Source organism: Acidimicrobiales bacterium (assembly GCA_035536915.1).
Lineage (GTDB): Bacteria > Actinomycetota > Acidimicrobiia > Acidimicrobiales > JAHWLA01 > JAHWLA01.
This window is the reverse complement of sequence record DATLNE010000029.1, coordinates 1-55,599: the sequence shown is the minus strand read 5'-3', so window position 1 is coordinate 55,599 and position 55,599 is coordinate 1. Positions and strand designations below refer to the sequence as shown.

The window sequence follows — 55,599 nt, the reverse complement described above, 5'->3', positions numbered from 1 at the left end:
GCTGGTCGCCCATCCCTCATTCCTCCTCGGGGCGGAACGACCACCCCCCGCCCCCGTGGGCGGAGTCGGGGCTCTCGGCAGATTGGGACTGCGCCACCGCGCGCTTCGTCACGCGGTCCTTCACGGGTTTGGCTCCGGCGGCGGCAACGACAACGGGGGCCGCTGCCGCTGCCCCGCCGGCCGCACCCACCGAACCACCGGCAGCCGTCGCACCGCCCGACCCGGCCTTACTGCCGATACCAGCGGCCTCCGCGCCGCCACCACTGAGGCCGCCGGGAGTTCCCAGCGAGGCCGACGGCAAGTCCGCCAGGGCGGGGTGCTCATCGCCTTTGGCCTGTCCGGGACCGGAGCCGCCACCCGAGCCGCCGCGAAGGGACCGCAGCGTCGTGGCCGTGTGGGCGGCGGTCATGGCCGCCCGGCTCGGCATCCGGGACAAGCCGTGGGCAACGGTGGCCGCCTCCACCACCGGGATCAGTCGCCACACCACGAAGGGGGCGAACACAGCCACGGCCAGGATCGCCCCTCCCGCGATCATCTGGCCCATCGACTGCCCGCCCGGGACCACCCGCTCGGAGTGGGCCTTGAACATGTCGATGCCCAACGCCAGCGCCACCCAGATGGCCAGCTTCGAGACCACCAAGGCGACGACGAGCTCCACCGCCTTGCGCGCCGCGCCCCTCGCTGCCGGCCACACCATGGCCGCAAACGACAACGGCGAGAGCGCGACCACCAGCGTGACCAACGCGGCGCGCACCACCAATTCGGCGTAGATGACCACGGCGGCAACAAAGGCGAACAGCAGGAGCAGGATCGCGGGGATGCCGACGCGCCCCTGGTCAACCACGTAGATCTTGGCGATCGTGGCCAGGGTCGACCCGGAGGGAAGGAGCGACGCGCACACCGCGTCGACAAGTTCGACCATCTGGCCCACCAGCCAGGGGAATCCGAAGATGGCCAGCACGGCTAGCGGCACGTTGCGCAGCGTCCGGCCGATCATGGCCAGCACGTCCCCGGCCACCACGCCCTGGATGACGCCCAGGAAGATGAACAGGACCATGAGCAGCGCGGCGAGCTGGGCCACCCGGTGGTAGGTCCCGCCCTCGCCGACGAACGACCCGACGGTGACCTGAGGACTGGACGAGGTGGTGAGGAACTCCGACACCTCGGTCAAAAGTCGGCCGACGGCGTCGGCGATGCCGGAGCCGATCGCGTCGAGGACGGCGCCCGCCACCCCTGCCGCTGCCCCACCCACCGCGCCCGCCACCGACCCCACGACCTTGACCGCGGCCCCTACCCCGGGGATGGCCTGGACCACGCCGCCCACGTCGGGCACGCACCCCAACGGCGTGCAGGCCGCCTCGACGGGGCTGACCGCGGTCATAGTGAAGGTGAGGACGGCGGCTACCGACACCACCAGCACGGCAACCGGGCGCGGCACGGACACGACCCGGCTCATGTGGCGGGCCGCCAGTCGGCAAACCCGTCGAGGCGGGCTACGAGCGTGTCCACGGTGGAGGGGGCATCCCGCAACAGCGGCGATGGGCCCGGTGTCTCGGCGGTGCGGTCCAGCCGCCAACGGTCGTCCTCCAGCACGAGGCCGACCGTGATGGTCGAGAAGGTGGCCATGGCGTTGCTGTCGACACCGGCCTGGCCGGCCACGAGCATGACCCAAGCGCTCACCTCGGCCCGCGGTGGCGCGTGCGACACGAGCTTGGCGGCGAGCACGCTCTGGCGGTAGACGGGACGGCCCGCCAGCCCTGCCACTTGGCGCTGGAGCGGCACCAGTTCGGTCTCGATGGCCGCGCCGAGCGCCGGCACGTAGGCGCGGGAGGCGACATCGTCCACCACGGCCTTGGCCTCGACCGGTTCGAGCGGGAACAGCTCGGCCATCAAGGTGGCGTAGCGGACGCCTGCCTCGAGGGCGCCGTCCGGCGACGCCGGCTGATCGGCACTGACGGCAGCGGGGGGCACCTGGGGCACCTGGGGCGCCCCGGCATCGGGCGAGGACGAGGCCCCCAGCATCCGGCCGACGACGAGCACGGCGAGGCCGACTCCAAGGGCGATCGCGACGCGGCGAGAGCGAGTCCGGCTCATGCCGTCAGCCGTTGAACATGGAGTTGACGATGGGACCGGCGCTGGCCACCACCAACGCTCCGATGGCACCGCCCAGCACCAGCTGCATCCCCTTGTTGGCACCGCCGTAGCTGCCGAAGTGCTTGCTCAGTCCCCAGGCGCCGCCGCCGGCAATGATGGACGCCAGGCACGCCCACAGGGCGAACTGGCCGCCCCAGTTGAGCCAGCGTTGGATCTTGTCGCCGAAGGCCAGGCCCGTGGCGGTCGGCTCCACCTTCACGTCATCGGCCCACGTCGGCGCGGCCGTCATCAGGACGACCACGAGCCCCAGGGTCGTCGCGCGTAGGCCGCGGGCGACGTAGCGCCTCAGACGGCGCGCGCGGCCGGCGAGCAGGCGTGTCCAGTCGAGCTCCATGACCAGCATCCCTTCTGTCGATGGATGGCGGTTGGGCTCGCCTTGCAAACCCAACTGTGCCGGTACTGGCTCGCTGCGGTCCCGACCGGAAAGGCGGGTTCGACGTTCCGCTCGGCACCCGACCGGGGGCCGTACGGCGGACATGAGGCGCATCGCGACGGTGGTCCTGGGAGCCGTTGTCGTGCTGGCCCCCGCTTCGCACCTCTCCGGCGGCCGCCACGCCACCGAGCAGACGACGCCCGCGCCAGCCGAGTCCGCGACGACGGAGACCGTGCGCGGCGGCTCCTCCCCGGCCGCGTCGACGAAGCTGCTGCGGAACACCGACGGCGCAACGGCCACCGTGGCTCGGCGATGGGTCACGGCGATGTGGACCCGACAGCCGGGCGACGGGCCCTTCGACTGGCTCGACCGGGTGGCGGAGATCACCGATCCCGACCTCGAAGCCGAACTGCGCTCGGCTCGACCCTGGATCGGCGACGCCACCGCCACCGCCACCGTCGAGGTCGGCGGCGTCTACCCCGACGCCCCTGACCCGGCCACGCTCACCGTCACCTGCGTGGTCCACCGGGTCACGGCCGGAGGCCGCCACGACGAAGCCTGCGTCGCCACCGTCACCGTGGCGCCGTCACCGGACGGCCGGCTCGTGGTGGTGGCCGTCCGGTGAAGACCCTCGGCGGTGTCCTGGTGGCAATCGCGGCGGCCGTCCTGGCCATTCCGTTCCTGGTCGTCGGCGCCGTCGGTTCCGGTGCCGGTGCCGCCCCGGCGAGTCCGGCCAGCGCCATGGCGGACGCCGAGATTCCGCCTGTGCTTGTGCCGCACTACCAGGCCGCGCCAGCGTGCACCGGCCTCGCGTGGCAAGTGGTGGCGGCGGTGGGCTGGGTGGAGTCCCGCCACGGCCGCGCCCGACGTGATCCCGCCACCGGCGAGTGGACCGGGATCGACGCCGACACCGGCGCCACCGCCTCGCGAATCGTCGGTCCTGCCCTCGACGGCTCGGCGGGCACTCGAGCCATCCCGGCCACCCCGGAGAGCACCGCGCAGACCGGCGACGCTCGCTGGGACCACGCGGTGGGGCCCATGCAGTTCCTCACCTCGACCTTCGCCGCGTGGGCCACCGACGCCAACGGCGACGGCAAGGCCGATCCCCACAACGCCTACGACGCCATCGCCACCGCCGGCCGTTATCTCTGCGGCGGGAGGGCCGAGCTCGGGCCCCTCGATCGCGCCCTGCGCCGCTACAACAACTCGGCCGCCTACGTGGCCGAGGTCGAAACCAAGGCAATCGCCTATGGGATGACGCCGTGGGGAGGTGCCCCCCTCGGCACCGGGGCACCGTCCGTGGCCGGTGTCGTGTGGGCGGGCGTCGATCTCGCCGCGGTCCTCGAGTTCGCGCTGTCGCAGTTGGGCGAGCCCTACGAATGGGGCGCCGAGGGTCCCCACCGCTGGGACTGCTCGGGACTGACCCAGGCCGCCTACGCCGCGGTGGGCATCGACATCGGGCGAACCACAGTGCAGCAGGTGCACGCCGGCAGGGAAGTGGCCTGGCCGGATGAGCCGCTCCGTCCCGGCGATCTTGTGTTCACTCCGCGTGGGGACCGACCCAGCGGGCACGTCGGGCTCGCCCTCGACGCCCGGCACTGGGTCGTGGCCCCCCGCACCGGAGACGTCGTGCGCATCGCCACCATTCCAAGCACCGTCGACACGGTGCGCCGAATCGTCGAGTCGTAGGGGGTTCCCGCTGTGGCAAAACCACGCCGCGGCGACCGGGGTGGCCAGCTGGCGCTTCCGTTCCCCGAGGCCGCGTCCCCCCGTGCTCAGCCTCGCGTCGACGCCGGGCCGCTGGTCGCCCTCCACGGCGCGGTCCGACTCCTCCTCGGTGTCGCCGAGGGGCGGGTTGTCCCCTCGGATGAAGCCCTCGACGCCGTCCGGCACTCCCTCGACGTCCTCGCCGCCCACCGGCCGCGGGGCCGCCTGGGCCACGTCGTGCGCCGCTACCGGGCGAAGCCCCTGACCGACGTGTGCTGGGGCGAGCTGGTCGACGAACTCGCCTTCGTGCTCAGCCTCGCCCCCGACGGACCGCCCGACCCCGTACCGACCCGATTACGGAGGACCCGATGACCGCACCGCAGCTTCTGCCCGTTCCCGACGCCTTGCCGGCTCCCGAGAACGACGTGGGCGTGGTGGCCGGAGCCGACATCCTCGACGCGCTAGCCGACCACCACCACACGAGCGGCGACGAGGACGGGGGCGAGGTGCCCACGGGCATTCCCGTCCTCGACGGATCCGGCGGCGGGCTGGCCTTGGGTACCGCCACGATCGCCGTCGACCGGCCGGGCAGTCGCGGGCCCACCCGACTACTTCTGCGAGCGGCGCTGCACGCCGCCGGCCGGGAGCGGCCCACGCTCTTCTGCGCGCTCGACCTGCCCCGGCTCTCCTTCGCCCGTGCCCTGGCCGCTGCCGTCACCGAGGTCGACGAGCACCGACGAGTCTCCGAGCGGGCCCTTGACGAAGAGGCCCTGCGCGCCGCAGCCACGGAGCTGCGGCGACGGCCGCTGTTCGTGGTGGCGGGCGAAACCCTCACCACCTTCGACCTCCTGGCCATGGCCGACGCCAAGCTCGTCGAGTTCGTCGTCGTCGACAACTACGGCCTGCTGCTCCCCGACGGGTCGGCCTCCGACCTCAAGCGATGCGCCGTCGACCTGCACGCGGCCGTCCTCGCCTCAATCACCCTCGCGGGCGGCGGCGATGGAGCGCTCGATGTCCGAGCGTTGGGACCCGGCCTCGTCTCGGGGGCGGACACCGTCGTCGCCCCCGAATCCGACGACTGGCGTGTGCTCGTGACGCGGACCCACCCCGGCATCGACTGAGGCGTCCACCGCTCGTCTTGCCGCGGGTCCGGAGAGCCCGGACCCTTCTGCCGAATTCCTTGTTGACCGGCTCGCAAACTGCGGCACCTTGCCACCCCGCCGGCCGCCGCGCCGTCAATCACTGCACGACCGCTTCGCCCCAGCTTCTGCCGTCACGCGGTCCCGCCGGTACGTCGGCAATGGCAAGGTCACGAGTCCGGGTGGGCACCCAACGACGCCACGCTGTCGCGTCAGATCAGGTAGGCGACTGAGACCGAGATCGGGAGCGCCGCGACCGCTACAAGGATTCGTGTCCCTCGGGTCGATGCGAAGCGGCTGCCTGTGGCGAGGTCGTAGCCAGGAAACGTCAGGAAGAACCACCCCAGGAACCCGACATTGCGCACGCCTTCGGCAAGCTCGTGTTCGCGGCTGCCGAGCGCGTCGCCGAGCCGGTCACCGCAGAACGTCGTGACGACGGAGAACACGACCACGGCCACGACGCGGAGGAGGACGCGTCTCGGGGCGAGTCGGCTGACGTGTGGGCGTCCTTCGCGAGGCAGCGACCAGTCGGCGAAATGTGTCCCCCCGTCCACGGCCCGACCCTAGCGGAAGCCATGTCACAGGGCGACGACGCCAGGCCGAAACCGCGGCACTGCCTCGGGCCGCGCCCACTTGTCGAGGTACGGGCGCGGCGCGGCTCAGATCAGGTAGCTGACGAGAACCATGATCGGGAACGTGCAGACGGCGATCAAGGCCCATGTGCCAGCCGTTCGATAGGTGGGCTCGCCCGCTGGGCCTTCGAACTCGGCGAACAGTGCGAAGAACGCCAGGACTCTCACGCCGCGAACCTCCCTCCGCGAGCCAGTGGTCCCGGTCGCCGAGGGCGTCTCGAGCCTGTCCCCGCCGAAGGACACCCCTGCGTACAGAAGGCCGATTACCGCGAGCCACCGGGCGAGGCGCTGTCGCCCCGTTTGAGGGTCGGGCTTCACGTCGTCTCAGCGTTGTCGGCGCAGCGCAGCTCCGGTCTCCCCCGTCTGGGCACGGCGGCGGATGAGCACCAGCAGAGCGATGCCAACGCCCACCGCAATCGGGACTCCCACAATCAACTGGGTAACCAGGGACCAGTCGTCGGGCAACAACAACGACACCACGAGCACGACAACGAGGTTGACCGCGAAGTAGTGCCCGGGGAGTGCAGGTTGTTTACGTTCAGGCAACGGCGGCAGTTGTCCTCCGAGAGGTGCCGTGCCGATGCAGGCGGGGGACTGCCGTATCGGCTACCGGCGTTCTTATATGGCGTAGTGACGACCGTACTGGGGGCCTGTCCGCTGGGGCTCATGTGTAACCGCAACAGGTCCGCCGACCGCTGCCGCCCGGTGAGGCAAGAAGCGCAACGCTCACGCTCCCCGTACGGTGTCGGCGAACAGGATCGTGGCCGCACCTAGTCCACTAAGGCAGCCGGCACGTTGCGTCGAACCGAGCGACACCGAATCGGGTGCGCCGCGAGGGGGCCGACGCGGGACGGCCGCACCTCGCGACGCACGCGCAGATGGTGACGCACTCCACCGGACATCGCTCGGCGGGCGTCCATAAGCCCCCCGCTGCGCACCGCGAGGACGGTGTGTACCGCTCGGCCACGGAAGGGCCGCGCCCGGTCGAGTCACCTTCGGCAGACGCGACCCTGCTCGTCACCTGAGACCTGGCACGGCGGCGAGAGCAGGGCCGCATACGAGGGGCTCGTGGCGCCCTGCGTGTGTCGTCCTTTAAACGCACCTGCCGCCTCGCGCGGCACGTGCGTTTAGGCAAGGGATCGCGACCACAGCCCGACGGGTTCACCTCGCGCATCACTGCTCCGCTCCGAACAAGGTCCGATGCAACGGGGTCGCTGATGCGACCCCCGTTTCATCAGTCATGGGGGACGGCTCGGAGAAGCTCGTTGCGCAACCGGGCAATCTCGGGCGCGACCTCCTCGCCTCTCGCCGCCACCGCCCGTTCGTAGGCTTCGTACACGTCAAGGGCCCGGCGACGTTCTCCGCTCGCGGTCCACGCCTGCATCGACAACTCCGTCAACTGCTCGTGCAGGGGAATGACTCGCAGGCCCACGCCGGCGGCCTCGACGGCCCCACGCATGTCGCCGGCCTGGAGCCGCAGTTGTGCCAAGTCGAGGATCATGTCGACGACGTCCACCGACATGTCGGAGACGAGGTCGTCGGCCCAGAGCCACGGGCTGCCCTCGAAGGGGATGCCGCGCACCAGTTCGAGGCCCTCGGCCAGCACGGCGGCGCGCTCGTCCGGTCCCAGTTGCCTGGCGTAGGCGATTCGGGCACGCAACAGGTCGACGTCGGTTACCACCAGCGGGTCCAGTTCGAGTTCCTGCTGTCGGTGCGGAATCCACTGCTCGTTCGGTGGATCACCGGCCACGTTGCGCAGGAGGATGCGCGCCGAGGTGATGACGTTGCGGATGCTGCGCGGGTCGATGGCCCGCCCCGACCACAGGGCGTCGATCGCTCGCGTGCGGGTGGCGCGGCCCCGATTGGTAGCAAGCCACGCCACCAGTTCCAACGGCTGGTTGCGGTCCACCGGCTGCGGGACCCTGCTGCTGTCCACGATGTCGACTGGGCCCAGCACGCGCACCATGGCCTGCCATTCCGGCTCTCGGGCGGCGGCCGGTGGCGGGTCCGGCTGTACGTGACCGACGTGCCCGTTCGGCGAGGTCGCCACCGGCTCTACCACCGCGACGTCGACCGGCGCGGCGTCGGCCTCAGCCAGGTACCCGGCCAGTTCCTTCAGTTCTTCGGCGGCGATCCCGACCGGTCGGACCCGCACACCGAGCGGGTTCAGACGCCACCAACCCGGCGGCTCGTCCGCGGCCAGCGTCCAACGGGGCGCCGTCCCGGCCTTGACTACGGCAGCACCCCTGCCGCCCTCAACGCCGAGCGACGTCAGGCGTTCGTCCTCCTCCGGGGAAAGATCGCCGGCGGCCACGATCACCACCGCCGGCTCCCAGCCCTCCTCGGGCACGAGGCCGCGGAGGCGGAACGACGACCCCGCCGCCTCGGCGTCGACCGCTTCGGCAACAGGCCCGGCGGTCGACTCGGCCTCGCTCAACACGGCATCGACCGAGCGGCCCACCACCAGCCGGAGCCTGTCCTGCGTGTCGAGGCCGAGCGGGTCGAAGCCGTAGGTCAGTACCCGGCAGTACGCGGCCGCGGGCGACACGACCAGGGTGGCGGTCAGGGCCCGGGCGATCTGACGCACCGCCTCCGGGTTACCGTCCAGGCCCAGGATTCCGAGCGCCTCCAGGTCGACGAACAGCTCGGCCTCGTCGTCGGTGGTGCCCATCTGCACGAGTGCCGGGCAGGGAACCAGTGCGGTCCCGTCATCCGTAAGAGGAGCGTCGGCGGTCAGGGTCCAGATCGTTCCGCCCGCGCGCGCCTCCCACGGCACATAGGCCGTCTCGACGGGTTCCGCCAGGAACACCTCGATACGGCTGTCCTCGGGGTGACGCAGGATCACCTGGGGCACCGGTTCCGACGTCTGACGCGCGCTCTCTCTCGGTACCCTATGGCCGCTTCGCCGAGAACGGTTCCCTCGATCGAGTTCGGCTTTGGTCGCCAGGTGGCGCAGCGCGGCGTCAAGCCGAGCGAGGCCGGAGACATCAGCGTTGCCTCGCACTGCACGCGCCATCGGCTCAACGGTCGGGTCGGGCGGTGCGAACCCTTGCCCGGCCCGCGTGCGGCGAAGCTGCCGAGCGCGGCGGAGGCGCCTCCAGATCAACGCCCACGTTGCAAGCGCAGTGGCCCCGAGCAGTCCCGGTCGGAGCGCTCTCCCCGGTACGAACCCGTCAGCCTCGTCCTCACTCGGTTTTGGCCGCGACTCCCCCGCCGGCTGACCTTGCGATCCAGCTGCGGCCTCTTCGCGAGGAGGTGGCGACGGAGGAGCAGGCGTTGCTCCCGACTTGCCGACCACGCCGTCACCCGACGCGTCACGCGAATCGTGATCTTCGGCGGCCGCGCCCGAGAAGGTGGAAGGCGTGGCAGACGTGGGCGGCACAGGGGACTCTGGCGGCTCCGGAGCAGTAGTCGTAGTCGTAGCGGCGAATGCTTCGTTGGCCGCCGTAACGCTGTTGCTATCCGGTGGACTCGGCGCTACGTCGCAGAGCGCGGCGTCAGTGCCATACGACTCCTGCTCCGCCATGGTTGGGCGCGGAGGCTGCTCTGAAGGGGTTGGGATGGGTGCTCCCACCTCCGGGGAAACCTTGATGGGCTTTAGCAGAGTCCACCCTGGGTGCACCCTGTCGGGATCGACATACTTCCCGCCGTATGACGGCTGGGGTCGCCCCAGGTTCCGATCGACGATGGCGTCCGTGACTTCAGCGATCCGCAGTCGGCTCGCGCCCGGCAGCAGATCCTCGGCGATCTTCCACGGGTACTCGCCCGGCCGTACCGTGTGAAGTTCCCACCCCGCAGGAACATCGGCGTTGGGGGGAGGCTGTGGCTCCGATGCGAGCGCCGCGCTTGAGCGTCCCTCGATTGCGACTACCGGGGCCTGATCGGGAACCGCGGCACTCAGGGGCATCTGTCGAAGGGAGGCAAATACCACTGCGGCCGCGGCGACGATGGGCCGAGCCACGGGTCGAATCGGCCGGAGAACGGAAGGCGTGCGCCTCCATCCAGCCACCCACGAGAGGGCCTCGTATGCCACCGCGAGGACCACCCATGCGATCGCGACCCAGAACATCGTGGTGAGCCCGTGCAGCACCCCCTCGTCCGTAACTACGGCCCGCCCGGCGAGTATGTCCTGTGCGTGGTCCAGGCTCGGAGGCGAGTGCGGGCCACCAGCGTTCGCCACGACCCAGGCGGGGACTGCACCGAGGACCAAGATGGCCGTCGCCAGCGTTCCGATCGCTCTACGGGTCGACGGCCGGATGCTCACGGCGCCGCCTCGGTGACCCCACGGATGGGCTCGGCGACACCGGTGGCACGAATGTTCTTGCCCTGAAACCCGAAGACAGCGAGCAGGCGGGGCCGCCCGAACCCCCGAACTTCGACTGTGACGCGCTCCGCCGTGGCGGTGACAGTTCCGCTCCATCCTGCGTGAGTCAGGTACCGCTCGGCGGCGGCCTTCGCGGCCTCCGGATCTAGCTCCAACCGTCCCGCCCGGTGCGCGGCTGGCGAAATCTCATCCGCCCCGCCACGAGCCGCTGCGTGGGCAACTGCAAACGCGCGGCCCCTGTCAGCGAGGAGGAGAGTCGGGTCAAGCACAAAGCCGGCAATGAGGAACACCAACGGAAGGACCAGCAGCACGACAATGACGATCGACCCCTCTTCGCTGTCCCTCGAACGTGCCATTACACCGCCTGGTACTGACTGATCTGCTCGGTAAACGAAGCGGCGAGGCGTTTGGTCCCTGGAACGCCTAAGAGACCCAGGTCGCTCACCCGAACGTCGCAGGTCACAGAGACGCCGACAGAGCCGCCGGGTACGAAGTTCTCGGTATGCACCACCACGTCAAGGTCCGTGCACACCAATCCACGATCGGTGACCGTTCGGCGCGCGGCCTCGGCGGCAGCCTCGTGCGCCCGCTCCGGGCTCACGACCGATGCCGATCGGGCTGCTATCCGCGCCGCATCGTCGACCTCGAGCCTCCCGGTTCCGACACGACCGACGAAGACGACGTAGATGAGCCCCAACACGATGACGGGAAAGGCCAAGACCAGCTCGATTCCCGCTGATCCTTCCTCGGTTCTCACCGCTCAGTCTCCGAGCGGAACCGTTCAACGACGGCCTCTGCGCTACCCCCCACATCGAGTGAGACAAAGGGCACCAGGCGAACGGCCTGTCCCCGGACGTCGACTCGCACGTACTCACCGGCGACAGCAACAGACGCAGTGGGGTTGCGAAGCATTCGCGATGCCTGCTGCTCGACGAACGCCAGCGCGACGACTTCGCCTTCCGCCGGCGGCACCTCGGGGTAGCTGGCCGCTACCGCTCCCTGTCGCGCCGCGACCTTCGCCGCGGTGTTGGCGTGGTACCAGAGGCCGAACTGCAACAGCGTGGGCACCACCACGATCAGAATGAACGGCATGACGAGGGTGCCCTCGATCAGCGCCGAGCCTTCCTCGTTCCGGCGCACGATGCGCTGCCTCACTCGGTCGGGGTGCTCTCTGCCTTCGTCTTCATCTTCAACACGAAGATCCCGGCGACCACGATCACACCGGCTGCGATCAAGGCGTACCAGAGCACGTTGTCGATAGCGCCACGTTCGTCCCGCTCCATGCCAGCGATGCGGTCCGCGATCATCCGTACAAACAACATCGCTAGCCCCAGGGGCATCATCGCTTTCCTCCTCCTGACCGCTGCCAACTTCCCATTTCGTAACCTCCACGCTCAGTTCAGATCGCCTGCGCCTGCGTCACGGCTGGAATGGCCAGGAACGCGACCACCGGGAAGAGGACCATGGCGACTAGCGCCACGTCCATATCCTCCAGAGCCTTGCTGCTGCGCTCCTTCGCCGTCGCGACTACGCCGTCCTGCATCGACTGCGCCTTGGAGATCAGCGCGTCGGCAATTCCTGCTCCGCTCTCGCCACCAGCGGCGAGCGTTGCGGCAATGGACCGCAGATCGTCGCTTCCCAGCTCTTGACCGAGGCGGTCGAGGTGATCCGCGATGTCCTCTTGGAGGGCCCACGCCTCCCAGTGCGCCGCGCGGAGCTCGGCGAATGCCCAACCGCTCCCGGAGCTCGCCGCGTCCTCGACGGCTTGCTCACGCGACCTGCCGGACTTCATGGACGAGGCCGCGGCGTAGAGGAATGAGATGAGCGCGTATCGAAGCGACTCGCGCCGCTGAGCAGCCCGCGTTTTGAGGGTCCGACTCGGATAGGCGAAGCCCAGGAGGCCCAGGGCAGGACTGGTCCAGACCGGCAGCAGCAGCGAGAGCGGCGTACCCAAGGCGAACGCCAGTGCCGCCAAAGTCGGGAGTGCCAGCACGCCTACAGCGAATCCAAGGAACCGTCGCGACAGGTGCTGCTCGATCGTTTCCTCCACCAAGCGAAGGTCGACGGAGAAACGGCGCTGGACGCGGATCGGCAGGCCGAGCGCGTCACCCACGCGGCGGACGGCTCGTTCTGCTCCACGGAGGGAAGGCCCTGTCTCGTTGCTCGCGGACCCTTCGATGATGGCCAGCGCGCGAGCCAGTGGCGGCAGGGGCGGTGTCACCGCATCCTTCAGATAGAAGAATCCGACACCTAGCAGCGCAAGGACGGTCGCCGCCCCGATCGTGCCCGACGCCGCCGCCCAGTCAATGAAATGGAGCGATCCCCTGACAAGCACCGCAACCAGCGCGAGTGCACCGGTCACAAGTCCGATCGGCGCCAAAGCGATGGACATCTGTGGGCCTCGTAATGGGGGTTCCACCGTTCCCAGCACCCGCTCCGGTTCGACTGGCCGAGCGATCGACCCGACGACTCCGACCCCGGCGACGAACCACGCCACCAAGCCGGCAAGCACGACTTGGCCGATGAGGGTGCTGTAGAACCGCGCCAAGTCAGGGCTCGCGACCGCGAGGTAGACCGCCAGCGCAGCGAAGATCCCAGACGCCCAGGCGATGGACCTGCGGGGCTTGGCCTGCACGGCGTCGAACTCGGCCTCCATCGCGGCGGTCCGTCGCATTGCTGCCGCCAGGATGCCGAGGACCTCAGCGAGGTTCTCCCCCTGTCCTTCCGCTGCCCTGATGAGGTTGAGGATGACCACGTCTCCATCCCGGTCCCCGAGGGCGACGCCGAGCCTTTCGAGAGCGACGGCAGGCCCCGCGTGTTCCCGCCGCGCTTCCGCCTCGAGCAGGAGCGGCCGTATCCGAGGCGGCGCCGCCATGGCGGCACGCGGCAGTGCCTCCTCGATCGAGTGCCCCGCCCGCGTCAAGTCGCGGAGCGTCTCCGCCCACGACGCTATGGCGAGCTTCATCTCTCGCTGTTCTAGAGATTCACGGCGTCGGCGCGCCGCCGTCTCCATTCGCCGCATCGCCACCCAAGCGGCAGCCGCCGCAACAGGCCATCTCGTGACCACGCCAGCGGCGGTGGCAAGGCTCGCCGAGCGGAGAGCGTCGGGTCCCAGGCGAGGCAGCCGAATCCGTCCAGTGATTGCCCGGATGCGGGACGGCAGGAGACCCTGCGACGTGGTCAACGCCAACCCGATCACGAGTCCGAACGACGCTCCGACAAGCGCTTGCGCCGTCACCGCGCTGCCCCGACCTTCGGCGACCGTGCGTCCTCGACGTACCCGACAGCCTCAAGCCTCGACTTCGTGGATTCCTGGAGCATCGTGGTCGTACGAGCTGCTTCTCCATTCGAGTCAGGGGCGAAAATCTCCCCGGTGACGACGTGTTGGCCTTCGGCCCGCACGACCTCGCGAATGGATGAAACGACACGGCGCCCCGAGGGCAGGCGAACGAGATGCACGCTGAGGTCAATCCCGGCGGCCGCCATGTAGACCGCCCTCGACGGGTCCAGCGAGTGCCGGTGAGAGTCCAGGGCAAGTGCCGCAATCCGCGTGAAGACCTCGGCTGATGAGTTTGCGTGGATGGTGGACATGCAGGACGCGCCGCACGTGTACGCCTTGAGTAGCGGCACCACCCCGTCGTCGAGCGCCTCGCCGAGGATCAGCCACTTCGCGGCCATCCGCATCGCTCGGTTGAGAAGCACCGAGCACGACTCGTCGCCGACACCCTCAACGTTCATGTCGCTGGCTTCCATCGCCGTCATGTCGGGATGGAAGTCCGGGAAGAGGTCAAGATCGAGTTCGAAGGAGTTTTCGACGGTGACGATTCGATGGAGCGGCGAAATCGCGTTGCAGCACGCCCGAAGAAGCGTCGTCTTGCCGGTGTTCTGTCCTCCACTGATGAGGATGTTCATCTCCGCACGGACGGCGGCGCGGAGGAACTCGGCCACCTCGACGGTGAGCATTGGCTGGTCGGCCGTCACGAGTTCGTCGAGGCTGGGGCACAGGAAGTGGTGGCAGCGAATCCAGACCTCGGGTTTCTTGGTGCGCCACCCAATCGCGGTGCAGCGGCTTCCCTCCGGGAGCCGGAACGTCGTGTACGGGTGCGTGCTGTCGAACCGCCTGCCGGCGATGACGGCTTGACGACGTACCCATGTCGTCAACTCGTGCGGACTGGCCACGATCGGAGGGAGCTCCTCCTTCGTACCGTCGACCAGGTCGAGGAATACCGGGCCTGCGCCGGCGACGTGGACGTTGACTACGTCGTGCCGGCTGAGGATGGCCTCGAACGGGCCGAGCCCGAACAGCCAATCAAAGATGGCCTCCGTGACACCGGCCTCCTCCTCCTCCCGAAGTTGCGGTTCGCCGCGCTGGTGCCGAGCGTCTGCGAACTCATTGAGAACGCCCTTGATGACCTCGCGGGCGATCCGCTCCACTTCGACCCGCCCGAGTTTGGCGCCGCTCTCACGCTCCCGCGCCCCGCGCCGATCACCGAGGCGCATTCCTGCGGTCATTCGCAGCTCGGCTAGTTGAGCCGTCGGTACGTTGTGCTTCCGCGGCCCGTCGGTTCTCATCCCACGATCCTTCGGCCGCCGTCGCCTGTTAGGCCGTCGGCGGCGCTGAGGTCGTCCGCGGATCGACGCACGTCGTGCTCGTCGTCTCCACGCAGAGCACGCGCGAGGCTTCGAGCGTCCTTCATCAGCTCGGTACCGCGGCCTTGGTCTCGTCCGTAGAGCACATCGACCCCCTGCACGTCGAAGGCCAGCGTCCCAAGCAGCGGAAGTCCCACCATCCGGGCAAAGTCGTCGGCGCCGTAGGGGCCGGCATCAACCACGACCAATCTCGATCGCTCGACGACCTCCGGAACGGCCGCCTCTATGGCGCGAAGGCGGTCCTTCAGGTGAGCGACTCCTTCAGGCCCCGGTCGGGCGACCCACACGACCACCCGGCTGGCTGCTGCGAGCGGCAGCGCTGGCGACCTCGGCGACAGACGCCCCAAGTCGACAAGCACCGAGGTCGGCGCGGAAGCTAGGTGGGCTGCGAGTCGGTCGGCCAACGCTCGGAGCGCGGCAGTTGCCTGAGCTTCCGACGCTGGCGCCGCAAGGAGTTGGAGATGCTCACGCAGCGACTGCGTGTGGGCCATGAGGACAGTGGCATCGACGACGTGCCTGGCGGCCGGGGCGAGCGTTTCGAGGCCAGTCGCCTTGCGTTCCAAGCGCGCCGCCAAGTCGCCGCCCGCCGGGTCCGCCTCTACTACCAGCACAGGGGCGTTGTCCGCACTCGCGGGCACCCCCTGCCGAGTGCGAATGAAGCGGCGAGTCGGCCTCCCCGTGGAGTCCGGGCGCGCCATCCCGACGGCGATAGCCAAGCACGCCGTCGTGGCGCCGGGGGAATGTTTCGCGGAGGCGAATGAAGCGCAGATGGCCATTTTTCACACGGACCCGACGACTGCCAGCGAGATTCGACCGGCCGCTGCTCCGGCGGCCACGGCGGCCGACTTGTCCACTGGGACGACAAGTGACACCACGATGCCGCCTTGGCCACGTTCGGTTTCCCGAGCCACCGACCGCACCCGCGCGTCAGGAACCAGGGTGGACGGCTCTTCGGGCCTGGACGCGCTTGCCGTGCGCGCCTCCACGACTCGCACCCGGTCGCCGGCACGCAGTTCGATCGGGTACATCCCTGGCTTCAATGCAATGCCCACGACCGCCTCGTTTGCACCCAACGCGGCTGGCGCTTCGTCGAGAGCGTCCCACGCAAGGGTGGTGCCCGGGACGAGCGTTACCTTGGCGACCTTGCCGACGACTTTCGTGCGGTCGCGGGCCGCGACCGGGTCGATGCCCTGATCCTCCGGCAGCTTGACCTCGCGAACATCACTTGCCTGGATGACCTGCCCCGCGGCGACGGGCCGGGCCACGGCCAGGACCGGGTGGCGCTCACCGATGCGGGTGAACACGATGACCCCCGCTATCACGAGTGCGAGCACGATCACCCCCCTCAAGCCGATGCCGTAGTAGTTGACCGAACGGCTGGTCCCCTCCACCGCGGCGTCATTGCTCGCCCGACGACGCGCGAGTTCTTCGACCCTGGCCAACCTCTACGCTCCGTTCCTCGTGTTGACGGCTTGGATTTCGCCGACGCGAACGTCAACGGACTCGCCCGTCCGCGACACCCCAGCGAGCGGACCCCCACCGGGCGCACCAGTGACTGACCAACTGATGGCCCAGTGCACCGTGACCTTCAGGGCAAAAACGTCGCCGGGTTGACCTGCCGAACTATGCCGGTAGACGTAGGAACAGCTGGTGTCCTGATCCGCTTCGGACTTTGCCGGGTCGTAGGGCACGCCCGGACCAACGCACTCGACCGTGCCTCCGTCGCCCATTGTCCAAGTGACACCCGTGGGCGTAGCGGCCACCGTCACCGAGAGCCCCGGTACGGACGCCGTGGCCGACGCCGGTCGCCACGCCGACTGGTCCACCCAAAGCAGCGATCGGAAGTTCACGGTTTGCTGTCCCGGTGGGTTCAACGTGGGCCTCAGGCTCGGCATGACGAGTCGAGCTCGGGCTTCGTTGCGGAGATCCTCGGCCGACTTCGGCTTGCTGTAGACCATCCCGCCCGTGTGCCCGCCATCACCGTCAACGCAGTCGTAGTCGAACCACTGGCCCGTGCCGTCTACGACGATCGGTGTGCCGTCGGGCGAATAGACGACGGTTCCCGGAGGCAGGTTTGCAGGCTTGTACGTGCATTGCACCGTGGACGGTGATCCGCCTCCTCCCGACTGCTGCGACCCGTCGGAGCGTGCGATCACGTCACATACGGTTCTTCCGCATTCCACGCCGCCGCCGCGCTCAGCAGCGGCGGGCGACGCAGTCGCCAGGAGTACAACCGCCAACCACAAGGGCACGGAGATCGCTAGATGGCGCATTCGCCCTCCAGTTCGACATCGGCCACCTTCCAAACGCCTGCCACGCGTTCGAGACGAACAACCTTCAGCTCGCGCTTGTCGTCAGCGGAGTCGATCACGGTGTTGTCGTCCGCGTCATAGGTCTCGCCTGCGTCGAACATGCAGTCCCGGATCGTCGCCTTGTCGCCATCGACCGTGATCTCGGGGTCGGGATCGTGCTCTACCGGCGGGCCTCGGAAGAAGACTCCGCGTGGCCGCTGATTGCTGAAGTAGTGCAGTAGCTCGTTGTACTGCTGGCCTGTGGCGTGGAGGCCCACCTTCGTATCGAAGTCAGCCCGGTCGAACACCCTGCTGACTTCCGTGCCGAAATCGATGTACGCCCGATAGAAATCCCGGTACGTGTTGAACGCCACAACCCGCTCGTCATCCGGGACCGATACGACCGTGGACGTTGGGCCCGCCGTCGACGTGGTGGTCGGGGGAGATGCCGAGGACGGCGATCGGTCGGCTCGGCAGCCGGCAGACCCCAAGACCACGAGGAGCACGCTCGCGGTTGCGAGGCATCGGAACGTTCCTTGGCGACCCACAAGGGGGAGCCGTCTGAATCGGACCACTAACCCCTCCAAGCCCGCGAGGGGGATAACCGTCGCCGCCGCAGCTACCCCCAGCTGCCTTCTGCTCATTGCGTTTACACGTGTACCACGCTCCGTGAGAAATTCCAACCGTTTCCTGTGGAAATGTCCCATTTGCGGGCGCTGTTGCGCTGTCGCCGTTTGCTCCATGTCCCAGTACGGGCTTCGACGCTCCGTGATCGGAACCGCCGGTGCCGGTCGGGCACAGGCCATCGCCGTCCGTGCGCGCTCCACCTTCCCGCTGGCGGGGAACCTCGGTGAGTGGAAGTCGGGATGGGTCATGCCGTTTGAGCCTCCTCATCGTCATCGGGGTGGGAGCCGCCGTCACCAGCTCGTTCGATCGGTCTCGCCCGTGGAACCGGTAGCCGCGTCGGACCCGGGCCGCGCTCGCGATTTTCCAAACGAGCAAAGTCCACGACCTTTCCGCTTGGCCGCACCGCGGGGGCGGCGGTGGCGAGAGTGCCCCGTACCTCCCAACCCAGCCCCGCCGCCCACGCCTCCACGCTTTCCAGGGTGAGTTGAAAGCGTCGGCCATGGTCGTGTCGCACCAGGGTTCCCTGGACGGCCAGGTCCGATAGCTGACGGAGGTTGAGGCCGGTGATACTGGCGATGACACGCGCGTCGATGAGTGGCCCGGGGTCGACGGCCATGGGCCGCCGTGCCGCCAAGACGGCCTCGACGGAAGCCTTGGTGACGTGGAGCGCCCCGAAGGCATCACGCTCCTCGTCGGCAACCAGCTGTCCCGTCCTCACCAGCCGCTGCGCGGTGCCGAAGGCGACCCCGAGCCGGTTCGCCGCCGCGCTCACGCGCATTGACCGTCCGAACAGGGCCGAAAGCCGAGCGAACTCGGCGCGCACCGCGGCAGCTTCCTCGGGGGTCAGGACCAGCTCGGCGGGCGGCGGGCCCTCCGCAGTTCGGGCCAGCCCAAGACGCCGGAGGCTCCGGTAGGCGCGGTAGTACCCGCAGCCCAGTTCATCGGCCAGGTCCCGCAGCAGGACACGTCCCGCCAACCGGTCGCGCACCGCCTCCACGTCGGCCAGCCGCGCTCGACGGCGGGTGTTGCCGAACCGGTCGGTGTCGGTGACCGACGGAACGACCTGATCGCGCATCCATCGTCGGGCGGTTCGCTCGGCGATGCCGACCTCGGCCGCTACTCGGACCGCGTCGCACCACGGGTTGTCGCCGTCACCGGGCTCCACCTGCCAGCCCGCTTCCGCCAGGACCGCATCGACATGGGCGGCCCGGCCGGACAGCGGATTGGCGCGACGCCACCTGATGCGACCCTCGGTCGGCACCATCAGGCTGCTCATCTGCCTGGTGATGTGGACCTCGAGCGCCCGGGCGATCTCCGTCAGCGGCCCCAACGTCGGATGGTCGAGGGTGTAGACGCGCGCGAAGACGTCGTCGCCGGCCTTGTGGCCCATGAACCGCCGCTTGGCCAGCTCGTCGAGGTCGGCGTCCCACGCCAGGTCGGTGGCCAACGACTTGCGGAGGTCGTGGGGCACAACGGCGAAGCCCGCGCTCTCCAGATCCGACCCCTCCTGTCGCAGGGCGTTCTCCAGCGCGCTGCGGAAGGCCGCCTGGCCGGCCCCCTCTCGACCGATCCAGGGAACCAGGCGGGCGTTCAGATCAACTTCGCCGGTGACGGGGTCGGTGTGGAACGCCGCCACGACCACCCGCAGCAGGGCCATGAGCACCTCGGGCACGAGGACGACTCGGTAGGAAGCGGCCCGTTTGAGGGTGTCTTTGGAGTAGACGGTTTCGGCGCCGTCGGGCGTGCGTGTCAGGAACGGACGGCCGCCTTGTCGTTGGACCACGAGCAGACCGACATCGCCGAGGTCCATCAGGTCGCCCACCCGCGGCCCGTACGCCTCGGAGATGCGCAAGCCGAGGACGCGCATCAGCCACAGCGTGGTTTGGTGGATCACATGCAGGTGGGCGGCCACCCGGGCGAGCTCAACGAAGGCGAGCGGCTGGCGCAGCCTCTTCCCTGCCTTCCTGCGACTGACCCTGGCATCTGGGGTGAGCGCGTTCACGCCACGCTCGAAACATGCGATTTGCCAGCCGTTGCACCGGCCCCATTCGAGGATCTCGTGGTGGACCCAGAGGATGCCGCGCACATAGGCGCGGCTGAGGGCGTCGGCGCGGTCCACGTCGAGGGCATGGGCCAAGGCGCTCACCGGGAGCAGCCATTGCCCGTCGAGGCCGCGGCGTGCCCCCAACAACTTGCCCGCCCTCAAGGCACGCCGAATCGTGGACGGTGACCGCTCGAAGACCGCTGCGGCCTCGCTGATCGAGAGCAGTTCGTTGGTGGGCAGCAGTGCGGCATCGACGTTGCGGTGCTCGGGCTCCTTGGCCAAGCGGCGCACGAACTCGATCAAGCGCCGGCGGGCTGTAGCCGCGTCGGACGGCACAGGGCCGGCGAAGGCGGGAATGAGGTGGTTATCGACAAGGGCGCGCACCGCGTGCTCGCGCTCGACGTCCGCCTTGCGCAGCTGGCCGTAGTGCTCGTTGAGCCAGCCGTAGGCCAGTTCCTCGAACAACGGACGCGGGTTCGCTTCGGGCGCGTCACCGGCCGCTCGTCCCCGGAAGATCGCCGGATCGGGGGGCTGCCTCCCGTTCTCGACCGCGGCGATGGCCGACAACAGCCATGCCTCGCGTTCCGCCTCCTCGTCGAAACTCGCCTCGATGCGTCGGCGCGAGCCCCGGGCCTCGGGGACGCTCGCGCACCAACGACTCCCCCGCTCCCAGCGGCTCCCGGTCAGCTTGCGGGGCATCAGGCCACCACCCGGGCCGGGCTTGCCCCGAGGGCGGCGTCCAGCGCACGGCGCAGGTAGGCAATCTCGTCGCGTCGGTCGGCCAACGCGGACGTCAGCCCCTCGATGCGCACATTCGCCCGCTCCAACTCCAGGCGCAGTTCCTCCAGGCGGCGCTCGGTCCTGGTCCGCCCGAGCGCGCCGTCGAGGTCGCGTTCGTCCCCGTCCGACGGATGCCAGAGCCCAGCGGAGATCAGGTCCTCGACGGGAATCTCCCAGCTCCCGTTGACGTCGTCCCGGCGCCGCGCTCCGGGGAAATGCCCACGGTTCCGGTGCCTGCGGATGGTGGTGTAATCGCAGCCGCAGAGCGACGCCGCCTCGGTCTGGGTCACATAGCGCTCGTCCCGGTACACGCTGCCAGCCACCTCACCCCCCACGCGCAGCTCGCATGGGCGTGCGGTGCTGGCCCTTACGCCGTGCCCTCGGAAGTACAGGGACCGCTCCGGTGCGGCGACGGGCTCCGGGGCGTCACGCCTGCCCCCGGGCACCCACCTGCGGCCCCGGGTCGCCGCCGCCTTCGCCGCCCGTACCTGGGCTGCCTCGGGCTGGGCATTGCTCGGGTGCCCTGGGCAGGGGGTGGTCAGGTCCCGATAAACGCCTGCCCTCTCCCGATAATCAGGGCGCAGCGCCGGTTCGGAACGACACGAAATGGACCGGACGGCCCCGTGATTCGGGGCCATCGGCCCCATGAGAGGGGTAGACGGGTGGAGGTGATGGGATTCGAACCCACGGCCTCAGCATTGCGAACGCTGCGCTCTGCCAACTGAGCTACACCCCCGTGGAGGGCACCACGTTAGTCGACGGCTCGGGGCACTCGTTCCTCGAGCGCGGCCTGCAGCCGAGCCTGGATCAGCGTCGTGGTCAGGTCGGCCCGGCTGCGCTCGAGCACCGCCCGCAACGCATCGGTCGAGCGCCGCAACCCGACCGTCAGGGCGTCCGGGTAGTCGACGGTGACCAGCAGGTCGTAGACGTCCTCCATGCCCCGCAGCAAGGCTTCGGCCCGCTCGGTCTCCCCCGCCCGCAACCGGTCGAGCAAGTGCCGCCGTAGCTCCGACGCCGCCTCGCACAGCCCGCACAGCCACGCCGCCGGTTCCACCCCGACCGACGCAGGCGGCGGCAACGACGATCCCCCCACCAACGCCGCCGTCAGCACGGCCTCGGCGTACTCCTTCTCGGCATCGTGCAGGAACCCGGCGAACGCCACCGCCGGGTGTGGGCGCAGCACCGTCTGCGCCTCTCGCAACGCCTCGGCCGCCTCCGTCGTGAACGAGGCAACCCGCTCCGCCTCACCCCGGTGCACGGCCCGGATCGCCTGCCCGCACGCCCGGATCGTGCGCCGGCACGCGGCCAGCCCAACTTCCCGAGCCCGGTGGGCAGCGTCGAGCGTCTCGCGGACCGGCTCGATCAGGTCGGCCAGCTCGTCGCTACGACCGAGCGCCAACCCCGACCCCGACCGCTCCGTCAGCTCAGTTGGCGGAGCGACGCAGGGCGAGCAGCGCAGGCTCCGGCGTGGCACCCGCGTGCGGGATGAACCGCAGCTTCAGCTCCCGCTCGGCCGCCATGTTGCGCATGCGCACCAGCACGGCGACGTAACCCACGAACAGCAGGTCGAGCACCACGTGCAGCCCCCACAGCACCCGCAGCGACGGCAGCATCCCCAGCACCAACGACCCGCCCATGGCGGCCAGCAGCCCGTACAGCACGTCGCGGCGCCGCTTCAGGGTGCGAGCCCGGCGAGCGGCCTCGGGCGACATGCGCATGGGCACGGCGGGCAGGCCGTAGCCGGTGGGGCGGGCCAGGCGCATGGAATGCGCAGGCGGCGTGACGAAGGGTCCGGTCCGCTGCAACACGTGCAACTGGCGACGGAACGTCCCGATGGAATCGGCGGGTCTGCCTTCGGCCCGGGCCCGCAGCATCGGGGGGACCAGAACGGCTGCCCAGATCACGGCGAGGAAAAGCAGCACCACGATGGTCAAAGCTCCTCGACCTACCTTTGCGACTCGGCGACGGTACCTCGGCCCTCTGTGGCTGCGGTGGATGGGGGGTGCAAGCCAGGCCGGAATTGAAGATCGGTAACTAGTTCTTTACTACGAACAGGCCGCGCGTTTCCACCCCTGCTCCAGGAACTTCCAGCTACAGGCCGGTCCCGTCGGCCACGGCTCGGCGGTACGGGCCCGACCGGCCGCCCGTCTTCTCCCACAGCGTGAGCTCCCCGATCGACATCGACCGGTCGCTCGACTTGCACATGTCGTAGATGGTCAACGCCGCCACGGCACACGCCGTCAGCGCCTCCATCTCCACGCCGGTGCGGTCGATGGTCTCGACCTGGGCCTCGACCTCGATGGTGTCGTCGCCGATGGTGAAGTTCACGTACACCGACCCCACCAGCAGCGGGTGGCACAGGGGGATCAGGTCGGGCGTCCGCTTGGCCGCCTGGATCCCGGCGATGCGGGCGGCGGCGAGCACGTCTCCCTTGGTGACGGCGTTGCTGGCCACCTTCCCCGTGGTCTCGGGCTGCATGAACACCTTGCAGCGGGCGATGGCCCGCCGGTGGGTCGGGTCCTTGGGCGTGACATCGACCATCCGGGCGCGGCCGAGGGGGTCGAGGTGGGTGAGGCCACGGTCGGACATGCCGAGAGAGTCTACGGCCCTACCCGCCGATCTGACTCATGGTGCGAGGCGGCCGTACGAACTGCACCTGCCCGATGGCGTGCCCCGCCCACTTGCGCCCCACGTCGGCCCGCATGGCCGCCGCCAGGTCGTCGTCGCCGGCGCCGCCCCGCAACAGCGACCGCAGGTCGGTCTCTTCCACGGCGAACAGGCAGTTGCGGAACTTGCCCTCGGCGGTGATCCGCACCCGGTCGCACGAGTCGCAGAACGGCTTGGTCACCGTGGCGATGACGCCGAAGGCGCCCTTGCCGTCGAGGTACCGATAGCGCGCCGCGGGCTCGCTCCCCTGCACCACGGCCTCCACCGGGTACACGGCCGAGATGGCAGCCACGACCTCGGTGGACGGCACGACCTTGTCGGCGCTCCAGTCGTCGTCGGCGTCGAGCGGCATGAACTCGATGAAGCGCGCCTCGACGCCCCGCTCCCGTGCGAACGTCGCCAGGTCGACGACCTCGTCGTCGTTGATGCCGCGCATGAGGACGACGTTCAGCTTCACGGGATCGAAACCGGCGTCGATCGCCGCGTCGATGCCGTCGACCACGGTGTCGAGGGCGTCCCGGCGGGTCAGCTTGAGGAAGCGGTCGGCCCGCAACGAGTCGAGCGAGATGTTCAGCCGGTTGAGCCCTGCGGCGCGCAGGTCGTGGGCCAGCTCACGCAGCTTGATCCCGTTGGTGGTCATGGCCACGTCGATGCCCAGCCGGGCCAGCTTCTCCACCAGCACCGGCAGGTGCGCCCGCACCGTCGGCTCGCCGCCGGTGATGCGGATGCCGTCGAAGCCGAAGCGCTCGACGCACACCCGCGCCACCCGCTCGATCTCCTCGAAGGTGAGGACCTGCTCCCGCGGCAGCCAGCTCATCCCTTCGGCGGGCATGCAATAGGCGCAACGGAAGTTGCAGCGGTCGGTGACAGAGACCCTGAGGTCGCGGACGACCCGACCGTGCGGGTCGACGAGCATGGCCTCAGGTTAAAGCAGCCACGCCTCTACGTCACCGCCGGGGGGAACGCCGTCGCCGTCGGGCACCAGCGCCAAGGCGTCGGCCAAGGCCATGGCCCGCAGCATGTGTGACCCCTGCCCGCCTGACGAGCGCACGTGCACGCGGCCGTCGGCGCCGTGCTCGGCTCGCACCCGTACGAAGTGGAGCTTGCCGTCGGGGTGGCGGGGCAAGCCGTCGTCGGCCACTGCTCGCACCGTGGGCCGGTCGAGCACGGGATGGCCTGCCATCTGCCGCAGCGCGGGCCGGGCGAACACCTCGAAGCTCACCATGGCCGACACGGGATTGCCGGGCAGGCCGAACACCGGCGTGCCGTCGATGGTGCCGAAGGCGAACGGCTTGGCGGGCTTGATGGCCACCTGCATCCATTGCATGGTGCCGCCGCTCAACTCGTCGAGCACGACCTTGACGAAGTCGAAGTCACCGACGCTGACGCCGCCGCTGGTGATGACGGCGTCGCACTGCGCGACCGCGGCGGTGAAGGCAGCACGGATGGCGTCGCGGTCGTCGCGGGCGATGCCGAGGTCGACGGTCTCGAAGCCCGCCTGTCGGGCCAGCGCCAGCAGGGTGGTGCGATTGGCATCGCGTATCTCGCCAGGCTTCAGGTCACGCGCCTCGGCGACCAGTTCGTCGCCCGTCGACAGCACGCCCACGCGGGGGCGAGTGAACACCGGCACCTTGCGCATGCCCAGGGCGGCGAGCACGCCGAGGTGGCCGGGCTGCAGGACGGTGAAGGCGGGGAACACCTCGTCGCCCGCCGCCATGTCGTCGCCCACCGGGCGCACGTGGTTGCCGGGCGCCACGGTGGTGCGGACGACGACGGTGCCGCCGTCCTCGGCCGTCGTCGTCTGTTCGACCATGACGACGGCATCGGCGCCAGGCGGGATCGGCGCGCCGGTCATGATGCGCACCGCTTCGCCCGGTCCCACGCTGACGTCGGGCGCCGCGCCGGCGGCGAGGGTGCCGACCACGGTGAGGGTGGCGGGAGCCTCCGCGGTGTCGGCGGCCCGCACGGCAAAGCCGTCCATCGCCGTGTTGGCGAACGGCGGGACCGGCTCGTCGGCCCGCAGCGGCACCGAGGTCACGCAGCCGAGGGCGTCGGCCAGCGGCACCGCGGTCGGGCGCAGCGGCACGCACCCCGCCAGCACCCGGGCTTTGGCCGAGGCGAGCGGGACCAGGCTCACAGGTTCTCGCGGCGGGCCAGGTCCGAGAGGTAGGCGCGGAAGTCGGGCCCGAGGTCGTCGCGCTTGAGGGCGAGCTCGACGGTGGCCCGCAGGTAGTCGAGCTTGTTGCCGGTGTCGTAGCGGCCGTGCTGGAAGACGACGCCGTACAGCTCGGGCAGCATGGCCATGGCGTCGGTGAGTTGGATCTCGCCGCCCTTGCCCGGCTCCACCTTGTCGATGAGGTCGAAGATGTCGGGGGTGAAGACGTAACGGCCCATCACCGCGAGGTTCGACGGGGCTTCTTCGGGCGAGGGCTTTTCGACCACGCCGGTGATGCGCACGAGCCCGTCGCCGACGGGCTCGACCTCGGCACAGCCGTACGACGAGATCTCGTGCTCGGCCACTTCCTTGAGGGCCACGACCGACGCGCCGTAGGTGGCATGGGCGTCGAGCATGCGGCTGAGGACGTCGGACGTCTCCATGATGTCGTCGGGCAGCAGCACGACGAAGGGCTCGTTGCCCACGTGCTGGCGGGCGACGGCGACGGCGTGCCCCAGTCCCTTGGGCTTGCCTTGGCGCACGTAGTGGAGGTCGGCCAGTTCCGTGGCGGCGTGCACCAGCGCCAGCAGGTCGTGCTTGCCGCTGGCTTCCAACTGCGATTCCAGTTCGGGGACGTGGTCGAAGTGGTCCTCGAGGCTCTTCTTGTTGCGGCCGGTGACGACGAGGATGTCGCGGATGCCGCAGCGGGCGGCTTCTTCCACGACGTACTGGATGGCCGGCTTGTCGACCACCGGCAGCATCTCCTTGGGCTGCGCCTTGGTGGCCGGCAGGAAGCGGGTGCCCAGGCCTGCGGCGGGGATGACCGCTTTGTTCACCGTCATCGCACGGTCCGTTCCTCGCGTCTCATCAAACGGGCGACGTTATCGGCGTGGCGGGCGACGATGAGCGCCGCCACCGCCACGACGACGGCGGACTCTGTCCCTGGGCCTCGGAGTACGAGCACGGCGGTCGGGATACCCAGTGCGATGACGAGCGACGCAACCGAGGCCCGTTTGGTGAGCTTGACGACGGCCAGCCAGACGACCGCGGCCACGAGCGCGACGACGGGCTCGATGACGAGGACGAAGCCGCCCGCGGTTGCCACGCCCTTGCCGCCTTTGAAGCGGCGGGTGACGGGGAAGCAGTGGCCGACGACGGCGGCGGCACCACAGGCGAGGGCAAGGGCGCGGCCGCCGAGGGCGAGGCCTGCGCCGGTGGCGACGGCGCCCTTGAAGAAGTCGCCTCCGAACACGAGCAAACCGGCTCGGCGGCCCGCCAGGCGGTAGACGTTGGAGGCGCCCGGGTTGCCCGAACCCTCTTGCGTCACCTGCTTGCCAGCGACGACGGTGGCGGTGGGGAACGTGCCCAGCGCATAGGCGGCGACCACTGCTGCCACTGCCGCCAACGCCATGTCGCCATGGTAGGGACGGGTGACGCGGCGGTACACTTGGCAGTCGATAGGCACGAGTGCCAGCCGGAGGACGCGACAACCGATGCCCACCTACGAATACGCATGCAAGAGCTGCGGTGAGCACCTGGAGATCGTCCAGTCGTTCAAGGACGACCCGCTGACGACATGCCCGACCTGCAGCGGCGAGCTGCGCAAGGTGTTCGGGTCGATCGGCATCGCCTTCAAGGGCAGCGGCTTCTACAAGACCGACAGCCGCAGGCCTGCCAAGAGCGAGAAGAGCGAGTCGTCGTCGAGCTCGACGTCGAAGTCCGAGACGAAGACCGAGTCGAAGTCCGAGACGAAGAGCACTCCCTCCGAGCCGAAGAGCAGCGCCGCTACCGCGTGATCGGCGTCTTCGGGGGTTCGGGGTTCTACTCGTTCCTCGACGATGTCAGCCATGTACCGGTGCACACGCCGTACGGGCCACCCTCGGCGCCGTTGGCGGTGGGCACAGTGGGCGACCGGTCGGTGGCGTTCCTGCCTCGCCACGGCGTGCACCACGAGATCCCGCCCCACCGGGTGAACTACCGGGCCAACCTGTGGGCCATGCGCGAGCTGGGCGTCCAGCGCATCATCGGCCCGTGCGCAGCGGGGTCGTTGCAGCCGTCGGTGAAGCCCGAGGACTTCGTCGTCCTCGACCAGTTGGTCGACCGCACCAACGGGCGGGCCGACACCTACTTCGACGGCGGCGTCGTGGGGCACGTGTCGTTCGCCGACCCGTACTGCGACGAGCTGCGGTCGGTGCTGCTGTCGGCGGGGTCGTCGGTGGGCGTGACGATGCACCCGCGGGGGACGGTCGTGGTCGTCCAGGGGCCGCGGTTCTCGACCCGGGCCGAGTCGCAGTGGTTCCGGTCTGCGGGGTGGGACGTGGTGAACATGACGCAGTACCCGGAGGCGTACCTCGCCCGGGAGCTCGGCATTTGTTACGGCGGGCTGGCGCTCGTCACCGACTACGACACCGGCCTCGAAGGGGTCGACGGAATCGAACCGGTGACCATCGAGGTGGTGTTCGAGGTGCTGCGGCGCAACGTCGACCGCACCCGGGCGCTGCTGGCCGCAGCCATCCCGGCGATCCCCGCTGAACGGGGGCGGTCGTGCCGGTGCGAGTCGGCCCTTTCCAGCGGTCCGCTGGCGACGTAACTTCTCCCTCGGCGCTTCCCCCTCCCGTCGGTTCTTCTCGGAGGAGGGCGCGCGCCCGTGTACCGGATTCGTCTGTTGTTCGCCCGTCGGCCGTGGCTGTACTGGGCGGTCGTCGCCGTGGTGTGCCTGCTGGTGACGATGGCGGTGACCGCCATGGTGCGCCATGCCACGGCGTCGGCTCGTTCGCTGGGGCGGTTGGTGGCGGTGCCGGTGGCGGCTCGACCGTTGGCGTTGGGGGCCGTGGTGGGCGAGGAGGACGTCTCGTGGCGGGAGGTGCCCGCAGGCGTGCTGCCCGGTGCGCCGGTGGAGCCGTCGCCGGTCGGGCGCACCGTGGTCGTGCCGGTGCTCGACGGCGAGGTGCTGCTGGCGGCCAAGTTTGCTCCCGCCGGGCTGTCGGGGGTCGCGGCGCTCTTGCCCGCAGGGGCGCGGGCGTTGGCGGTGCCGGTGGTTGCGGCCAACCCTTCGGTGCAGCGAGGCGACCGGGTCGACCTGCTGGCCGACTCGGAGGTCATCGCCGCCGACGCCGTCGTGCTCGACGTGAACGACGAGGTGGTGACGATCGCCGTGGTGGCCGACGAAGCGCCCCGTGTGGCGCACGCCCTGTCGACCGGCGTCGTCACGCTGTCGCTCGCCTCCCCCTACGAATGAACTGGCCCGAGGTCACCGCCCTGGCCGAACGCCAGCACGGTCTCGTGACGACGGCGCAAGTCGGTTCCCGCAATGCCGTCCAGTGGGCAATCTCCTCCGGGCGCCTCGTTGTCGTTCGGAGAGGCATCTACGCCGTTGCCGGCGCGCCTCCTTCGCCATGGCGCGACCTCGCGGCAGCACTGCTCAGCGTCGACGGTGTCGCCTCCCACCGATCGGCCGCGGCGCTCCATCGGCTGGCGGGGATTGCTCCTGGTGCGGTGGAGGTCACGGTGTTCAACATGCGGACGCCGCGCCTTCTGGGCGTAACGGCGCACCGCGCTTCGGTCCTCTACGCCGATGACGTCACGACGGTGCACGACCTTGCTTCCACGTCCGTGGCCCGCACCGTTGTCGACTTGGCGGCGAGCGTCGAACCCGTCGCGCTGCAGCGGATGCTCGACGATGGCATCGTGAGGCGGCTGTGCACGGCTGACGACGTCGCCCGGTGCCTCGATCGCTCGGAAGCACGTCGAGGGCGTCGGCGTCTCGTCCCGTTGCTCGACGCGCGACTGCGATCGGACTCCCACTTGGAGCAAGTGTGGCTGCGGCGACTCCAGCGAGCCGGGCTGGCGCCGGCCAAAACCGGCTTCCAACTTGTGATCGAGGGTCGGGTGCTCCTCCTCGATTTCGCATGGCCCGCAGAGAAGGTCGGGATCGAGGTCGACGGGTGGCGGCCCCACGCCACTCGACATGCCTTCGACAACGACCGCCTCCGCGACTTGGCCGCGGTGCGGGCCGGGTGGACGATCCTGCGCGTGACGTCGCGCACGCCGCCGTCGCAACTGTTCGCCACGCTCCGCCCGCTCGTTTGCCATTAGTGCGCGTGGGAACGCGCACAAGTGGCAACTCAGCGAAGGGGGGAGGCGGCGATGGCGAGGACGGCGATGCCGAGGGCGATGCGGTAGTTCACGAACGGGGTGAAGGAGCGGGTGCGGATCAGCTTCAGCAGGCCCCACACGGCCACGAAGCCGGTCAACCCGGCGGCGAGCATGCCCCAGACGAAGGCCGGGCCGAACCCGGGCGGGATGCCCTCGCCCGCCGCGAACACCTTCACGCCCTCGTACAACCCCGCCCCGCCGATGATCGGCAGGCTCATGAGGAACGACAGCCGAGCGGCGGCGTCACGGCCGAAGCCCAGGTAGCGCCCCATCGAGATGGTCGCCCCCGATCGCGACACACCGGGCTGCAGGGCTGCCGCCTGGGCGGCGCCCATGAGCAACGCCTCCCGCGCCCCGAACTCCCCCTCGAACCGGGTGCCGGGCAGCGAGTCGGCCCACCGCAGCACCAGGCCGAACACGATCAACATGACGCCGATCAACCAGATGGCGTCGTAGTGGAACGAGTCGAGCAGCACGCCTACGCACGCAGCGGGCACCGACGACAGCACCAGCAGCGCGGCCATCCGACGGTTGCCCGTCGCCAGCCGCCACACGTCGCCCCAGAAGTAGGCGAACGCTCCCACGAACGTCCCGATGTGCAGCGCCACGTCGAAGGTGCGGTTGAGCTCGGGGTTGCGGGTCAGCTCCTCCCACTCGAACAGCCACGGCACCAGCACCAGGTGGCCGCTCGACGAGATGGGCAGGAATTCCGACAGGCCCTGGGTGATCCCCAGGACGATGGCATGGAGGATCGGCACCGACGGTTCAGGCGCCGCTCATGCTCATGTCGCCCACCGCCAGCGTCACGCCGGCCGCCGACCCCGGCAGCCAGTCGATGTCGTTCCCCACGGCGAACACGTCGAGCAGCATGCGCTGGAGGGTGGAGGCGATGGTGATCTCCCGGACCGGCTCGCCCAGCGCACCGCCACGGATCAGCAGCCCCTCGGCGCCCACCGAGAAGTCGCCGCTCACCGGGTTCACCCCCGAGTGCACGCCGCTGATCGACTGGACCAACAGGCCGTCGTCGATGGACGCCACGATCTCGTCCTGCGAACGCTCGCCCGGCTCCAGGGCCAGCGCCCGCGCCCCCACCATGGGGCCACTCTTGAACCCGGCTCGCACCGCCGACGCCGTGGACGACACCCCCGCCCGACGCCCCGAGTAGGTGTCGTAGAGGAAGCGCTCCAGCACGCCGCCGCTGATGAGGCGGTTGCGGCGGCATGCCAAGCCCTCGGCGTCGTACATGGCGGCGCCGTAGGCCCGAGGGTCGGTGGGGTCGTCGGTGAGCACCAGCATCGGCGCGGCCACTGATTCGCCCATGCGGTTGGCAAACAGCGAACGCCCCTTGAGCACGGCCTCGCCGCTCAAGGTGCCCGCCAGGATCGACAGCAACGAGGCCGTGACCCGGGTGTCGAACACCACGGGCACGCGGGCCGAGGCGGGCTTGCGCGCCCCGAGCATTCGTGTGGCCCGCTCGATGGCGTCGACGGCCGCCTCGTCGACAACGAGGTCGGTGGGACCACGGCCGACCGAGTAGCCGCCGCCCGTCTGGGTCTCGGTGTCGTCGCCCGCCAGCGCGTACACCGACAGGTAGCAGGACGACCGCCGGTAGGCGGCGCTGATGCCGCCGCTGCTGGCGATGGCGACGTCGACCATGCCGTCGCCGTACTCCGACGAGTGGATCGACTTGATGCGGCCGTCGCCCGCCTTGACCCGCCGCTCCAACTCCATGGCCAGTTCGACCTTGCGGTCGGTGGGGAAGGCGGCCAGGTCGTCGCGCCACAGGTCGAGCTCGGCAGCACTCACGCCGTCAGGGGTAGCCAGTGCGAGGTGCTCGTCGGGCGTGCCGAAGGCAGCGTTGTCGCGGGCCTCGGCCAGCGTCTCGCCCACCACGTCCTCGTCGAGCGACCCGGCGTAGGCGAAGCCCTGTCGCTGGTCACGGATCACCCTGATGCCCACGCCCGCCGATGCGGCCGACGACAGGGACTCGACATCGCCGTCGTAGACGACGACCTCGGTCTCGCGGCCAGAGGCCGCGTACACCTCGACCTGTTCACCGTCGCGCGCCCAGCCCGCAATGCGGGTCGCCAGTTCCAGCAACTCGCTCATGCCGCGGTCCCCCCGACGGTCACGCCGGAGATGCGCAAGGTCGGCTGGCCCATGCCGACCGGCACCTGCTGGCCGTTCTTGCCGCACATGCCGCCGCCTTCAGCCATCTCGAAGTCGGACGCCACCGCGTCGATGTTGCGCAGCACCTCCGGGCCGTTGCCGATGAGGTTGGCGTCGCGCAGGGGATCGGTGATCTCGCCGTTCTCGATGAGGTACGCCTCGGTCATGCCGAACACGAAGTCGCCGGTGGCGGTGTTCACCTGGCCGCCGCCCATCTGGGCCACGAAGACGCCGTGCGGCGTCTGGCGCACGAGTTCGGCGGGGTCCTCCTCGCCCGCCAACAGGTAGGTGTTCGTCATTCGCACCATGGGCAGCGACTGGTAGGTCTCTCGGCGTCCGTTCCCCGACGACGGGCGGCCGGCTTTGCGAGCCCGCAGGAAGTCCCACATGTAGTCGGTGAGCACGCCGTTCTCGATGAGCACGTTGCGCTGGGCGGGTCGGCCCTCGTCGTCGATGGCGAAGGTGCCCCACTGGCGGCCCAGCGTGCCGTCGTCGACCAGCGTGACGTTGGGCGCCGCCACCTGCTCGCCGACCTTGCCGTGGTAGACGGACGCCTTCTTCTCGATGGCGTCGGCCTCGAACCCGTGGCCGCACGCCTCGTGGAACAGCACGGCGCCGCGCCCCGCGCCGATGACGACGGGGACGAGCCCGCTGGGCGCGGGCCGGGAGCGCAGCTTGGTCAGGGCACGGTTGGCTGCGGCAAGGGCGACCGTCTCGACGTCGACCTCGTCGAACACCTCGAAGCCCATGGTGCGCCCGACGCTCTCGTAGCCGGTCTGACGGCCGGTGTCGCCGTTGGCCACGGCGGTGACGACGAACTTCACCCGCACGACGTCGTCCTCGGCCAGCAACCCGTCGGAGTTGGCGACGAGGATGCGGCGGCGGATGTCGCCGTAGCCCGCGCTGACCTGGGTGATGGCGCCACCTGCCGAGCGCGCCGCGGCGTCGGCCCGTTGCAGCAGCTCGACTTTGCGGGCCTTGTCGACCGACTCGGGCAGCACGGTGGGCTCGTAGGGACGAGGCGCCGACTGCCGGGTGAGGGCGATCTCGCGCACCCCGCCGCCGCCTTCCCGGGCCGCGGCGCCCGCCGCTTCGGCGGCGGCCCGCAGGCCTGCTTCCGACAGGTCGGCGGTGTGGGCGAACCCGGTGGTCTCGCCCACGACCACCCGGATGCCCACGCCGCGGTCGCGCCCTGAGGTCAGTTCCTCGACTCGGCCGTCGTCGAGCCGGGCCGACGAGGCGCGCCGGTCCTCGGCGAACACCTCCGCGAAGTCACCGCCTCGCCGCAAGGCTTCGCCGAGCACGCGTTGGATCACCGACTGATCGAGCAAGGGTCCTCCGAGGGGTTTGGCCCGCCGCCGCGGGTGAGCCGTATCGTACCCCTGTGCCCTTGCGTGCAGGACTGGCCGGACGAGCCACGATGACGGTGGCCGACGGCGACACCGCGGTGGCCCTGCGCTCCGGGCAGGTGCCGGTGCTGGCGACCCCCCGGGTGGTGGCGCTGGCCGAAGAGGCCTCGTGCGTGGCGGTCGACGGCGAGCTCGAGGCCGGGCAGACCACGGTGGGCATGCGCGTGCAACTCGACCACCTGGCCCCCACGGCGGTGGGCGGCGACGTCACCGCCGAAGCGGCCCTCGAAAAGATCGCGGGCCGCCGGCTGGTGTTCACCGTCTCGGTCTCCGACGACCACGGCCTGGTGGCCGCCGGGAAGATCACCCGGGTCGTCGTGGAGACCGAGCGCTTCTTAAAGAAGACCCACTAGGCGTCGGAGGCGAGGAAGTACACCGGCTTAAGCGGAAGCAACCGCCGCTCGGTCTCGTCGATCGCCTCGTAGTACTGCACCCACAGGTCGAACAGCTGCTCGAGGTTCACCAACGTGAGACGGCGGTTCTCCTGCCCTCGCGCCTCCCGCTCGGCGTCAGAGGTGAAGCCACCGGACGACACGAAGATGCCGATGTCCTGGGTGCCGAGCAGCGCCATGAACGAGCGGATGTCGTCGACGGTCGACTTCGTCTCCGCTCGCCGCTTCACCTGGACCTTGATCCTCGGTCCACTGGCGCCGAGCGGATCGGTGTAGGCGACGATGTCGAGCCCGCGGTCAGGACCGGGCGGCGAGACCCACGCCACGTGATAGCCCATGCCGCGGAGCAGCGCAGCGACGAGATCCTGGAACTCGTAGGGGTTCATGTGGCGCAAGTAGTCGGCGATCTCGCGCCACGCGTTCTCCTCGGCCTCTTCGAGCGTGGCCGCCGCGCTCTCCTCGGCCGCCTCGTCGAGCGCGACCTCTTCCTCGGCGATCGGCGCAGGCCGCGCTTGCTCCCACTCGCGGTAGAGACGTGAGGACTCCCGCATCAGCTCTGCCGGGTCCGTGAAACGACTGAGCGCGGCTCGACCTTCGTCGGTCACCGTCCAGATGCCCTTGTTCTTCACCATCCACCCGGCCTTGACGGCATTGATGGTGTTGAAGCGCAAGATCTTCTCGAACCGGCGGACCCCACTCGCGTAGTAGCCGCGTTCGAACTCGGACGACCCCACCATCTGCTCGACGCGGCTGATGACCTCCTGGGCATGCACGCCCTCGGGGTGCTCGCTCAGCACCTCCAGGACCGCCCGCACCATCTCCCCTTGGCGTTGCCTCGTGATCTCGGCCATGGCTCAGGCCAAATTGGACGATCGGGGGTACATCACTGCGGGGTCGGTCATCACATTGACCAAATACGGCACGCCTGAGGCAAAGGCACGGTCCAATGCGGGGCCGATGTCGCCCGGCCGTTCGACCGTCTCGCCCGCCCCGCCCAGCGCCTTCACCACTTCGTCGTACCGGGTCGGTTGCAGGTCGCACGCCACGTCGTAGCCGTAGATCATCTGCATGGGGTGCTTCTCCAATCCCCAGATGCCGTTGTTGCCCACCACCATCACCACCGGCAACTGGTGGCGCACCAAGGTGTCGACGTCCATGAGGCTGAACCCGGCGGCGCCGTCGCCCAGCATCAGCACCACTTGCCGGTCGGGGTGCGCCACCCGGGCGGCCATGGCGTAGCCGAGCCCGGTGCCCAGGCAGCCCAGTGGCCCGGGGTCGAGCCAGCACCCGGGCTCGTAGGAGTCGACCAGCTTCCCGGCATACGACACGAAGTCGCCGCCGTCGCCGATCACCACGGCATCGCGCGCCAACCGAGGCCGCAGTTCGCCGTAGATGCGCGCCGGGTGGATGGGGTCGGCATCGGCCGACAGCTCGGCCGACTCGGCGGCTCGCTTGGCCGACTCCTCGTCACGCAATTTGGCGATCCACGGCTCGTGGTCGGCCCGTTCCCCGCTCCACTCGGCCATGCCGTCGAGGATCGACGACAGGTCGCCGGCAGGCGACACCGCAGCGGCCACATGGCCCGCCCGCTGACCCTCGCTGTCCACGATGTGCACGACCTGGGCGTCGCCGAACGACCCGAACGACAGCCGGAAGTCGAGCGGCGTGCCCACTACGACGACCACGTCCGCTTGCTTCAACGCACCGCGGGTGCGGGCGAACGCCAATTCATGATCGGCGGGCAAGCAGCCACGCCCTTGTCCGTTGACGAACGTCGGCACTCGCAACGACTCGACGCACCGCCGCAGCGCGTCCCAGGCGCCGTCCCACCACACATCGCTTCCCGCCACCACGCACGGCCGTTCGGCGCCCGCCACCAACGCTGCCGCCTGCGCCACCAAGTCGGGGTCCGGCTCCGTACCCCGGGGCATCGCGGCCACCGTATCGTCGGCCTCGGCGGAGCCGAAGATGACGTCGAGCGGGATGTCGAGGAACACCGGCCCGCGGTGCGGCGACAACGCCGTCACCACCGCCTCGTCGACCAGCTTGGCGATGTCCGCAGTCGTCTCCGCCGTGCGCGCCCACTTGGTGATCGGCGCCACCATCGGCACGTGGTCGAACTCCTGCAGCGACCCCGCCCCCCAGCGCCCGGCAGGCGCCCGCCCGCCGAGTACCACCAACGGCGACCCGTTCGACTGCGCAGAGGCGATGGCGCTCATCCCGTTGGTAACCCCCGGGCCCGCCGTCAGCACCGCCACCCCGGGCCGCCGGGTCAGCTTGGCCAGCCCTTCGGCGGCGAAGGTCGCCGTCTGCTCGTGACGGGTGTCGATGATGCGGTAGCCCGCCTTCACGCAGGCGTCGTACAGCGGCCACACATGCGCCCCGTTCAAGGTGAACACCTCGTTCACCCCGTAGGCGGCCAGCACGTGCATGGCGAGCTCGCCACCGTGTCCTTGCATCAACCGACCTCCTCCAAGAAGGCGGCGATCGCTCGCCACCACGACTCCGGTTGCTCGAACTGCGGGGCGTGCCCGGCGTCGGCCACGACCACCAAGCGGGCGTCGGGCAGCACCTTCGCCATGCGTTCGGACTGCTCGAGGAACGCCTCGTCCTGGTCGCCCACCACCACCAACGTGGGCACGTCGAGGGAGCGCAGGTGCTCGAGCCGGTCCGGGTGGTCGCGCAGTTCCACCGACATGGCCAGCCACATCTGGGGCGAGCACGCCAGCAGCTTGGCGTCGCCGAACTCGGCGTACCCCGGCCGCTCGGCCAACACGCGCTGGTGGGCAAGCGAGCCGAACATGCTGTCCTTGCCGTACTCGGCCAGCGCGTCGAGGCCGCCGTCGCGCACCAACTGCTGCCCCACCGCCACCAGTGCAGGGTCGATGGTGTCGACCGGGCCGTGGCCGGTGTTCATGAGGACGAGGGCCTGCACCCGCTCCGGGTGCGCAAGCGCGAACAGCTGAGCGGCCATGCCGCCCATGGAGTGGCCGAGCAGGACGAAGCGCTCCCAGCCCAGGCCGTCGACCACCGCGCCGATGTGGTCGGCGAAGCCGCTCAGGGAGTACGGCCCGTGGGGATGGGGGCCGGGCCCGTGGCCGGGCAGGTCGCCCGCCACCGCGTGCCAACCGAGCTCACCGAGCCGAGGGACGGCCTCGCCGAAGTCCTCCTTGGCGCCGGTGAAGCCGTGGACGAGGAGCAGGGGTCGTCCGCCGATGCCTGCCTGAAGCAGTTCCCCTCCCACATCCCCTCCGCGACGAGTTCGTCCGAGCGAGCCGAAGACCTAACCTAGAGGGCTGGACCAGGGGGAGGCACGTGCGAGGTAGGAAGACGATGTTCACCGCACTTCGGGTGGGGGCAAGCGTCGCCATGCTCGCGATCCTGGTGCCGCGTGTGCACCTGCGCTCGTTGCTCCCGTCGTGGAACACGTCGACCATCGAGTGGCTGCTCGGCGCCCTCGCCGTCACCTTCATCGGGATCATCCTGTCGGCCGTCCGCTGGCAGCGGGTGCTGGCCGTGCTCGACGTGCGGGCGCGCATCTCGTCGCTGGCCTCGTACCAGTTCGCCGGCCTGTTCGTGGGCAACTTCTTGCCCTCCACCATCGGCGGCGACGTGCTCCGGGTGGCCCGCCTTTCCGCCGCCAGCGGCCGCGGCCCCGACTCCTTTGCCTCGGTCGTGCTCGAACGCATGACCGGCTGGATCGTCCTGCCCATGATCACCCTCGCCGCCTTGGCCCTGAACCCCGGGCTGCTGCGCCTCGGCTTGGCCAGCCAGGTCGCCGTCGGCATCTCGGTGAGCACGCTTGTCCTGCTGGTCGTGGTGCTGTTCGTGGCCGCTCGCCCGGGCATCGGCCGCCGCCTGCAAGGCCACGACGGCGTGCTCGGGTTCCTGCGAGCCGTGCACTTGGGCATCCACCGCTTCCGTGAGCACCCGGGCCTGGCTTTCGAGGTGCTGGTGGCGGGCTTCGTCTACCAACTGGCCGTGGTGGCCGCCGCCTACCTGGCGTCGGAGGCGCTCGGCCTCGACGTGGGATGGACGGCGATGATGGCGTTCATGCCTGCAGTGGCCATCCTCCAGGTGCTCCCCATCACCATCGGTGGGCTCGGGGTGCGCGAAGGTGCTTTCGTGCTGTTCCTGAGCAACAGCGGGCTCGGCGTGTCGACCAACCAAGCGGTCGCCTTGGGCCTGTTGATCTACGCCGTCAACCTCGCCGTCAGCTTGGCGGGCGCCCCCGCGTTCGCCGTGGGAGGCCGCCCCACCAGCGTCGCCACGTAGATGCCTACTCGCCTGCGCTGGTGGCGCGAACTCCTCTACATCGCCGCCTTCTACAGCGTCTACACGCTGATCCGGAACACCCAGGGCTCGGCCAGTGTCTCGGCGGCCAAGGCGTTCGCCAACGCCCGCCACATCATCCGGTGGGAGCGGGCGGTGGGGCTGTACCACGAGGAGAGCATCCAAGACGCCTTCCTCGGCGCCGAGTGGTTCATCTCGTTCTGGAACGTCTTCTACGGCACCGCCCACTTCATCGTGACGATCGGCGCCCTCGTCCTCATGTTCCGCACCATGAAGGACCGCTACCCGCTGTGGCGCAACACCTTGGCGTTCACCACCGCGCTGGCGCTCATCGGCTTCGCCACCTTCCCGCTCATGCCGCCGCGGCTGCTGCCTCCCGACTACGGCTTCGTCGACACCTTGAAGGTCATCGGTGGCCTGTGGTCGTTCGACTCGGGCGCCATGCAGAAGGTCTCGAACCAGTACGCGGCCATGCCCAGCCTGCACTTCGCCTGGTCGACGTGGTCGGCCATCGTCCTCTTCCCGGCCATGAAGCGGACGTGGTCCCGGGCGCTGGTGGCGTCGTACCCGGTGCTCACCCTGTTCGCCATCGTCGTGACGGCGAACCACTTCTGGCTCGACGCCGTGGGCGGCGCGCTGGTGCTGGGCGCGGGCTTCCTGCTCGGGCGGGCGCTGACCCGCCGGCTAGTACAGCGAGTAGGCGCCGTCGATGACGAGGGTGTCGCCGGTGTGGAAGGCGGAGGCGGGACTGGCCAGGTAGACGGCGATGCCCGCGAAGTCTCGCGGGGCACCCCAACGACCGGTGGGGATCCGCGGTAGCACGTTGTCGCGGAAGCGGTCCCAGTTGAACAGCGGGTCGGTCATGCCCGTTTCGATCCACCCGGGAACGATGGTGTTGGCCCGGATGCCGTCGGGTGCGAACTCCACCGACAGTGCCCGGATCATGGCCACGAGCGCGCCTTTGGTAGCGGCGTAGCCCTCGTTGCGGGCGGCGCCTTCGATGGCCGACAGGCTGCTGGTGGCGACCAGGCTGCCGCCTTCGCCACGCTCGACCATGTGACGGGCAGCGGCCCGCAGGGTGAAGAAGGCGCCGTCGAGGTTGACCCGCAGCACCCGTCGCCACTCGTCGGTGGGCGCCTCGGTGAACTTGCTGGGGATGGCGCCGACGCCGGCGTTGGCGAAGCACGAGTCGACCTTGCCCAGCGCTTCCACGGTGGCGGCGAAGGCGGCGTCGACCTCCTCCTCGTCGCCGACGTCGCAGCGCAGGGCGAGCACGCGGGTGCCGTGGGCTTCGAGCTGGGCGGCGGCGGCATTGTTCTTCTGCTCGTTGGTCCCCCAGATGGCAACGTCGGCGCCCGCTTGGGCCAGTCCTTCCGCCATGCCGAGGCCGATGCCGCCGTTGCCTCCGGTGACAAGCGCGACGTGGCCGGTGAGATCGAAGGGTGCGAAGGGCATGGCGGGTCAGCTTACGTAGGAGGGCAGTGTCGCTTCGTCGACGTCGGGAGGGGCGAACGGACTGCGCTCCGGCTGAGGCTGAGGCTCGGGCTCGGGCTCCCGCTGCGGTTCGCGAGGCGGCTTCGGGACGACGGCGCCGAAGGCGGACGCAGTGAGGACGAGTGCGAGACCGCCGGTGAAAACGCCAGCCAGCGTCCGGCCGTTCTGGTCTGCCATGACGACGACGCTATCGATTCGCCCAAATTGGGCAAACTGCCACTCGTGCGATCACTTGTGGCAGGCCTGGCAGCAGTCCTCTTCACCTTGGCAGGGACGGCGCCTGCAGCCGCAGCCCCGGGCGGGGCCGCGGACCGCGACGAACGACCGGGCAAGGGCAACGGCCGCAACGAGGCGCCCGTCGCCCGCCCCGCAGCCACCCCGGCCGCCGCCACCACGGAGAAGGCCGCGACGCCGACCCCTCCGGCTGCAGCGGCAACGCCAACGCCAACGGCCAAGGCCGAGGGCGGCACCGTTTCAACGGCGAGTGCGCACGGCCTGTCGATCACGACCATCACGTGGGACATCGTCGGGCTCGACAGCACCGACGTCGACGACGGCCCCAACGTCTACCCGGTCGGCGTGCGGGTGTGCGCGACGGGCGGCACGGTCGAGGGCATCACCGTCTCGTTCACATGGCTGAGCGCCAACCCGTACCTCAACCTGGTGGGCCCGGCCACGCAGACGATTCCGTCGCTCGCCGCGGGCACGTGCGTCGACCGGTACTTCTTCGTCGCCGTCACCCGCGACGAAGCGGCGTACGACACCACCCGCGCCTACTCCGTGACGGCCACCGCGACCAACGGCACGATCGCCACCACGCCCACACCGCGGCAGCTCTACGTGGAGCGGCTCCTGTCGCAGAACCGCAACACAGTCCTCGGCATCAGCGGCCCTACCACCGTCTACGAGGGCGACACCGTCACGTACACGGTGGAGGCCTCGACGGCGCCCAACGGCTACTCGCAGCTCGACGTGTTCCTCACGATGCTCGATCCCTTGTTCTCGTTGAGCGACGTGCAGGTCTCGTACGAGACCCCCGCGGGCACCACGATCAACTCCCCGTACGCCGACGCCTGCGGTTGGGAACCCGACCCCAGCAGCCCCGACTACCGGGAGTGCGTCGGCCCCGCCCGCATCGGCAGTGGCTCGGTGGGCGGCACCATCGTCGGCACCTACACGGGCACCGTCGTCGGGCTCGGCGACACGACGATGTCTACGGCGATCATCGACGTGTCGGGGAGCAGCTACCACTACAACAGCGACTTCGGCATCGACCCCAACCTGATCTTCGTGACGTCGTTGCCCTCGGCCGACCTGGCGCTGACGAAGACGGCGCTCGGCTCGTTCGTGGCGGGAGAGACGGCCCGCTACCAACTCACGGTGCTCAACCAAGGACCGTCGGCATCGGGCGCCCTCACCATCACCGACCCGTTGCCCGCGGGGATGACCTACGTGTCGGCCGTCGGAACGGGATGGTCGTGCTCCGGTGGCACCACCGTCACGTGCGCGAGGTCGACCACCCTCGCTGCGGGCTCGTCGTCGACCGTCGTGGTCACCGTGCGGCTGGCCGACAGCCTGGCGGGCACCACCGTCAACACGGCAACCGTCACCGGGCCCGGCCGTGACATCGACACCGCCGACAACACCGACTCCGCCACGGCAACCGTCGTGGCCCCCGCCGCCGCCCGCGGCGGCAGCACCGGGGCAAGGGCGTCCCGCGGCGAGGCCGCCCGCACCGTCGGCGTCGCCGACGAGGCCCAGAGCAGCACCGCCATTGCCGTCACCGGCAGCAACAGCGCCGGCCCGCTCACGGCCTTCGCCCTGCTCCTCATCGGGGTGGGGGCGGCAGCCCGGCGGGCGGGCCGCCGTCTCCATGTCACACCCGCGCAGTAGCGTTCCTCGGGCTGCCTATGCAAGAGGAGGGCCAATGACGGTCCGTCCGTGGCGACGGCTGGTGCGCCCGCTGCGCGCAGGCCATACCGTGGCCTGCCACTGGGCCGAGGAAATCGCTGCAGGCGCCGTCGCCCCCCACGATCCCGGTGCCGCGTGATCACCTCGCTGCGCACCACCATCGAGGTCGCCACCGAGCGGCCCTTCCACCTCCTCGACCTCACCGACCTGGTCGACGCGCAGGTGCAGCGCTCGGGCGTGGGCGACGGCACCGTGCACGTGTGGTGCCCCCACACCAGTTGCGGCCTGGCCGTCACCGAACTGGAAGACGGCCTCCACGCCGATGTCGAGGCCATGCTCGAACGATTGGCCCCGGTGGACGCCCCCTACGCCCACGACGACATGGCCCGCCGCTCCCAGAACCTCGAGCCCGACGAACGCCGCAACGGCTGGAGCCACATGCGTGGGCTCCTGGCCACCCTGCCTTTCGTCCTGGCGCCCGTGGAGGGGGGCCGCCTGGCCCTCGGACGGTGGCAGCGGCTGTTCCTGGTCGAGCTCGACGGCCCCCGCCCGCGCCGCACCGTGCAGGTGCAGGCATGGGGTAATCCGGCATAGGGGCCGATTCCGAATTCATTGCACCACCCGGCTACCGTTGGGACTCGGATGCTCCTGGAAACCATCAACAGCCCGGAGGACCTGCGAGCACTCGGGCCGACGCAGCTCGCCACCCTCGCCGACGAGATCCGCGACTTCATCGTGCGTGCCGTCTCCGTCACCGGCGGGCACCTCGGGTCCAACCTGGGCGCCGTCGAGCTCACCCTGGCTGTGCACCGGGTGTTCGACTCCCCTCGCGACGTCATCCTGTGGGACACCGGCCACCAGGCCTACGTCCACAAGATCGTCACGGGCCGCCGCGACAACTTCGTCTCGTTGCGCCAGGAGGACGGCCTGTCGGGCTACCCGTCGCGGCGGGAATCGCCCCACGACTGGATCGAGAACAGCCACGCCTCCACGGTGCTGAGCTACGCGCACGGCGTGTCGACGGCCATCGAGCAGACGGGCGCCGACCGCCGGGTCGTGGCCGTCATCGGTGACGGGTCGATGACCGGGGGCATGGCCTACGAGGCCCTCAACAACTTGGGCCACGCGGGCAGCCGGGTCGTCATCATCCTCAACGACAACGGCCGCTCCTACGCCCCCACGGTCTCGCGCCTCAGCGAGAGCGTGAGCCGCCTACGGCTCAACCCGTCGTACGTGGCCCTGCGCGACCGCCTGGAGCACGTCCTCCGCGAGCTGCCCGGCGTGGGCGAGCTGGCCTACTCCAGCCTGCAGGGCGTCAAGGCCGCCTTCCGCGAAGTGCTGGAGCCCACCGCCTTCTTCGAAGGCCTCGGCGTCCGCTACACCGGCCCCATCGACGGCCACGACATCGCGGGCATGGAAGACGCCTTGCGCAATGCCTCCGAGTACGACGGCCCCATCGTGGTGCACGTCCTCACCGAGAAAGGCCGGGGTTACGGCCCCGCCGAGGACGACGACGAAAAGCGCCTGCACGACGTCAAGGTCTTCGACCCCGAGACCGGCCCGCTTTTCAAGCCCGGCAGTAAGGCGGGCGACTACACCGAGGCCTTCACCGAGGCGTTATTGACGTTGGCCGAGCAGCACCCGCAAATCATGGCCGTCACCGCGGCCATGCCCGGGCCCACCGGCCTGCTGCCCTTCCAGGCCCGGTTCCCCGAGCGCTTCGTCGACGTCGGCATCGCCGAGCAGCACGCCGTGACCATGGCGGCGGGCATGGCCATGGGCGGGCTTCGCCCCGTCGTCGCCGTCTACTCCACCTTCTTCACCCGGGCCTTCGACCAAGCCAACTACGACGTGGGCCTCCACGAGATGCCCGTGGTGTTCGCCCTCGACCGAGCCGGCATCACCGGCGACGACGGCCCCTCGCACCACGGCGTGCTCGACATGGCGCTGTGCCTGAAGATCCCGGGCATGACGATCTTCGCCCCCTCCTCGGCGCAGGAAGTCGGCGTGATGCTGCGCACCGCCGTCGAACTGGAGGCGCCCGCCGTCGTGCGTTACCCCAAGGGCGCCGCCCGGCAGGTGGCCGACGACGAAGTGGGCAGCGGCCTCACGGCGCGGCAACTGCGCGTGGGCGACGGCGACGTGTGCCTGCTCGCCGTGGGCAAGATGGTCGGCGCCGCCTTGGAGGCGGCCGACGAACTGGCCGAGCGGGGCATCTCCGCCACCGTCTGGGACGTACGGGTGGTGCGCCCCCTCGACCCCGCCATGCTCCGCGACGCGGCGCGCCACCGCCTGGTGGTCACCGTCGAAGACGGCATCCGGGTCGGTGGTGCGGGCGCCTACATGGCCGACGCCGTCGCCGCCCTCGACGAGGGCCGGCAGTCCCCGCCGGTGCTCGTGATCGGTACCCCCGAGGAGTTCCTGGCCCAAGCCAAGCCCGGCGCCATCCTGGCCCGGCTCGGCCTCGACGGCCCTGGCGTAGCGGCGGCGGCAGCCAAGGCGCTCGACGCCGTCGGCCTGCACCTCGCGTGACGCTGCCGTACCTCGACATCGTGCGCCGCGAAGCGGCAGCCATGGCCGACGCCGCCCGCCTCGGGCTGGAGCCGACGTGCCCGTCGTGCCCCGACTGGACCGTGCAGCAGTTGGTCGAGCACACGGGGATCGTGCACCGGTGGGTCACCGAGATCGTCCGGCGCCGTGCCACCGAGCGGGTGAAACGAAGCGAGCTTCCCCCGCCGCCGGACGACCCTGCGGAGATCGTGCCGTGGTTCGAGCAAGGCGCGGCCGTCCTGGTCGACATGCTGGCCACGACGCCCGACGACGAGCCCACCTGGAACTGGTCGGTCTCCCAGCCCCACAAGCTGGGCTTCTGGAAACGGCGCATGGCGCACGAGACCGTGGTACACCGCTGGGACGCCCAGTGCGCCCACGGCGTCGTCACCCCTGTCGAGGCTGCACTGGCCGTCGACGGCATCGCCGAGATGATGGACACCGTCCTGCCGTCGAGGTTGTCCGGCAACGAGGCCCGGCCGTCGTTGGGCGGCACGCTGCACGTCCACTGCACCGACGCCGAAGGCGAGTGGTTGGTAAAGATCGTCGAAGGCGAGGCCACGGTGCGGCCCGAGCACGCCAAGGGCGACTGCGCCGTACGCGGCCCGGCCTCCGACCTGTTGCTCTACCTCTACGGCCGCATCGACGGCGCCGACACCATCGAGCGCTTCGGCGACGAGGCGGTGTTCGCCAACTGGCTGGAGCTCAGCCGCTTCGGCTGACGCCCCTCAGGGCTCGTGGCCCTCGAGCGGCAGCACCAGTTCCTCGCCGTCGTTGGCCACGCTGTTCACCGCCGTGCTCACCGGGAACAGTTCGAGCAGGTCGTCGGGCGCAGGCTTGAGCAGTGTTGTCAGGTCGTCGGCGTCGGTGTTCTCGCGGTCGAGCCAGGTGTCCCATGCCTCGGGCGGGAGCACCACCGGCATCCGGTTGTGGATCGGCTCCAGCAGCTTGTTGGGCTCGGTGGTGATGATCGTGCACGTGCGCAGCCATTCGTCGTCGGCGGCGTCCTTGTCCTTCCACGCCTCCCACAAGCCGGCGAAGGCGAGGACTGTGCCGTCGCGAGCGCGGATGAGGAACGGCTGCTTCTTGCGGCCCTTCCCCATGTCCTTCCACTCGTAGAAACCGTCGGCCGGGATGATGCAGCGGTGCTTGGCCAACGTGCGTCGGAACGACGGCTTCTCCGACACCGTCTCGGCCCGCAGGTTGATCATGCGGTTGCCGATCGACGGGTCCTTGGCCCACGTCGGCACCAGGCCCCACTTGAAGGTGCCCAGTCGGCGCACGCCTTCGGCACTGGCGGCCACCGCCATGATCTCGGTCGTCGGCGCCACGTTGTAGCTGGCGTCGTGCTCTTCGACCTTGACCTCTTCGACGAGGAACTGCTCGACGAGCTTCGACACCGGGGTCGACGAAACGAAGCGCCCGCACATGGCTGCGCTACGACCCCTGGCGGCAGGCCTCGTCGACCGATTCGAACATCGGCAGCACCCGGTCGACGTGGGTGATCTCGAACACCTTGCGGACGCGCGCTGTGTTGCACACCACCCGCATGTCGCCGTCGTGGGCTCGCAGGCGCTTCAACCCGGCGACCAAGGCGCCCAGGCCGGTGGAATCGAGGAACTCGGTGGCTGTGAGGTCGACGACGATGTGGCGGTGGCCGTCGGCCACCAACTCCGTCAGCCGCTCCTTCAGCTCGGGAGCGGTGCCGAGGTCGACTTCGCCGGTGACGGCGAGGACCATGCACCCTGTCCGTTCCTCTGTCTGCAGCGAGAACGGTTCCACGGGCGCAACCGTAGCGTGCGACCTGTCAGGCAACGTCGGCAGTGACCTCGAAGGTGAACTCGTGCTCAGGGAGCTCTTCGACGTGGTAGCCGTCGGACGCCCAGTCTTCGGCGGCGGCGGGAGCGTCGGCACCCTCGAGAAGGACGAAGACCCGCCCACCCTCGTCGAGAACGGCCCATGTCCTGCGAACCTGCATGCTCAGCGCCATCTTCCCCTCCTCTCAGCGTTGCCTTCTTCTCGGCCGAGGGGAGGGGGTAGTTGAGGCGCGTGTCCGGGTTCGTCCCCTATCTGCAGTTCGCGTCGTAGGCCACCAAGAGGTCACCGAGGCGCGACCGGGCTTGGTGGAGGTGGGCCTTCACCGTGCCCTCCCGGCAGCCGAGGATGCGGCCCACCTCGCCCAGCGGCAGGTCGTCGAAGTAGTGGAGCATGACGGCGGCTCGCTGTTGCGGGGCCAGTCGGCGCACGGCATCGCGCACGTCGAGCGTGAGCCCCGGGTCGCCCTCGTGGCCTTGTTCCACCGCGGTGGTCTGGCGGGCTTGGTGGCCGGAGCCGCGCACCGCCAAGCGGATGGCGACCCGGCGCACCCATGCCCCGGGCTTGTCGTAGCGGGAGATGCGGGCCCAGCGGGCGTAGAGCCGGGCGAAGGCTTCGTTGGTGACTTCCTTGGCCAGGTCGCGGTCGCCGAGGACGAACATCGTCTCCCGGAGGACCGAGGGGTATTGGTCACGGAACAGGTCGTCGAAGGAGGGCGTGTTCACCACGTCCCCTCCGTGACGCCGCCGGCCAGCACCGTGGTGCGGGCGCCGTTGCTCGACACCCGCAGTTCGCCGGGGTCGTTGTGGTCAGTGGCCGACATGTAGAGCAGATGCGCTCCGGTGGGATCGGCGTCGGTGCGGTGATAGGTCTTGTTGGGATCGCCGGTGGCGACCTGGCGGATCGGCGCTCCTGAGCGGCCGCCGACCACCAGCATCTGCGCTGACGCCGCGCCCACCTTGCTGCCGACCGGCGTCTCGATCAGGAACAGGTTGCCGTCGGGCAGGTAGGTGGGCGAGCGGAACCCGAAGCCCTCCCGCTTCGATGAGAGGCGGGGCGCCCGGAGCGTGTCCTGGCTTTTGGACGGGTCGAGCAGCGCCAGGAAGGCCTCGACCGGCTTGTCACCCTCCCAGCGCTCAACTGCGAGGGCCAGCGTCTTGCCGTCGGGCGACCACGCGGGCTCCAACATGCGGTAGCCCTTGGCGTCGCCGGCCACCACGCGATCAGCACCGGTCGTGAGGTCGCGCACTCGCACCTGCCACTCGATCGCCGCCACCTCGGGCGGGTCGCAGCCTTGGAGGGTCAGGTACGCCAGGAAGCGGCCGTCGCTGCTGATGGCCGGGTCGGCCGACGGGAGGCTCGTCACCGGCTCGCCCTTCTGGCCTACCGAGCCGTCGACGGGGATGCGCAGCACCGGCCCGTTCCCGCAGTTCTCCTCGATGAAGTAGACGTGCTTGCGGTCCGGCGACAACGTCACGGCATGGATGTCGCCGTGGTCCTGCGTGCGGTAGATGGTGCCGATGTCTTTCCCCGACTGGGAATCGAGCACGACGATGTCCTCCTCGGGCGCCTCTGCCGTGCCCGACGGGCGCACGACGACGACGAAAGGCGGACGGGCAACGGCGGGTGCCGTGGTCGTGGTGACACCGGTGACCGGGGGCACCGAGGTGTCGATGCTCGGCTCGCCGACGGTCGTCGGCGTCGTGGCGGTCGGGACGTCGACCATGTGGAGGTCGGCGTTTTCCGGGCTTCGCAGTGCTGCCACCGAGGCCACGGTGAGGATCGACGCCACGGCCAATGCGCCGCCGATGGCGGCCCGGCGGCGGGCCCGCTGGTGGCGGCCCGCGGTGACGACCCGTCCGAGCTCGCCCTCCAACTCGTCAGGGGTGAGGCGGGGATGGTCGTCGGGTCGCCAGCCCAGTCGCTCGAAATCGCTCATGCCCACTCACACCCCCGGCGGGGCCGAAGGTGTAGTCGGGCTCCAACAAATGTCGCGGCCGTGTGCGGTGGTGGTGGCAAGAAGGACGCGCTGGGCGGGGCGGCCGAACTCGACGGTGACCTCGAAATGCCGGTAGTCGGGGGTGGGTTCCATGGCCAGCCACGCCAGGCGGGGGTGAGCGGCGGCGCGGATCGTCCGCTCGAAGCGGGCGACCTCGGCGGCTTCGAGGTACTGCATGACGACGGAGTGGAACAGGACCGTGGTGACGTCGTCGGGAAGGGCGGACAGTTGTTCGGCCGCCCAGTCGTCGGCGTGGGCGCGGTCGATGGGGACAGGCTCGGCCACCGCGAAGGCGGCGTCGAGGCGGGCGAGGCGCTCGGTGTGCTCGGGCCAGATGAAAGAGCGCAGGAGGTCACGGGTGCTCGGCTGGGCAAGGTCGAGGGGGTTGCGGTCGCAGCCACGGCGCTCGACGACCTCGACGTGGGGCGTGGGCGGGCTGCCCGAGGCGAAGTGGTCGTCGAGGTTCACCGGAGAATGGGGCGGCCCCCACGAGGTCGTGGCGGTCGTGACCCGGTAGCGGTCGAGCCACAGGTTGAGGCCCGCGCTGGCGCCGACTTCGAGCAGGCGCACCGGTCCGCCGATGCGCTCGACAACCCAGTTCACGGCCGCCGACAGCACGGCGGCGCGGCCGACCTCGTTGGTCTGCACCTCGGCCTGCATGGCGCGCGCCAGGTGGTCGCGGTGTTCCTCCACGACGGCGAAGAAGGCGGGCACGACAGCCTCGACGTCGGGGGTGCCGCCGGTCGAGGGGAAGTAGGCGCACAACGGCGATGCCGGGTCGGCGAGCACAATTCGGTGCACGGCGCCGAGGAAGCGCAGGAACAGCGCGGTGCCGATGGGATCGCCGGGGTCGGTACGCAGGAGCTCGGCGGCTGCGGTGTCGCCGTCGAGGCGGTCGACCAGCGCGGCCACGATGGCTTCGTAGAGGGGGGAGCCGTTCTCGCGGCAGATGCGCGCCTGCACCTCCCCCACCCTGCGCAGGTCGACGGCCACGCCGGCCATGTTCGCACCGACCCCGCTCACAGGCACGGGTGGTCGCCTATGTTCCGCTCCCATGAGTGAGATCGCCGACCGCTACCGCAACGTCGCCCAGCAGTTCACCGATCGACTGACAGCGGTGCCCGACGATGCGTGGGACAACCCGGCGCCGTGCGAGGGCTGGGTGGCCCGTGACGTGGTGCGCCACTTGGTCGACACGGCGTCGTTCTTCCTGGGCGGGGGCGTGGATGCGCCGTCGGTCGACGACGACCCGGTGGGTGCATGGACCGCGGTGCGCGACGCCATCCAGTCGGCGCTCGACAATCCCGAGGTCGCGCAGCGGCAGGTCGACTCGCCCATGGGTGCGATGACGATCGAGCAGCTCATCGCGCGCTTCGGCATCGCCGACACCCTCGTGCACACGTGGGACCTGGCGCGGGCCACCGGGCTCGACGAGAAGCTCGACCCGGAGGAAGTGGTGCGGGTCTACAAGGCAATGGAACCTCTGGACGAGCGCATGCGTGGCGGTACCGCCTTCGGGCCGCGGGTGCCGGTGCCCGGCGACGCCGACGACCAGACGAAGCTGATCGCCTTCACCGGGCGCACGCCTTAGCGGTGGCGGCGTGCCGCGTTCCCACACACGTGTTACACGTCTATAGGTGCAGTATCTCGCCCGTACTAGTGAATATAGGTCTCAGTACGGCAGGGACAATTGCACTCAGGGGAAGCCCGTTATTGATTCCTCGTATTGATACTGGTACGGTTCATCTGCAGGCGGCGGACTCGTAACACACGCCATCCATGGGGGGAAACGCTGTGCAGTCCTTGAGAAGCAACGAGTTCGCGATGCCGCGTAGCAGGAAACGGGCACTTGTCGCCGTTGGTGCCATAGCGGCACTCGCCAGCGTCGTACCTGGAGCCAACGCAGGTCCAGTGCTTCAAGGCAGCACTCGTGCCACCACCGGCATCCGCTACGGCTGCGAAGGCGCGTATTGCACGAGCTTCCGGGCGGCAGGCTGTCCGAAGGCCATGGCCAAGGCGAACGGCGCAACCACGTCGATCGTCGACGTGAGCGGCTTGGGCGGCCAAACCCTCACGTTCACGTGGCGCGACGCCACCAAGGCGTTGAACAGGACCGGCGCCAACCTCAACTCCTCGTTGAACTTCTATGTCGTCGACTCGTGCACACAAGCACCGCGTGAGTCCACGTACCCGCTGGGGTCGGTGCTCACCTTGACGACCGAGCACGCCACGCAAACCATGAGGATCCCGGTCGGGGCGAAGTGGCTGATCGCTGAAGCCTCCTACCACGCCACTGCGGCGCGGTGGAGCGCCAGCTAGCTCTTTCGGCGCCCTCGCTCCCGGGCCGCCCCCTCACGTCGTCGTAATTCAGTCAGCTTTGCGCGCCACTTTTCCGGCTCTGTTTCCGCGCGCCCCGACACCAACAACCGAAAGGAATTGTCGATGCACAACCGCTTGCTCTTAGCTCTCGCGTCGTTGGCGATGCTCGTCGTCCCTGGGGGCGTCAACAGCCTCGCACCCGCTCAAGCCAATGGCGCCGGGGCGTTCCAGTTCGTTGCCATGGGCACGTTGCCCGAGTACCCGACGAACGGTGCGATCAGGCAGGCGTCGATGTCGGGAAGCTTGACCGGAAATGCGCAGGTGACAGGCTCCTCAGGTTCGCGCCTCTACACGGCCAACTTCACCTTGAAGGCGGCGCCGTTCGCTGATCAGCCCATCCAGTACCAGGTCGACGGCTTCCCCTATTGCTTGGCCGCCTCACAGGCCGCCGGGAGCCTCGCCTACGGGTATACGGGCATCATCACGATCGACAGCTCGGCAGCAGCAGGGCAGGTCGCAGGGCAGGTGTACGTCTCCGGCGACACGGTGTTGGGTGGCATCACGCGTTCGGTCATCACGTTCCGCTTCACCTACCAGCGTGCCGCCGCAGGCGCCGTCATTGTCGTCAACCCGGCCACGGTGACGCTGTACTGGCAGAGCGTGACCGGCGCTACCGGCAGCTTCTCGACAGGGTTCACCGGCGCCGGTCCCGCGGTGGTGCAGTACACCGATGCGGCGGGTGCGAGCCAGGCGTGCGCGCTCGGCCCCCGGCGGCCTGTCGGCTTTACCGTCACCGGCAACATCGAGGGCGTGGGTGCGTAAGCGCGTCCTGCGCCTCGCGGTGGTCGTCGCAGTGCTCGGGGTCGTGCCTCTCGTCGGGGCCGACCCCGCCTCGGCTTCGGTCGCCGTGACAGGGGCAAGCGGGGGGCTGGAGCTCCAGTACGTCATGGAGGGCACGCTGCCCGTCTTCCCGTGCCTGAACTGCTCGGCCACGTTCGGGGGAGGTGCCAAAGGCGCGGGCTGGATGCAAGCAGATGCGTTCAACCAGCTCTGGGACGTGAAGATCGAAGCGTTGAACATGTCGGGCAACAGCGGACGGGTGGTGTACCAGGAGTCCGGCACCCCGTACTGCCCGACGCTTGGACAGGCGGCGGGGACGATCACGATGACCGACCCGTATGCCGTGGGAACGGTATACCGGAGCGGCATGCCCAACGAGGTCGGCGACCTCGACGCCGTCACCGTCAGCATCGCTTTCACGTACCAGCGCGTCGGTGCAGCCGTGGTCATCGCGGTGACGAGTGCGTCGATACGTGCCGACTTCCACGCCCCGACGCTGGCAGGCTCGGTCACGGCTGCAACGACGGGCCTGGCCGGCGCGGCGACGGGAGTATTCGTCGTGACCGACCCGGTGATGGTGGCGAACCGCTGCCACGAGCCCGGCCCGCTCCCCTTCCTTTTGGCGGGCACAGCATCGGTCGAGATCGTGCACGCGCCGCGCACCGGCGGCGAGTACAAGGACGAAGGGGACCTGTACGGCATCGGAACCGGCGGCCAGGACGAGGGCGGCAGGTTCCTGTGCGCGTCGGCCGGTGGCTGGACCGACGATTGCTTCGCCGCCGCCACCACGACGGGTGCGTCTACCGGGAACGTCGTGGGCGTGACGGGCACCGGCGCTTCAGTCGACAACATCGCCGCCGTGACCGGCACGGGTTCTTCGAGCGCCAACTACCTGGGAGTGACGGGTACGGGTACGTCCACCGGCAACGACGTCTCGGTTTCCGGCACCAACCGAGCAGACGGTGACTGCAACTCGCTGTGTTGGGAGGGCGGCGGCAACACGGCGAGCATCAGCGGCACCGGACCTGCGGCGGCCGGATCATGCGCCTCCATGGTCGCGGTGAGCGCCACCGGTGACGCGTGCGGCCGCTCGGTCGCTGTCAGCGGCACCGGCACCGCCGACGGAGGGATGCAGGTCAGCGGGAAGGAAGAGCTTTGCGTGCGTGCCGGCCTCATGTGTTGACAGCAGCCCGGGCTACATGGCGTTCATCAATGGCCCGCCCGAGTTAGCAGGGCGGGCCATTCGGGCAAGCGGCTGCCGTCGCCGCGGCGGCTGCGGCGAGCAAGCTCGCAGGGACGGCTGCGGTCGCCACGGCGGCGATCTTGCGGATGCGGTTGGTCTTCGTGTTCTCAGTCATGTCGTCATCGTGCGCCGTTCCCGCTACCGCGTCCGTCACGGAGCTGACACTGCAGGTGTGCCGTCGGTGACACACCTGTAGGCGGCAGCGCCCGGCAGCAGGGTCCCCGGACCCTCAGATCGTGGGCCGACCGCTACTGCTCAGTGACCACGTCAGGATGGGAGCCAGAAGGGCCGCCGATGACGCCCGACCTGCAGGTGATCGCGCAGCCAGGCGGCGAACCAACCTTGGTCGCGCCGACGCCGAAGCAAGTTCGCATTGCGGCAAGTCGCGCCCCATGCGAACAATGACCCTCTCATCGTGGGTGCGCCGCTCCTGCTCAGCGACCGCGAGGGGACCACCGATGAGGTCACACCGTTCCCCGTGGCACCACCCATTCGTGCTTCTGCTTCGTCACTCTGGCGATCCCCTCGAAGTCGGCGTCGTAGTGGAGCACCGCAAGCCGGGCGCTCTCTGCTGCCGCAGCCAGGATCAGGTCGGGGATAGGTACCCGATGCTGTCCCCGCCGAGCCAGAAGGCCCTGCACTTCCACCGCCCGGCCCATGACCTCGGGCGTGATTGGAACCGACTCGAAGCCTCTGCGCTCCTCGGGGATCGCTTGATAATCGGCGGCGTTCCTCGCGCTGTAGAGGACTTCGAGGTCGACGGTCGCGGACGTGGCGACCATGCCTTCCTCGATGAGGAGGCGAAGCCGTCGTTCGACCAGCGGATGCGAGAACCGAGCCAGCGCGCTTTTGTCTGCGAGGTACCGAGCAGTCAGTGCCATGCCTTCGCCATTACCTCTGGATCGTGGAGATCGAGGCCTTGGCGACGGGCGAGTCGGTCGGCGTGCCGCCTACGGCGAGCGGCGTGGACGACCTCTTCGAGCGCGCGGTTCACGGTTTGCTTCATCGTCTCCGTCCCGAGGACGTCGGTGGCGTCCTTCAGGAGTTCGTCGTCGATGTCGACCAGCCGCTTGCTCACGAGGTGCAGTATATCCTCCAATGACGTGAACGGATATCCGGGTTCGCGCCGGAAAGCTTCCCTCGTAGCGGCGCAGCCGGCTTTCCGCAATGCGAACAATGACCCGCTGATCGTCGGTGCTTCGGTGCTGCTGACCGACCGCCACGCCAAGGTCCGGCGAGAGGGGTACCGCCGATGAGTTCAGTCGATGCGAACGCGATAGCGCAGCCAGGCGGCGAACCAGCCTTCGTCGACCTCGTGCGCAGCCACGGCAAGCATGGCCGCCTCGGCCTCATCGACATTGGGCGGGTCGGGATCCCAAGAGCAATCGTTCAGGTCGAGAAACATCACCAGGCTGGCCCAGGCGGCGCGCTTGTTGCCGTCCGGAAGCGGGTGGTTCCACGCCAGGCGACACGTCAACACGGCGGCCTTGGCGAGGACCGTCGCTTCTGTGCCGGTGACCTGCTCTGCCAGCCAGACGTACTCGCCCAGGCTCAGGTAGCGGGTCACTGGGCGAGTCGGTCGAGCAGTTCCTTGTCTCGCTCCAGGAGCTTGCGCGCTCGCTTGGTGAAGTCCTTGTCCGCCCGCACCCGCTCGATCTCGGTGGCGAGCGAGTCAACGATCAGCGCGTTGACGCTCGTGCCCTTTACGCGTGCGACGCCTCCGCCTCGTCGGCGAGGTCATCGGGCAGGCGTACCGTGGTCTGCTTCGTCACGACACTTCGATATCGCGATGCAAGCCGCGGCGGGCGCACGTTCGGATTCTGGAAGGTTGCGCAGCCGGCTTTCCGCAATGCGAACAATGACCCGCTCATCGTCGGTGCACCGCTCCTGCTCAGCGACCGCCACGCCAAGGTCCGGCGCGAGGGGTACCGCCGATGAAGGCCGCTGACGGGATGGCAGAACGGTCGGCAGAACGGTCGGCAGGTGGGGGGCGGTGCATGAGTTGCCGAGGCGTGACACCCGCGAAGGCGCAGGTCAGCCGGCCTCGACCCTCGGCAGATCGAAAGTCCAACTCCGGGTGGACCTCCTCCAAGTCCACCCGTCCCCCCTTCAACGACAACCTCGTGCTCTACGTCACCCGTCGACTCACCGAACGGGACCGCACGATCCTCGACATGCTCGCCGACCACCGCGTGCTCACGAGCGACCAACTCACCGAGGCGTTCTTCGACTCGGCCACGACCGCCAGACACCGGCTGACGAAGCTGCACCAGCTTCGGGTCGTGCAGCGCTTCGCGCCCTTCGTGTCGAAGGGCTCAGCCCCGTACCACTACGTGCTCGACCGCCTGGGCGCCGAGGTGGTGGCCGCCGAGCGGGGCGTCGAGGCGAAGAAGCTGTGGAAACAAGACCGCTCGCTCGTGCTCGCCCGCACGGCGACCTTGCGGCGGATCGTCGGCATCAACGGAATCTTCACGGCGCTGTTGCACGAGGCACGCCACTCGGACGCCCGAGAACTGTCGCTGTGGTGGTCGGCGGCCCGTTGTTCGGAGTGGGCCGGCGACCTCGTGAAGCCGGACGGCTACGGCATCTGGAAGGCCGACGGCATGGCTCGGGACTTCTTCGTGGAGTGGGACCGCGGCGAGCCGCCGGAGGCATGGGTCGAAAGATTGGGCGGCCACGCCGACCTCGCCGACGCGCTTGAACGGCACGTGTGGGTGCTCGTCGTAGCCTCGTCGCTGCGCCGGGAGGCCGACCTTCGACGCCATCTCGACCGGGCCGGCATCTGCGCTGCCACGGCGACGAGGGGCGCGCACGGGTTCCCCTTCGGTGACGCTTGGCTTCCGATGGGCCGGACGCGCCGCGAATGGGTTCTCGATCGGGAAGCGGTCGGCGGGCGGGCGCTCGGAGAATTCCGTCGACCGGGACGATCGTGGCCAGACTGGATGTACCGCGATGGAGCCCCGGCTCTTGGTCAGCACGACACGCTGTTGACCTGACTGTGCGTCCGACGTCCTACTCATCCGGTCGCTTGTTGAGCCGCTCCAACTGGAGAACGTACACATTTCGAAGCCGACGGAAGTCGAACACGTCGCGGCCGATCGGTCGTCGCCGCATCTCCACCAGATCAAGGCGCTGCAATTCCCGGAGGCCCTTGCTCCTAGTCTCCTCTGAGAGCCCGACGCGTTCGTCCGCCTCGCCTGGCGACAGCCAGAGTTCCGTGTGGTGAGGCTTGTCCCCCATCTCGGTAAGAAGAGTGAGGAACATGGCGAGCGCAGGTCCCGTCATGATGGCCATCCACCCGTTCGCCCAAAACTCTGCCGGAAGTTTCACGTAGTAGTGCCTTTGCAGCGCCGGCCCGGAAATGCCGTCCTCGGTGAGGCGGCTCACCACACCTCCGGGCAGTTCATACTCATCACCATCGCCGAGGTCGCTGAGAAGACGGACGTGCGTCGGCCGCCCGGGCCGAC

65 protein-coding genes, 1 tRNA gene and 1 pseudogene (1 of these 67 only partly in view) are annotated in these 55,599 nt (G+C 69.5%); 21 read left to right on the top strand and 46 right to left on the bottom strand.

From position 1 onward, the window contains the following. The 4 genes in view from VM938_07255 to VM938_07240 are tightly spaced (at most 8 nt apart) and all read right to left on the bottom strand, a layout consistent with a single transcriptional unit that may run on beyond the window. A protein-coding gene (locus VM938_07255; protein ID HVF74829.1) for an SCO6880 family protein crosses the window boundary here: on the bottom strand, nucleotides 1-13 show its beginning. It extends 1,517 nt beyond the left edge of the window; the window shows 13 of its 1,530 coding nt (coding positions 1-13); its start codon is at nucleotides 11-13; its stop codon lies beyond the left edge, outside the window. 3 nt (nucleotides 14-16) lie between these two features. Next, nucleotides 17-1,444, bottom strand: a complete 1,428-nt coding sequence (locus VM938_07250) for a hypothetical protein (protein ID HVF74828.1) — start codon at nucleotides 1,442-1,444, stop codon at nucleotides 17-19. An 8-nt stretch (nucleotides 1,445-1,452) separates the two neighbouring features. Next, nucleotides 1,453-2,094 carry a hypothetical protein gene (locus tag VM938_07245; protein HVF74827.1) on the bottom strand — a complete coding sequence of 214 codons (642 nt, stop codon included), beginning with the start codon at nucleotides 2,092-2,094 and terminating at the stop codon, nucleotides 1,453-1,455. Between the two features lie 4 nt (nucleotides 2,095-2,098). Beyond that, entirely contained in the window at nucleotides 2,099-2,488 is a 390-nt protein-coding gene (locus tag VM938_07240) for a hypothetical protein (protein HVF74826.1), read from the bottom strand. Nucleotides 2,489-2,630: 142 nt separating this feature from the next. Here VM938_07240 and VM938_07235 point away from each other — a divergent pair, with 142 nt between their 5' ends. From VM938_07235 to VM938_07220, 4 genes are read left to right on the top strand one after another with little or no spacing between them, the layout of a single operon-like run. Further along, nucleotides 2,631-3,152 (top strand): hypothetical protein, encoded by a 522-nt coding sequence (locus VM938_07235; GenBank protein HVF74825.1) that lies wholly within the window; start codon nucleotides 2,631-2,633, stop codon nucleotides 3,150-3,152. After that, nucleotides 3,149-4,216 carry a bifunctional lytic transglycosylase/C40 family peptidase gene (locus VM938_07230; GenBank protein ID HVF74824.1) on the top strand — a complete coding sequence of 356 codons (1,068 nt, stop codon included), beginning with the start codon at nucleotides 3,149-3,151 and terminating at the stop codon, nucleotides 4,214-4,216. Before VM938_07235 ends, VM938_07230 begins: the two co-directional genes overlap by 4 nt. Before the next feature lie 12 nt (nucleotides 4,217-4,228). Next, complete coding sequence (locus tag VM938_07225) at nucleotides 4,229-4,606, top strand: hypothetical protein (protein HVF74823.1); 378 nt, start codon at nucleotides 4,229-4,231, stop codon at nucleotides 4,604-4,606. Beyond that, nucleotides 4,603-5,355, top strand: a complete 753-nt coding sequence (locus VM938_07220) for a hypothetical protein (GenBank protein HVF74822.1) — start codon at nucleotides 4,603-4,605, stop codon at nucleotides 5,353-5,355. The genes VM938_07225 and VM938_07220 overlap by 4 nt, the downstream gene beginning before the upstream one ends. A 230-nt stretch (nucleotides 5,356-5,585) precedes the next feature. Here the strand turns inward: VM938_07220 and VM938_07215 are convergent, their stop codons facing one another. The 24 genes from VM938_07215 to plsY all read right to left on the bottom strand — a co-directional run bounded on the left by VM938_07215 (nucleotide 5,586) and on the right by plsY (nucleotide 26,954). After that, a complete protein-coding gene (locus VM938_07215) occupies nucleotides 5,586-5,831 on the bottom strand; it encodes a hypothetical protein (protein HVF74821.1) in 246 nt (81 codons plus the stop codon). Between the two features lie 201 nt (nucleotides 5,832-6,032). After that, a complete protein-coding gene (locus tag VM938_07210; protein HVF74820.1) occupies nucleotides 6,033-6,173 on the bottom strand; it encodes a hypothetical protein in 141 nt (46 codons plus the stop codon). A 156-nt stretch (nucleotides 6,174-6,329) separates the two neighbouring features. After that, entirely contained in the window at nucleotides 6,330-6,551 is a 222-nt protein-coding gene (locus VM938_07205) for a hypothetical protein (protein ID HVF74819.1), read from the bottom strand. 688 nt (nucleotides 6,552-7,239) lie between these two features. Further along, entirely contained in the window at nucleotides 7,240-9,021 is a 1,782-nt protein-coding gene (locus VM938_07200; GenBank protein ID HVF74818.1) for a bacterial transcriptional activator domain-containing protein, read from the bottom strand. A gap of 1,244 nt (nucleotides 9,022-10,265) precedes the next feature. After that, nucleotides 10,266-10,685 (bottom strand): pilus assembly protein TadG-related protein, encoded by a 420-nt coding sequence (locus VM938_07195; protein HVF74817.1) that lies wholly within the window; start codon nucleotides 10,683-10,685, stop codon nucleotides 10,266-10,268. Further along, on the bottom strand, nucleotides 10,685-11,086 hold the full coding sequence (locus tag VM938_07190; protein ID HVF74816.1) for a TadE/TadG family type IV pilus assembly protein: 402 nt from the start codon (nucleotides 11,084-11,086) through the stop codon (nucleotides 10,685-10,687). Before VM938_07190 ends, VM938_07195 begins: the two co-directional genes overlap by 1 nt. Next, nucleotides 11,083-11,484, bottom strand: a complete 402-nt coding sequence (locus VM938_07185; protein HVF74815.1) for a TadE family protein — start codon at nucleotides 11,482-11,484, stop codon at nucleotides 11,083-11,085. The genes VM938_07190 and VM938_07185 overlap by 4 nt, the downstream gene beginning before the upstream one ends. Beyond that, nucleotides 11,481-11,672 carry a hypothetical protein gene (locus tag VM938_07180; GenBank protein HVF74814.1) on the bottom strand — a complete coding sequence of 64 codons (192 nt, stop codon included), beginning with the start codon at nucleotides 11,670-11,672 and terminating at the stop codon, nucleotides 11,481-11,483. The genes VM938_07185 and VM938_07180 overlap by 4 nt, the downstream gene beginning before the upstream one ends. Before the next feature lie 56 nt (nucleotides 11,673-11,728). Continuing rightward, complete coding sequence (locus tag VM938_07175; protein ID HVF74813.1) at nucleotides 11,729-13,342, bottom strand: type II secretion system F family protein; 1,614 nt, start codon at nucleotides 13,340-13,342, stop codon at nucleotides 11,729-11,731. A 221-nt stretch (nucleotides 13,343-13,563) separates the two neighbouring features. Continuing rightward, nucleotides 13,564-14,841 (bottom strand): ATPase, T2SS/T4P/T4SS family, encoded by a 1,278-nt coding sequence (locus tag VM938_07170; protein HVF74812.1) that lies wholly within the window; start codon nucleotides 14,839-14,841, stop codon nucleotides 13,564-13,566. 56 nt (nucleotides 14,842-14,897) lie between these two features. Beyond that, nucleotides 14,898-15,590, bottom strand: coding sequence for a hypothetical protein (locus VM938_07165; protein ID HVF74811.1), 693 nt, complete (start codon nucleotides 15,588-15,590; stop codon nucleotides 14,898-14,900). 168 nt (nucleotides 15,591-15,758) lie between these two features. Then, on the bottom strand, nucleotides 15,759-16,421 hold the full coding sequence (locus tag VM938_07160) for an SAF domain-containing protein (protein HVF74810.1): 663 nt from the start codon (nucleotides 16,419-16,421) through the stop codon (nucleotides 15,759-15,761). Nucleotides 16,422-16,424: 3 nt separating this feature from the next. Next, nucleotides 16,425-17,135, bottom strand: a complete 711-nt coding sequence (locus VM938_07155; GenBank protein HVF74809.1) for a hypothetical protein — start codon at nucleotides 17,133-17,135, stop codon at nucleotides 16,425-16,427. Nucleotides 17,136-17,239: 104 nt separating this feature from the next. Further along, a complete protein-coding gene (locus tag VM938_07150) occupies nucleotides 17,240-17,644 on the bottom strand; it encodes a hypothetical protein (GenBank protein HVF74808.1) in 405 nt (134 codons plus the stop codon). A 497-nt stretch (nucleotides 17,645-18,141) separates the two neighbouring features. Next, the gene (locus VM938_07145; protein ID HVF74807.1) at nucleotides 18,142-20,640 is read right to left on the bottom strand and encodes a hypothetical protein; all 2,499 of its coding nucleotides are present in this window, start codon (nucleotides 20,638-20,640) and stop codon (nucleotides 18,142-18,144) included. Then, nucleotides 20,640-21,032 (bottom strand): helix-turn-helix domain-containing protein, encoded by a 393-nt coding sequence (locus VM938_07140; GenBank protein HVF74806.1) that lies wholly within the window; start codon nucleotides 21,030-21,032, stop codon nucleotides 20,640-20,642. Before VM938_07140 ends, VM938_07145 begins: the two co-directional genes overlap by 1 nt. 352 nt (nucleotides 21,033-21,384) lie before the next feature. Continuing rightward, nucleotides 21,385-21,457 (bottom strand) — tRNA-Ala (locus VM938_07135). A gap of 15 nt (nucleotides 21,458-21,472) precedes the next feature. After that, entirely contained in the window at nucleotides 21,473-22,120 is a 648-nt protein-coding gene (locus VM938_07130; protein HVF74805.1) for a hypothetical protein, read from the bottom strand. Between the two features lie 25 nt (nucleotides 22,121-22,145). After that, complete coding sequence (locus tag VM938_07125) at nucleotides 22,146-22,655, bottom strand: hypothetical protein (protein HVF74804.1); 510 nt, start codon at nucleotides 22,653-22,655, stop codon at nucleotides 22,146-22,148. A gap of 157 nt (nucleotides 22,656-22,812) precedes the next feature. Continuing rightward, the gene (gene moaC, locus VM938_07120) at nucleotides 22,813-23,310 is read right to left on the bottom strand and encodes a cyclic pyranopterin monophosphate synthase MoaC (protein HVF74803.1); all 498 of its coding nucleotides are present in this window, start codon (nucleotides 23,308-23,310) and stop codon (nucleotides 22,813-22,815) included. A gap of 19 nt (nucleotides 23,311-23,329) precedes the next feature. Then, a complete protein-coding gene (gene moaA, locus VM938_07115; GenBank protein HVF74802.1) occupies nucleotides 23,330-24,304 on the bottom strand; it encodes a GTP 3',8-cyclase MoaA in 975 nt (324 codons plus the stop codon). A 9-nt stretch (nucleotides 24,305-24,313) separates the two neighbouring features. Next, on the bottom strand, nucleotides 24,314-25,525 hold the full coding sequence (gene glp / locus VM938_07110) for a gephyrin-like molybdotransferase Glp (GenBank protein HVF74801.1): 1,212 nt from the start codon (nucleotides 25,523-25,525) through the stop codon (nucleotides 24,314-24,316). Continuing rightward, the gene (gene galU / locus VM938_07105; GenBank protein HVF74800.1) at nucleotides 25,522-26,385 is read right to left on the bottom strand and encodes a UTP--glucose-1-phosphate uridylyltransferase GalU; all 864 of its coding nucleotides are present in this window, start codon (nucleotides 26,383-26,385) and stop codon (nucleotides 25,522-25,524) included. The genes glp and galU overlap by 4 nt, the downstream gene beginning before the upstream one ends. Then, on the bottom strand, nucleotides 26,382-26,954 hold the full coding sequence (plsY, locus tag VM938_07100; GenBank protein ID HVF74799.1) for a glycerol-3-phosphate 1-O-acyltransferase PlsY: 573 nt from the start codon (nucleotides 26,952-26,954) through the stop codon (nucleotides 26,382-26,384). Before plsY ends, galU begins: the two co-directional genes overlap by 4 nt. 82 nt (nucleotides 26,955-27,036) lie before the next feature. On the opposite strand from plsY, the gene VM938_07095 reads away from it, so the two are divergent. From VM938_07095 to VM938_07080, 4 genes are read left to right on the top strand one after another with little or no spacing between them, the layout of a single operon-like run. Then, nucleotides 27,037-27,339, top strand: coding sequence for an FmdB family zinc ribbon protein (locus tag VM938_07095; GenBank protein ID HVF74798.1), 303 nt, complete (start codon nucleotides 27,037-27,039; stop codon nucleotides 27,337-27,339). Beyond that, nucleotides 27,336-28,133: an S-methyl-5'-thioadenosine phosphorylase gene (locus VM938_07090; GenBank protein HVF74797.1), complete on the top strand. Its 798-nt coding sequence runs from the start codon at nucleotides 27,336-27,338 to the stop codon at nucleotides 28,131-28,133. The genes VM938_07095 and VM938_07090 overlap by 4 nt, the downstream gene beginning before the upstream one ends. A 57-nt stretch (nucleotides 28,134-28,190) precedes the next feature. Further along, on the top strand, nucleotides 28,191-28,781 hold the full coding sequence (locus VM938_07085; protein HVF74796.1) for an SAF domain-containing protein: 591 nt from the start codon (nucleotides 28,191-28,193) through the stop codon (nucleotides 28,779-28,781). Continuing rightward, nucleotides 28,778-29,638 carry a type IV toxin-antitoxin system AbiEi family antitoxin domain-containing protein gene (locus tag VM938_07080; protein HVF74795.1) on the top strand — a complete coding sequence of 287 codons (861 nt, stop codon included), beginning with the start codon at nucleotides 28,778-28,780 and terminating at the stop codon, nucleotides 29,636-29,638. The genes VM938_07085 and VM938_07080 overlap by 4 nt, the downstream gene beginning before the upstream one ends. 29 nt (nucleotides 29,639-29,667) lie before the next feature. On the opposite strand, the gene VM938_07075 is transcribed toward VM938_07080, so the two are convergent. The 3 genes from VM938_07075 to VM938_07065 are packed head-to-tail and all read right to left on the bottom strand — an operon-like array spanning nucleotide 29,668 to nucleotide 33,198. Beyond that, nucleotides 29,668-30,456, bottom strand: a complete 789-nt coding sequence (locus VM938_07075) for an undecaprenyl-diphosphate phosphatase (GenBank protein HVF74794.1) — start codon at nucleotides 30,454-30,456, stop codon at nucleotides 29,668-29,670. 7 nt (nucleotides 30,457-30,463) lie between these two features. Continuing rightward, nucleotides 30,464-31,807, bottom strand: a complete 1,344-nt coding sequence (locus VM938_07070) for a TldD/PmbA family protein (GenBank protein ID HVF74793.1) — start codon at nucleotides 31,805-31,807, stop codon at nucleotides 30,464-30,466. Further along, nucleotides 31,804-33,198 carry a TldD/PmbA family protein gene (locus VM938_07065; protein HVF74792.1) on the bottom strand — a complete coding sequence of 465 codons (1,395 nt, stop codon included), beginning with the start codon at nucleotides 33,196-33,198 and terminating at the stop codon, nucleotides 31,804-31,806. The genes VM938_07070 and VM938_07065 overlap by 4 nt, the downstream gene beginning before the upstream one ends. 53 nt (nucleotides 33,199-33,251) lie before the next feature. Between VM938_07065 and VM938_07060 the strand changes: the two genes are divergently transcribed. Then, nucleotides 33,252-33,629 carry a hotdog domain-containing protein gene (locus VM938_07060; protein HVF74791.1) on the top strand — a complete coding sequence of 126 codons (378 nt, stop codon included), beginning with the start codon at nucleotides 33,252-33,254 and terminating at the stop codon, nucleotides 33,627-33,629. Here VM938_07060 and VM938_07055 read toward each other — a convergent pair. Genes VM938_07055 through VM938_07045 form a run of 3 tightly spaced genes read right to left on the bottom strand, consistent with a single transcriptional unit; the run spans nucleotide 33,626 to nucleotide 36,912 of the window. Further along, complete coding sequence (locus VM938_07055) at nucleotides 33,626-34,519, bottom strand: restriction endonuclease (protein ID HVF74790.1); 894 nt, start codon at nucleotides 34,517-34,519, stop codon at nucleotides 33,626-33,628. The genes VM938_07060 and VM938_07055 overlap by 4 nt on opposite strands. Before the next feature lie 3 nt (nucleotides 34,520-34,522). Then, a complete protein-coding gene (locus tag VM938_07050) occupies nucleotides 34,523-36,127 on the bottom strand; it encodes an acetolactate synthase (GenBank protein ID HVF74789.1) in 1,605 nt (534 codons plus the stop codon). Beyond that, a complete protein-coding gene (locus VM938_07045) occupies nucleotides 36,127-36,912 on the bottom strand; it encodes an alpha/beta fold hydrolase (GenBank protein HVF74788.1) in 786 nt (261 codons plus the stop codon). The genes VM938_07050 and VM938_07045 overlap by 1 nt, the downstream gene beginning before the upstream one ends. Before the next feature lie 89 nt (nucleotides 36,913-37,001). Between VM938_07045 and VM938_07040 the strand changes: the two genes are divergently transcribed. Both VM938_07040 and VM938_07035 read left to right on the top strand, forming a co-directional pair. After that, complete coding sequence (locus tag VM938_07040; protein HVF74787.1) at nucleotides 37,002-37,943, top strand: lysylphosphatidylglycerol synthase transmembrane domain-containing protein; 942 nt, start codon at nucleotides 37,002-37,004, stop codon at nucleotides 37,941-37,943. After that, a pseudogene (locus tag VM938_07035) lies at nucleotides 37,944-38,609 on the top strand (phosphatase PAP2 family protein). It begins immediately after the preceding gene. 36 nt (nucleotides 38,610-38,645) lie between these two features. Here VM938_07035 and VM938_07030 read toward each other — a convergent pair. Continuing rightward, nucleotides 38,646-39,416, bottom strand: a complete 771-nt coding sequence (locus VM938_07030; protein ID HVF74786.1) for an SDR family oxidoreductase — start codon at nucleotides 39,414-39,416, stop codon at nucleotides 38,646-38,648. Nucleotides 39,417-39,677: 261 nt separating this feature from the next. Here VM938_07030 and VM938_07025 point away from each other — a divergent pair, with 261 nt between their 5' ends. From VM938_07025 to VM938_07005, 5 genes are read left to right on the top strand one after another with little or no spacing between them, the layout of a single operon-like run. Next, nucleotides 39,678-41,348: a DUF11 domain-containing protein gene (locus VM938_07025; protein ID HVF74785.1), complete on the top strand. Its 1,671-nt coding sequence runs from the start codon at nucleotides 39,678-39,680 to the stop codon at nucleotides 41,346-41,348. Between the two features lie 34 nt (nucleotides 41,349-41,382). Then, nucleotides 41,383-41,505, top strand: a complete 123-nt coding sequence (locus VM938_07020) for a hypothetical protein (GenBank protein HVF74784.1) — start codon at nucleotides 41,383-41,385, stop codon at nucleotides 41,503-41,505. Next, entirely contained in the window at nucleotides 41,502-41,960 is a 459-nt protein-coding gene (locus VM938_07015; protein ID HVF74783.1) for a secondary thiamine-phosphate synthase enzyme YjbQ, read from the top strand. The genes VM938_07020 and VM938_07015 overlap by 4 nt, the downstream gene beginning before the upstream one ends. 48 nt (nucleotides 41,961-42,008) lie before the next feature. Beyond that, a complete protein-coding gene (gene dxs, locus VM938_07010) occupies nucleotides 42,009-43,898 on the top strand; it encodes a 1-deoxy-D-xylulose-5-phosphate synthase (GenBank protein ID HVF74782.1) in 1,890 nt (629 codons plus the stop codon). Then, nucleotides 43,895-44,638 carry a maleylpyruvate isomerase family mycothiol-dependent enzyme gene (locus tag VM938_07005; protein HVF74781.1) on the top strand — a complete coding sequence of 248 codons (744 nt, stop codon included), beginning with the start codon at nucleotides 43,895-43,897 and terminating at the stop codon, nucleotides 44,636-44,638. The genes dxs and VM938_07005 overlap by 4 nt, the downstream gene beginning before the upstream one ends. 6 nt (nucleotides 44,639-44,644) lie before the next feature. Here the strand turns inward: VM938_07005 and VM938_07000 are convergent, their stop codons facing one another. The 6 genes from VM938_07000 to VM938_06975 all read right to left on the bottom strand — a co-directional run bounded on the left by VM938_07000 (nucleotide 44,645) and on the right by VM938_06975 (nucleotide 48,759). Next, entirely contained in the window at nucleotides 44,645-45,346 is a 702-nt protein-coding gene (locus tag VM938_07000; protein HVF74780.1) for an SOS response-associated peptidase, read from the bottom strand. Nucleotides 45,347-45,353: 7 nt separating this feature from the next. Further along, on the bottom strand, nucleotides 45,354-45,698 hold the full coding sequence (locus tag VM938_06995) for an STAS domain-containing protein (GenBank protein ID HVF74779.1): 345 nt from the start codon (nucleotides 45,696-45,698) through the stop codon (nucleotides 45,354-45,356). 25 nt (nucleotides 45,699-45,723) lie between these two features. Further along, nucleotides 45,724-45,906, bottom strand: coding sequence for a hypothetical protein (locus tag VM938_06990; protein HVF74778.1), 183 nt, complete (start codon nucleotides 45,904-45,906; stop codon nucleotides 45,724-45,726). A 76-nt stretch (nucleotides 45,907-45,982) separates the two neighbouring features. Then, nucleotides 45,983-46,456 carry a sigma-70 family RNA polymerase sigma factor gene (locus tag VM938_06985; GenBank protein HVF74777.1) on the bottom strand — a complete coding sequence of 158 codons (474 nt, stop codon included), beginning with the start codon at nucleotides 46,454-46,456 and terminating at the stop codon, nucleotides 45,983-45,985. Then, entirely contained in the window at nucleotides 46,453-47,670 is a 1,218-nt protein-coding gene (locus tag VM938_06980; protein HVF74776.1) for a hypothetical protein, read from the bottom strand. Before VM938_06980 ends, VM938_06985 begins: the two co-directional genes overlap by 4 nt. Before the next feature lie 6 nt (nucleotides 47,671-47,676). Further along, nucleotides 47,677-48,759, bottom strand: coding sequence for a DUF2332 domain-containing protein (locus VM938_06975; GenBank protein HVF74775.1), 1,083 nt, complete (start codon nucleotides 48,757-48,759; stop codon nucleotides 47,677-47,679). A 25-nt stretch (nucleotides 48,760-48,784) separates the two neighbouring features. On the opposite strand from VM938_06975, the gene VM938_06970 reads away from it, so the two are divergent. The 4 genes from VM938_06970 (at nucleotide 48,785) to VM938_06955 (ending at nucleotide 52,072) form a co-directional block, all read left to right on the top strand. Then, nucleotides 48,785-49,321 (top strand): TIGR03086 family metal-binding protein, encoded by a 537-nt coding sequence (locus VM938_06970; GenBank protein ID HVF74774.1) that lies wholly within the window; start codon nucleotides 48,785-48,787, stop codon nucleotides 49,319-49,321. A 320-nt stretch (nucleotides 49,322-49,641) separates the two neighbouring features. Continuing rightward, nucleotides 49,642-50,049 carry a hypothetical protein gene (locus tag VM938_06965; protein ID HVF74773.1) on the top strand — a complete coding sequence of 136 codons (408 nt, stop codon included), beginning with the start codon at nucleotides 49,642-49,644 and terminating at the stop codon, nucleotides 50,047-50,049. Nucleotides 50,050-50,172: 123 nt separating this feature from the next. Continuing rightward, on the top strand, nucleotides 50,173-50,871 hold the full coding sequence (locus tag VM938_06960) for a hypothetical protein (GenBank protein ID HVF74772.1): 699 nt from the start codon (nucleotides 50,173-50,175) through the stop codon (nucleotides 50,869-50,871). Further along, nucleotides 50,864-52,072 carry a hypothetical protein gene (locus VM938_06955; GenBank protein HVF74771.1) on the top strand — a complete coding sequence of 403 codons (1,209 nt, stop codon included), beginning with the start codon at nucleotides 50,864-50,866 and terminating at the stop codon, nucleotides 52,070-52,072. The genes VM938_06960 and VM938_06955 overlap by 8 nt, the downstream gene beginning before the upstream one ends. 43 nt (nucleotides 52,073-52,115) lie before the next feature. On the opposite strand, the gene VM938_06950 is transcribed toward VM938_06955, so the two are convergent. From VM938_06950 to VM938_06935, 4 genes are all read right to left on the bottom strand, one after another. Next, nucleotides 52,116-52,247, bottom strand: coding sequence for a hypothetical protein (locus VM938_06950; protein ID HVF74770.1), 132 nt, complete (start codon nucleotides 52,245-52,247; stop codon nucleotides 52,116-52,118). Between the two features lie 349 nt (nucleotides 52,248-52,596). Next, nucleotides 52,597-53,013, bottom strand: a complete 417-nt coding sequence (locus VM938_06945) for a PIN domain nuclease (protein HVF74769.1) — start codon at nucleotides 53,011-53,013, stop codon at nucleotides 52,597-52,599. Continuing rightward, entirely contained in the window at nucleotides 53,004-53,210 is a 207-nt protein-coding gene (locus VM938_06940; GenBank protein ID HVF74768.1) for a type II toxin-antitoxin system VapB family antitoxin, read from the bottom strand. Before VM938_06940 ends, VM938_06945 begins: the two co-directional genes overlap by 10 nt. A gap of 180 nt (nucleotides 53,211-53,390) precedes the next feature. Next, a complete protein-coding gene (locus tag VM938_06935; GenBank protein ID HVF74767.1) occupies nucleotides 53,391-53,699 on the bottom strand; it encodes a Fic family protein in 309 nt (102 codons plus the stop codon). 445 nt (nucleotides 53,700-54,144) lie between these two features. On the opposite strand from VM938_06935, the gene VM938_06930 reads away from it, so the two are divergent. Continuing rightward, nucleotides 54,145-55,128 (top strand): replication-relaxation family protein, encoded by a 984-nt coding sequence (locus tag VM938_06930; GenBank protein ID HVF74766.1) that lies wholly within the window; start codon nucleotides 54,145-54,147, stop codon nucleotides 55,126-55,128. 16 nt (nucleotides 55,129-55,144) lie between these two features. Here VM938_06930 and VM938_06925 read toward each other — a convergent pair. Then, nucleotides 55,145-55,599: hypothetical protein (locus tag VM938_06925; protein HVF74765.1), on the bottom strand; the 455-nt coding region annotated here is incomplete at its 5' end.

Coding starts and splice junctions, on each gene's coding strand:
- VM938_07245 (HVF74827.1), bottom strand. CDS start 2,094: ATGAGCCGGACTCGCTCTCGCCGCGTCGCGATCGCCCTTGGAGTCGGC.
- VM938_07240 (HVF74826.1), bottom strand. CDS start 2,488: ATGGAGCTCGACTGGACACGCCTGCTCGCCGGCCGCGCGCGCCGTCTG.
- VM938_07235 (HVF74825.1), top strand. CDS start 2,631: ATGAGGCGCATCGCGACGGTGGTCCTGGGAGCCGTTGTCGTGCTGGCC.
- VM938_07220 (HVF74822.1), top strand. CDS start 4,603: ATGACCGCACCGCAGCTTCTGCCCGTTCCCGACGCCTTGCCGGCTCCC.
- VM938_07200 (HVF74818.1), bottom strand. CDS start 9,021: ATGGCGCGTGCAGTGCGAGGCAACGCTGATGTCTCCGGCCTCGCTCGG.
- VM938_07195 (HVF74817.1), bottom strand. CDS start 10,685: ATGGCACGTTCGAGGGACAGCGAAGAGGGGTCGATCGTCATTGTCGTG.
- VM938_07180 (HVF74814.1), bottom strand. CDS start 11,672: ATGATGCCCCTGGGGCTAGCGATGTTGTTTGTACGGATGATCGCGGAC.
- VM938_07175 (HVF74813.1), bottom strand. CDS start 13,342: ATGGAGACGGCGGCGCGCCGACGCCGTGAATCTCTAGAACAGCGAGAG.
- VM938_07170 (HVF74812.1), bottom strand. CDS start 14,841: ATGACCGCAGGAATGCGCCTCGGTGATCGGCGCGGGGCGCGGGAGCGT.
- VM938_07145 (HVF74807.1), bottom strand. CDS start 20,640: ATGCCCCGCAAGCTGACCGGGAGCCGCTGGGAGCGGGGGAGTCGTTGG.
- moaC (HVF74803.1), bottom strand. CDS start 23,310: ATGTCCGACCGTGGCCTCACCCACCTCGACCCCCTCGGCCGCGCCCGG.
- moaA (HVF74802.1), bottom strand. CDS start 24,304: ATGCTCGTCGACCCGCACGGTCGGGTCGTCCGCGACCTCAGGGTCTCT.
- galU (HVF74800.1), bottom strand. CDS start 26,385: ATGACGGTGAACAAAGCGGTCATCCCCGCCGCAGGCCTGGGCACCCGC.
- plsY (HVF74799.1), bottom strand. CDS start 26,954: ATGGCGTTGGCGGCAGTGGCAGCAGTGGTCGCCGCCTATGCGCTGGGC.
- VM938_07095 (HVF74798.1), top strand. CDS start 27,037: ATGCCCACCTACGAATACGCATGCAAGAGCTGCGGTGAGCACCTGGAG.
- VM938_07080 (HVF74795.1), top strand. CDS start 28,778: ATGAACTGGCCCGAGGTCACCGCCCTGGCCGAACGCCAGCACGGTCTC.
- VM938_07070 (HVF74793.1), bottom strand. CDS start 31,807: ATGAGCGAGTTGCTGGAACTGGCGACCCGCATTGCGGGCTGGGCGCGC.
- VM938_07055 (HVF74790.1), bottom strand. CDS start 34,519: ATGGCCGAGATCACGAGGCAACGCCAAGGGGAGATGGTGCGGGCGGTC.
- VM938_07050 (HVF74789.1), bottom strand. CDS start 36,127: ATGCAAGGACACGGTGGCGAGCTCGCCATGCACGTGCTGGCCGCCTAC.
- VM938_07040 (HVF74787.1), top strand. CDS start 37,002: ATGTTCACCGCACTTCGGGTGGGGGCAAGCGTCGCCATGCTCGCGATC.
- VM938_07030 (HVF74786.1), bottom strand. CDS start 39,416: ATGCCCTTCGCACCCTTCGATCTCACCGGCCACGTCGCGCTTGTCACC.
- VM938_07020 (HVF74784.1), top strand. CDS start 41,383: ATGACGGTCCGTCCGTGGCGACGGCTGGTGCGCCCGCTGCGCGCAGGC.
- dxs (HVF74782.1), top strand. CDS start 42,009: ATGCTCCTGGAAACCATCAACAGCCCGGAGGACCTGCGAGCACTCGGG.
- VM938_07000 (HVF74780.1), bottom strand. CDS start 45,346: ATGTGCGGGCGCTTCGTTTCGTCGACCCCGGTGTCGAAGCTCGTCGAG.
- VM938_06990 (HVF74778.1), bottom strand. CDS start 45,906: ATGGCGCTGAGCATGCAGGTTCGCAGGACATGGGCCGTTCTCGACGAG.
- VM938_06980 (HVF74776.1), bottom strand. CDS start 47,670: ATGAGCGATTTCGAGCGACTGGGCTGGCGACCCGACGACCATCCCCGC.
- VM938_06970 (HVF74774.1), top strand. CDS start 48,785: ATGAGTGAGATCGCCGACCGCTACCGCAACGTCGCCCAGCAGTTCACC.
- VM938_06960 (HVF74772.1), top strand. CDS start 50,173: ATGCACAACCGCTTGCTCTTAGCTCTCGCGTCGTTGGCGATGCTCGTC.
- VM938_06950 (HVF74770.1), bottom strand. CDS start 52,247: ATGACTGAGAACACGAAGACCAACCGCATCCGCAAGATCGCCGCCGTG.
- VM938_06945 (HVF74769.1), bottom strand. CDS start 53,013: ATGGCACTGACTGCTCGGTACCTCGCAGACAAAAGCGCGCTGGCTCGG.